This window comes from Roseovarius sp. MMSF_3281, from assembly GCF_030733685.1.
Classification (GTDB): Bacteria; Pseudomonadota; Alphaproteobacteria; order Rhodobacterales; family Rhodobacteraceae; genus Roseovarius.
On sequence record NZ_JASHIM010000008.1, the window covers coordinates 1 to 55,125 of the forward strand.

Consider the following 55,125-nt stretch of genomic DNA (forward strand, 5'->3'; position numbering starts at 1 on the left):
CATGACCGCGACTTTATCGCGATTGCCGCGATGGGGTCCGAGGAAGGCAGTTACATCAATTACTTCCGGGTGAAGGATAAGAGTCGCGACACGTTACGGGCGCCGGCGGAGCCGGGGATGTACGAGCTGCGCTATGTGCTTGAGGAAGGGCGCCGCACGATGGCGAGCCAGGCCATCGAGATTACCGAACCGGAGGTAACACTGAGCGGGCCGGAAACGGCGCTGGCCGGTGAACTGGTTCCGGTGGAGTGGACTGGAACGGTGCATGACCGGGACTTCATCGCGATTGCCGCGATGGGGTCCGAGGAAGGCAGTTACATCAATTACTTCCGGGTGAAGGACAAGAGTAGCGACAGGCTGCGTGCGCCGGCGGAGCCGGGGATGTACGAGCTGCGCTATGTGCTTGAGGAAGGGCGCCGCACGATGGCAAGCCAGGCCATCGAGATCACTGAACCGGAGGTAACACTGAGCGGCCCGGACGAAATAAGGGCCGGCACGGAGATCACCGTTGAGTGGACCGGTGCGGTTCACGGCCGGGATTACATCACCATTGTACCAACGGGTGCGGAGGAGGGTGCCTACAACGAGTATTTCCGCGTGAAAGACAAGAGTCGCGACACCCTGCAGGCTCCCGATGAGCCGGGGCTCTACGAGCTGCGCTACGTGCTGGACGAAGGCCAGCGCACGATGGCACGTCATACGATCGAAGTGCTGGCCGCCGATGCCGCGCTGGAAAGCGGTGCCAGCCTGAGCGCCCCCGAGACCGCCGCGCCCGGTGCCGAAATCGAAGTCGGCTGGGAGGTGGAGACCGAAAGCGGGGATCAGCGGATCACCCTGGCCCGGGGCAACCAGGCGATCTTCACCTGGCTGGAGGCGATCAAGATCTCGGGTGAGCCGCCGGTCAGGATCACCCTGCCGGAGGAGCCGGGCATCTACGAACTGCGCTTTCTGGATGTGGCGAACCAGGCGGTTCTGTCGCGCAAGGTGATCAAGGTGGAATGACACCGGTGAACCGAAAACCGCGGCGTCGGGCACTGACCACGTGGCCCGACGCCGCCATCGGTTCGGGCGGTGCGGCTGCCCGCCGCCTGCCGTTTGGATCCTATTGAACCAAGGAAATTTTTTCATGAAACCTGTTGTTGCAGTGTTGATAGTCATGCTGTCTGCCGTTTCCGCGCGAGGCCAAGGCGCGCCGGCGGCGGTTGCAGATGCGCCGAACTATATCGATGAAACGGAGAATTTCCGCCTTTACTGTAACGCCAGGGATCATGATTGCGGTGCGGCGAGTGATCCCGCGGTGACGCAACACTCACGTGATCTGCTCGACAACATGCAAGCGGCCTATGGGTGGCTCGGTGATCTCGGATTCAAGGTGGAAGAAAGCCACCTGGAGCGGGGAGATTCAGACAACAAGTTCCTCTTGCGTCTCGACCCGCGAAGCGAGGCGGCCGGCGGCTGTGCGGCCGATGCCTGTACGGATGTGAGCGGCGCGGCGTCCAAGCTTCTGATCCCGAAGTCCAACATTGCGATGGCGGCGAACGATCCTTCCCTGCTGGCGCATGAATTCGTACATACTCTTCAAAAGGCCACCCATGTGCGCGACTCCCAGCGTTACTGGATGGACGAGGCGACCGCGACGGCGATCGGTACGTCTTTCGGCACGAAATACGGGCGCGACATCGGTGTTTATGAACCCCAATACTTCATGTCTTTCGACCAGCCGTTTTACGATGTGGTCAGCGAGGGGTATGGCAACTGGGCCTACCTGCTTGGCGTTGGGCAGAACCTCGGCAGCCGAGACATGGTTGCCTACCTGTCGGAACCGGCCTTCCTCAATATCGAAGAAGATTTCCACGGAAAACAAGCGTCGGCCATCATGGAATTGCTCTATGACAGTGACCTCGTGGGGGGCCAGACGTTCGACCGGGCGTTTCCGAAGTTCGCCGCGACGATGAACAATATGGAACCCTCGAATGACCCCAATGAGAGTGCCTACCACTACTACACCGACATCGAGGAGTATACCGTCGACATTCCCGCCACCGACGCCCCTCATGAGCAAAGGTTCGACGGCTCCGCGATGACCTATGCCGTGGCGCCGATGCACTTGAAGCTGGATGTCACGGCGGAACCGGACGCCGAGCCCCGCGATACGTTGATGATGGTCGATCTGGAGGTTGTTAACGGAAGTCCGCTCGATGACCTCACCCTGATAAACGAGCACAAGCAGGCGGACGAACCGCTACAGGAAACCCTCATGCTCGACGGTTCCGAACCGCCCGATGAGTTGGGGTTCGTGCGGGTGGTCAATGTGCCTTCAACCGCACAGGGAGAGGCGACACGGAACGCGTTCGAGATTGAGGTCCGTGCTCGGCCGATCAGCCTCGACCCGCCTGACTGCTTGCGCGCGGGCGAGCCGGCGGTTTTCGCGGCGCGCGGCTTTGACCCGGCGGAAGCAGGGAACTGGCGGCTCGACGCAGACAACGGCACCACGAAGGGGCTGAGCGTCACGCCCGCCCGCGCCGGAGAGGTGACCGTCACGCTTGAAATCGACAGTCCGGTCACGCGCGGCGCAACCGGTATCGACCCGGTATCGCCCAAGACAACCAGGGTCGAGCTTGGGCAGTTCAATGTCGCCGAAGACGATTGCATGGTCCGCCTGACATTGGGCCCGGCCCAGGCCACCTACACCTCTGACGGATCTTATACGGAGTACAGCACGCCCGGCGGGAGAGCCCTTTATTTCAAAGAGAACGATGTCGCAATTTACAAACAGTCGGGCTGGATGCCCATCCCGGCGCAGGCCAAGAAGATGATGATCGGCAGTATATCAGGGAGTCCGCTGATGGGCGGGATTATCGAGGGGCCGTTGTCGGAGAACGCGGATGCCAAGGCAATCTTGCCGGCCATGCCGAAGGAATTCTCAATGCGCTTTTCGTGGAAGAACATTCGCAAGGCGACCCGGCTGTCAGGCAAGACCCCGCGCCGAAGCGCGGCGCCGTGTCCCGGTGGTGGCGAGGGATGCACGGAGACGGTTTTTCAAATGGGGTCCTACGCCATACCTATCGTTTATGACGCGCAGGACCGGCCCCTTCGCATGACCGTCAAGAACCAGCTTGTCGAATTCGCATATGGCACATGGCCGATCCGCCGTCCGCCCGGGTGGTGATCGCGCGGACAAGTCGCATTCGCCTGACCTTCGCAATCGCAAACGCCGTCATCCGGGATCAAAAAACCTACCGAACAACCCGCTGAAACAACACAGTTGCCCGGTCTTGGGGGGATTGCGGGTAAACTCCTATTCGGGGTTACGGCAATCACCGGTCGACCGGGTTCGCGAAGGCAGTCAGATGACCGCTTCGAGTCCGTGGCTACCATCATAAGGCGCAGTCCGGGCATCGGCCGACCTGGAGGGCGTTTGCAGGGATCGTGTGGGGCCTGACACCTCCAAGCCACTCGACGTTTATTCTTTGGCAGATGGTTGAAGATCGCCCTCCGGGGGGAGGTCGGGCGATGCCCGGACTGCGCCGGGCGGTTGCGCTGAACGGCAATCCTTTCGCGATCCTCGGGCGGCAGCTTCGTCGTCGCAGCGGACCTGCAAGTCACCTTGCGTCACGCCCAAAGGTGATAATCCTGTTAGCTTTCAGGTTGCGTCATGGTGGTGGGCGCAACCGTTTTACGTCAAACGGGCGACGCCACCATGTTCGTTCTGGGGGATATTTGCATTTTTCGCCGCCATTGCGACCATTTTCTGGTTGTTTTCCAACCTCGCCGTCTTTGCCCTGCCATTCCTTGCCGGATTCCATACAGGCATCTGGGTCTATGGCACCGGCGCAGGCTGGCTCGGTGCGATCCTTGTAGGTGGTTTTGCAGCCGGGCTCACGCTTCTTGCCATCTGCCAGGCACTGATCATGCACGTGCGCCCGGTTTGGGCTCGCCTTGTCTTTGCGCTGATCTTCGTGGTGCCCGCCATCTTGGCCGGGTTCCATGCGACCCTCGGGATCACCAAGGCCATAATGCCTTCGGAAACCCAGCGCCTTGCTCTACTTTGCAGTAGCCGAAGCTCTTGCCTCAACCATATTAGTCATCCTTAAAGCGGCAGTTGCGTCGTGTACTTCAGCTCATCCAGCAGTACGGAGCTCTGGATTTCGTGAACTCCGGGGAGCAGGACGATCTGGTCGCGCAGAAGGGCGTGGAAATGATCCATGTCGCGCACCACCACGCGGACGTTGAAATCGTAATCGCCAAGCATGAGTTGAACGACCTGAACCTCGGGAATGCGCAACACGGCCTGCTGGAACTTTTCAAACGACTTGCGACCGTGCGACGTTAGCTTGATCCGCACCAGGATGATCGCGTTGAAACCGAGCTTTTTCCGGTCGAGGATGACTGTCTTGCCAAGAATGACCCCGTTTTCCGTAAGCCGGGAAACCCGTCGCGAACACGGCGATTGCGAAAGGCCGATCCGGTCGGCGATATCCGTGACAGAAAGCGCTCCGTCCGCCTGCATGACGCGCAGGATACGGCGGTCAACATCGTCAATCTCGTGCATAAGGCATTCCTTTTTTTGTCAAACAATGGCTGTTTCATGCTGCTTTACGCGCTTTCTTTAGCAAAAAAGCAAAAAGAATTCCCGATTTATTGCATAAAATATCCATCAGAGTGCTCCAGGGTGACGCAGATAGCTGGCTGAAAGCCTGCGATGGGACGGCGTTTTCGCAGGGGCAGGCACTTCTGGGGAGGATGACAATGAGTAATACGATGTTCAGCGCGCAGGGGGGCTACACGCAAGGCATCCTGCTGATGTGCGTGGGGGTGGCCTGTCTGAGCGCCAATGACGCGATTGCGAAGACGTTGACCTCCGGCTATTCGCCACTGCAGATTCTCTTCCTGCGCAACGTGATCGCCCTGCCGATCACAATAGTCATAGCGCTATTCATGGGCGGCCCGTCGGCTCTGCGCTCGTACCGGCCCGTTGCGCATCTGCTGCGCGGTGCGCTTTGGGTCGGTGCCACTATGATGTTCTTCACCAGCTTCATCTATCTTGCGCTGGCCGAGGCCACTGCGTTGATCTTCGTTGCGCCGTTTTTCATTACCTTGATTTCGGCCCTCTTCCTGGGGGAGGAGGTTGGTTGGCGACGCTGGCTGGCCGTTCTGGCGGGGTTCCTTGGGGTTCTCGTGATCATCCGCCCCGGCGGGGCGACGTTTCAGCTCATCTCGCTGCTGCCCGTCGCGACGGCGCTGGTCTATGCCTTGTTGATGCTGAGTGCCCGCTGGGTGGACCCGCGCGAAAGCGTGTGGACCCTGCTTGTCTATCTGACCGGGGCGGGGGCGTTGCTAAGTGCGCTGATCGTGCCGTTCGTCTGGGCTCCCGTCAGATTGGGCGACCTGTGGCTGTTCGCCGGAATTGCCTTGTTCGGCACCGCCGGGATGACAATGATGACACAGGCCTTCCGCCTCGCCCCAGCGGTCGTGGTCGCACCGCTGGATTACACCGCCCTTCTCTGGGCCACGCTTTTCGGCTGGCTCATCTGGCGCGAGAGCCCGGACGCGATGACATTTCTCGGCGCGGCGGTCATCATCGCAAGCGGCGTCTTCACCATCCTGCGTGAACAGAGAGAAGCCGGTTCATAAAGTGCCAAGGTAAAGGAAAAACGGAGCGCGCGCATGGTCTCATCTTTTGATACCTCGGAAGCGATAGAGATCCAGCCCGCAACCTGGGCTGATTTCGAAGCCCTCATGGGCGAGAAAGGCGGCTGCGGCGGCTGCTGGTGCATGCTGTGGCGGCGCACAGCCAAGGAGATGGAGGCCGGGAAAGGCGAAGGAAACCGACAGGCGATGAAGGCACTGTTCGATCAGGGCGAGGCCCCCGGCCTTGTTGCGAAGGCGGGTGCGGACGCCATTGGCTGGATCCAGATCGATCGCAGGGCCGCGTTTCTGCGTCTCGCCTCGTCGCGTGTGCTCAAGCCGGTGGATGAATTGGATGTCTGGTCGGTTTCCTGTTTTTTCATCGACAAACGGTTCAGGCGCACGGGCCTCTCGCTCAAACTTTTGAACGCGGCCGTGGATTGGGCGCACAGCCGCGGCGCAACCATTGTCGAGGGTTACCCAATCGACACGCCGCGCCAGAAATATCCATCGGTCTATGCCTGGACCGGGTTCGTGGGAACGTTCCGGCAGGCAGGGTTTGCCGAGGTCGCCCGGCGATCCGACACGCGCCCCATCATGCGAAAGGCACTTGGCGATGACCGGGAGGATTGGAACGCTAACGGGCAGATGTGAATGCCGCGCGGTGGCCTTCGAGGTGAAACAGGTTCGAGAGACCGTCACCGTCTGCCATTGCAGTCAATGCCGAGGTTCGGCAGGCCCTTGAAGCGCGCGCTGATCACCTGACCACGGAGGGCTTGCCAAGCGGCGGGGCGGCAGGCTGGCTTCCTATGCCCCCGTCCGAAAGGATCGCTGCCCCACAAGTGCAATGTGCATAAGGTTTCGTGGATGCAACGGCTATTATAGTCGTGAGGTAGCCAGCTTGTAACTGGCGAAGCAGAAAAACACTCCCAGTCCAGCTTCGATCCAACGGCGGGCGGCGTTGAAGGTTCTGACAACTGGCTGCGTCGAGAATGCGAGGGCATAGGCGAGATGCCCAGTTAAAGAGATGAAGAATGTCCCGGCGACGATCACCCCACCGATCCACCACGGAGCGTTGGCGTCAAGGCCGAGTGATATTGTTGCAGTCCATGTGAGCGCTGCTTTCGGGTTCGTCATCTGGATCAACAATCCGCGGCGCACATAGTCAAAATTGCTGTTTTCGCCAGCGAGGGATGTCGCAGTGATTTCACTCACTGATAGAGCGGAACGGAATGACTTAAATGCAAGCCAAAGAAGATAGCCCGCCCCGATGAACTTGATCAACGTCATAAGGGATGCGTAGGCAATGAGAACTGTCGTCAGTCCCGCCCACGCCAGAACACCCCACAGAAATGAACCGGATGCGATGCCAATGGCAAGTGAACGGCCCTGATCACGCCCGACAGTCATGGACGTGCCGATGATCGAGAGAATATTTGGTCCTGGACTGAGCATTCCCATGACGAACACACCGTAAGCCAGCAAGATACCGGGCCAGAATACTGTCAAACCATCAATCACGGCTGCTCTCCAAAAGTGACTGGAACGTGGCGTTCCGCGCACGGTTTAACGTTAGAGTTAGGTCATGGTTTGCACAAGGGCCATGCAACGATGCCAGTCAAGGTTGGCGGTCGTGAAGCAGAGGGTGTCAGATTGCCGGGCCTTTTTCGGGTGTCAGGCCAGTTCCGCTTTCAGCCATGAGATCAGGCAATCCACGGCGGCGTAATTCGAGCGCCGGGTGCCCCTGAATACGGAAATCTCGTTTGGCCTGTCAATTTGCTGATCGCTGGCGGGGCGCAACCTGCCGTCCTCTATCATGTCTCCGACCGTTCTTTTCCATCCCAAGGCGACCCCCTGGCCAGTGACCGCCGCCTGCAGCACAAGGGGGTAACTGTCGAATGAAACCATCCGCAAGCGGGACGGACGGGGAAGGCCCGTGGCGGCGAACCATTCGGGCCAGTCAAACCAGTCCTGCGGCGTGACACGATGCGACAGGAGAGGGAGGTTGCCCAAAGTGTCCGGCGCGCCCGGAGCGGTGTAATCCGCAAGCAGGGAGGGCGCGCAGACCGGAAAGATACTGTCCGCCGCGGTAAACAGCAGCCGGGCCGAGCCCGAGGCGCGTCCGGTGGTCTGCAGGGCAATGTCGAAGGGTTCGGTGGCTTCCGTAAGCGGGGCAAGCGCACTGACCAGTTGAAGCTGCACCTCGGGATGGCTGGCATGGAAATCCGAAAGACGCGGCATCAGCCAGTAGAAGGCCTCGCAAAGTTGACAGCGCAGTACGACGGTACCGGGGTCGCGGCTGCCGCGAAGGGCGGCGACCTCGGCCCGGATCGCTGCCAGAGCGTCGCCAGCGACCTGTCCCAATCGGCGACCTTCCTCGGTCAGGAATACAGCGCGGTTCCTGCGTTCAAACAGGTGCAGGCCCAGCTCTGCCTCGAGTTGGCCAATCTGGCGGCTGACGGCGGTTTGCGTCAACCCAAGCTCTTCGGCGGCGCGGGTGAAACTCTCAAGCCGGGCCGCAGCCTCGAACGGGCGCAGCCGCGCAAGTTGGATGTCGTCTGTTTGCATGACTAAGACTCATGTATTTTCTTCCTTTTATCATTTTAATTAAGGTCTTGTGAATGATTGCATTCATCTATGACATCTTTTCGATATATTGGGCACCAGGTGCCGAGCCTCGGTTCGGGGATCGTCGCGATCACGGTAGGCGTCTTGCTACTTTCGCTGTCCGACGCGCTGGTGAAACTCAACAACGAGGGTCTGTCACTCGGGCAGGTTCTTACAGTCCGATCCGGCATTGCCGTGTTGTGCCTGGGGGCGGTCTTGCGGCTGACCACACGGATAAACCTCGGCCTGGTCCGTGTCTCGGGCTGGGTCTGGTTGCGCAGCCTGTGCCTTGCCCTGATGTGGGGCTGCTATTACGCCGGGCTGCCCGAGTTGTCGTTCTCCATCGCGGCTGCTTGTTATTATACTTCGCCGATGTGGATGGCTTTCCTGTCTTCAACGCTGCTCGGAACGCGCATCGGGGTGCGCGGGGGTGTTGCGATCCTTTTGGGTCTTGCGGGCGTGATGACGATCCTGCGTCCGGGCTTGGACGAGGTATCGCCGATGATCGTGTTACCGTTGCTTGCCGGGGTCTTCTACGCACTCGCGGCCGTGATCACGCAGGGGCGTTGCCGCGCCGTGCCGGCGATGTCGATGGCAGTGAACCTCAACCTTGTTCTGTTTCTGGGCGGGCTGGGGCTGGTCGCCGGCCTGTGGAAGAGCGGGCAGGGCAACGATGCGGGCTTCCTGCTGTCGGTTTGGCCTGCGCTGAAGCTGGCGGATCTGGGGGTGCTGGCCGGGTTGGGCGTGTTGCTCGCTGTCATTACCGCCTTGGTCGCCTATGCGTATCAAAGGGCCGCCGCACCGGTCATCGGCTTGTTCGATAATGGGTATCTTGTCTTCGCCCTGTTCTGGAGCGTCTTGATCTTTGGCGATCGACCGGGCTTCATTGATCTTCTGGGTATTGTGCTGATCGGAAGCGGGGCACTTCTTGCCTCCACTGCGTCGGCCAATCGTGGCCCGGACCGAAGCGAAGGGGATTGATCATGTCGCTGGACACCTGGATTGCCTATACCATTGCCTGCGTTGTCCTGACGGTGATCCCCGGACCGAGCGTCCTGCTCGTGATCGCGCAGTCGCTGACGCGGGGCAGGGTGGCTGCGGCGATGTGCATTCTCGGCGACGTCGTGGGGAGTATCGTGCTTGTCGGGCTGTCCTTCGTCGGGGTCGGGGCGATCCTCGCCGCCTCCGCGTTCCTCTTCCAGGTCGTGAAATGGGCCGGGGTCATTTACCTGGCATGGCTGGGCATCGGCCAGATCATGCAGGCGCGGCGCGATGCACCGGAGAAGGTCTGCCATGCAGGGGGCGCTTCTTCCTGGAGCAGCTTTTGGGCCGGAACCGTGACCGCCGTGCTGAACCCCAAGGCGATCGTTTTCTACATGGCATTCCTTGCCCAGTTCATCGATCCGCAAGGCGATTTGCCCGTGCAGCTTGCGGTGCTGACGGTGACCTCCAGCCTTGTTGTCGTGGTGCTGTTGGCCGGGTATGCGCTGATCGCGGAGCGGGCGGGTCGGCTCTTTGATAGTCATCGCGCGCGTCGCCGCATGGGCTATGCTGGCGGCGGGTTCATGATCGTCGGAAGCGCGGTCATGGCGGTGACGCGTTAGGCAAGCGTTGTCAGCATTAAAGCGAAGTGCCGAAAATCCAAGTGTCGACATTGCTGGTTCCTGGGCAGGCCGTCTTTGCGGGGGACGCAATGCAGGCGCGATCCAACAACCCGGGTGCGTCATCAAACCGTTATGATGCCTCGACAAGACTGTTCGGCGACGAAATCCGACGGGCCGGAAGCGGTCGGATGGCATGTGGTTTGCCAACAATCCTGCTTCCATCTGCGCCACGATACAGGCCCGTGGCGCTACATCGAGTATCTCACGGATCGCGGAAGGATCGGTCTCTTCAAAATGCGATGGTGTGTACATTTCGGGCCCCTGTCGCGGTTGCAGTATCGTGACAAGCGGACGCAAGGCTGCCCCGGCGCCGGTGTAGCAGGGCGCTTATCGCCCGGTGCGCGCTTCGATTGCCCGGACCACCGCGATCATGTCATCCTCGTCGCGGCCCATGGCCTCGGTTTCCGCGTAGAGCGCTTCACAGACGTTCATCAGGGGAGAGGCCGTACCGGCGGTCCTCGCGGCCTCCACCACCAGACGGCTGTTTTTCAACACGTCCGAGATGCCCGCCTGGCGGCTGAAATCACGGGTGCGGAGCTTGTCGATCTTCACGCGGGAGACATCGCTGGCCATCGGTCCGGCGTTGAGGATGTCGGCGAAACTGTCCATGTCGAGCCCGTGGCGCGCGGCGAAATGCGCGGCTTCGGCAAGGCCGGTGACCATGGTGATCAGGAAAGTGTTGACTGCCAGTTTCATCTGCAAGGCGGCGGGCACGGCGCCACAGTCGAAAAGCTGCTTGCAGATCGGCGAGAGCAGGGGACGCAGGCGTTCGATCTCCTCCGAAGGCCCGGCCAGCATGCCGACGAGTTGCCCCGTCTCCGCCGGTTTTCGAGAACCCGAGACCGGCGCCTCGACAAAGCACCCGCCTGCCTCGGCGATGTCTTGCGACAGGTGAAAGGAGTAGTCAGCCGAGGTCGTGCCCATCGACACGATGTAATGCCCGTCGACGCGGCGCGTGAAGGCCTCGGTGCCGCGGCCCAGCACGGCATCGGTCGCCCCCTCGTTTTCCAGCATAAGAAGCACCGTGTTGCAGTGCTCGAAGACCTCGTCCACTTCGGCGGCCACCACGGCCCCGGCCTCTCTCAAGGACGCGGTGCGCTCCGGTGTCCGGTTCCAGACCATCAGGGGCCGTCCGGTGCGGCGCAGGTTCAGCGCCATAGGTTCGCCCATGGTTCCCAGCCCGATAAAGCCGATCTGCTCTCCTGTTTCCATGACTGCCTCCCGTGTCTGCGGAACACAAGCTAGCCGACCTCGACAATTTGGAATAACGAATTGATCGAAAGTTTGTATTCTGCAAATCGGGTAGGATTTCCTGCCGCCGATGTTGACAGTGACAGGTTTCTCGGGCAGCTTGCCACCACTCACCCGGGGGGTCTCGACAAGAGGCTGAGATACTGCTGGCACCCGTGCAGCGCAGTGACCCGATGAACCTGATCCAGTTCACACTGGCGTAGGGATGGTGCACTGGCCGCGCGGGCCCCGACCACGTTTTCGTGACAGGGGGCGTTCCCACACCGGCAATCCCATTCGACGCGGAACTGGGTCTCCAACGCTTTGAGCTATGGAGGCTCCGACCGATGAAAGACCTGACCCCAACCGTCACCACGGGCCCGCTGCCCGCCTCTCGCCGCGTCTGGCACGCGGGCGAGCGTCACCCAGATATCCGCGTGCCGATGCGCGAGATCGATTTGCACCCCACGGCGGGCGAACCGCCTGTCACCGTCTATGACAGCTCGGGCCCCTATACGGACCCGGATGCCGAGATCGCCATCGACCGCGGGTTGCCGCGTCTGCGCGAGGCCTGGATCGCGGCCCGTGGCGATACCGAAACCTACGCGGGGCGCGACATCACCCCCGCCGACAACGGCTTTGCCGAAGGCACCCGGCTGACGCCCGAATTCCCTATCCGCAACGCCCCGCGCCGTGCCACGAAGGGCCGCGCCGTGACGCAGATGGCCTATGCCCGCGCGGGGATCGTCACGCCTGAGATGGAATTCGTCGCGATCCGGGAAAACCTTGGCCGCAAGGCGCAGGCGGAGAAGCTGGCGCGCGACGGCGAAGGCTTCGGCGCGGCGATCCCGGATTTCATCACACCCGAGTTCGTCCGCGACGAGATCGCCCAGGGTCGCGCGATCATCCCCGCCAACATCAATCACCCCGAGGCTGAACCCATGGCGATCGGGCGCAACTTCCTCGTCAAGATCAACGCCAATATCGGCAATTCCGCCGTGACCTCTTCGATGGCCGAAGAAATCGAAAAGATGGTCTGGGCCACGCGGTGGGGCGCCGACACGGTCATGGACCTGTCCACGGGCCGCAACATCCACAACATCCGTGACTGGATCCTGCGCAACAGCCCGGTGCCCATCGGGACCGTGCCGCTGTATCAGGCTTTGGAAAAGGTCGGCGGCATCGCCGAGGACCTGTCGTGGGAGGTCTTCCGCGACACGCTGATCGAACAGGCCGAACAGGGGGTGGATTACTTCACCATCCACGCGGGTGTGCGGCTGCACATGATCCCGATGACGGTGAGCCGGGTGACGGGGATCGTATCGCGCGGCGGCTCGATCATGGCAAAGTGGTGCCTGCATCATCACCGCGAAAGCTTCCTATACGAGCATTTCGACGAGATATGCGACATCGCGCGCGCCTATGACGTGTCCTTCAGCCTCGGCGACGGGCTGCGCCCCGGCTCCATCGCGGATGCCAATGACGAGGCGCAGTTCGCCGAACTGGAAACGCTGGGCGAACTGACGCAGATCGCCTGGGCGCGCGATTGCCAGGTCATGATCGAGGGGCCGGGTCATGTGCCCATGCACAAGATCAAGGCCAACATGGACAAGCAGCTTGAGACCTGTGGCGAGGCGCCGTTCTACACGCTGGGGCCGCTCACAACCGATATCGCGCCGGGCTATGACCATATCACCAGCGGCATCGGCGCGGCGATGATCGGCTGGTTCGGCACCGCGATGCTCTGTTACGTGACGCCCAAGGAACACCTAGGCCTGCCCGACCGCGACGACGTGAAGACCGGCGTGATCACCTACAAGATCGCGGCCCATGCGGCGGACCTGGCCAAAGGCCATCCGGCGGCACAGATCCGCGACGATGCGCTAAGCTGCGCGCGGTTCGAATTCCGTTGGGAGGATCAGTTCAATCTCTCGCTCGATCCCGAAACCGCGCGCTCGATGCATGACGAGACCCTGCCGAAAGAAGCCCACAAGGTCGCGCATTTTTGTTCCATGTGCGGGCCCAAGTTTTGCTCGATGCGGATTTCCCACGACATCCGCGCCGAGGCGCAGAAGGACGGCATGGAACGTATGGCCGAGAAGTTCCGCGAGGGCGGAGAGCTTTATATCCCGCTGGAGGACAAGGCATAAGCCAGGCCCCCAAAACCCTTTTGACGACCCTGCGCATCAGCCGCCGCCCTTGGGGTCTCGATCCGGTGGCCCGCCATCGACAGGGTCGACGCCCTAAAGCGTTCCGCCTTTCACCTGATGCATCAGCGAAAGGCGGAACGCGTGCAACGATTGAGCGGAGCACTGCGTTTCACGAAAATCTGTGATTCAGGTTTTTCGCGAAACGCTTTAGTTGCCTGCCCCCCAGAGCCCGTGGAAGTGATGCACCGGCCCGTGCCCCTGTCCCACGTCCAACGCCGCGCTTTCGGCCAGCGCGGCGTGCAGGTAGGCCTTGGCGCGTTCCACGGCCTCGGGCATGTCGTGATGCGGCAAGAGCGCGGCAATGGCCGAAGACAGGGTGCAGCCGGTGCCGTGATCGTTGGTGGTGGCGATGCGCGGGGCGGCAAAGGTCTGCGTGCCTTCGGGCCCGGCCAGAAGGTCGGTGCTGTCCGCGCCCGCCAGGTGCCCGCCCTTGAGCAGGACGTAGCGGGCCCCGAGTGCCATAAGCTCGGGCAGCGCAGCGGTCATGGATGCGGCGCTCCAGTCGTCAGGGCGGTCCAGCAGCACGGCAGCCTCGGGCAGGTTCGGCGTGATGACGCGGGCCAGCGGCACCAGCGCCTCGCGCACGACTGCGACTGCCTCGGGATCCAGTAGCGCATGACCGCTTTTCGCGACCATCACCGGGTCGAGCACGATGTTGCGCGCGCCGTGATAACGCAGCCGGTCGGCCACGGCGCGGGCGATGCCCGCGTTGGCGATCATGCCGATCTTCACCGCGTCAATGCGCACATCGTCCAGCACTGCGTCGATCTGGTCTGCGACGAAATCGGGTGACAGTGCCTGGAAAGAGCGGACCCCTTGGGTGTTCTGCGCGACAACTGCGGTGATGGCGGAACAGGCATAGGCCCCAAGCGCGGACATGGCCTTGATATCGGCCTGAATGCCCGCGCCGCCCGAGGGATCGGTGCCTGCGATGGTCAGAACATTGGCGATCATGAGGGGACCTCCGACATCAGTGCAGCGGCCTGGTTTGCGACTTCGGCCACATCGAGGCTCAGGGCAAGGTTGGCCTCGTTCAGCGCTTTGAGATCGACCCAGCGCGCCTCCAGCGCGTCGTCCCCCGCAACCGGCTCTCCGGCGGTCCACCGGCACAGCACGGCGATCAGGATGAAGTGTCGGCGCAAGGCGCCGGTGGCATCGTGGTCAAACGCATCAACCGCCGTGAACACGCGGAGCGGCTCGGCGGAAACGCCGGTTTCCTCGGCCAGTTCCCGGGTTGCGGCGTCCAACAGGGGCTCGCCGTGGTCGATCTTTCCGCCCGGAAACCCCCATCGTCCCGCGTCTGGCGGATTTGCGCGGCGAACCAGAAGCACCTGGTTGTCGCGTATGACGGTGACGATGGTCGCCGAAATCGGGCGAGGGTCTGTCGATGGAGATGGCAAGGCGGCCTCCTTATGCTGAGGCCGGCAAGGGCAAGAAAGCATTGCGGTCCTGTCCCTTCGCCGGCATGATCCGGATCAGGTTCAAAGGGTCACCGCGCTGCATCTGCCAGCGATATCTCAGCCCCTTGTCGGGACACCCCTAGGTGCTCTGCACCCTATCAGTATGCTGCCCGAAATCAACGCCGCCCATGCTGAGACCCTGCCGGGTCCAGATGCTTGAGGGTCTCTTCTCGCAGGACTTGCGCAAGCCTTTCGGCAAAACGCGACAGGTTCGGAGCCCGCAACAAGCGCACCTCGATATTCGGCAAATCCGGCAGGCCAAGGTTTGCACCGGCGCAGGCGATATCCTCCGGCCTGCCGTGATCCGTGCGCACAGCGATGCCCAGACCACTGCGCAAGCCGGCCCAGACGGCCGGTAGGCTGGGCGTGGTGAGCGCGGCGCGCCAGCGTGTCTGGCTGTGGTCCAATGCTGCAAGCATGGCCTGGCGAAACAGGCAGGGGTGGTTGAACATGATCAGGGGCAGGGGATCGGCGACGATCTTGTCCAGCAGATCGCGATGCGCCAGCCAGCGCATGGGGAGGTCACACAGCGTTTCGCCTTCGGCCGGGCTGCCCGTACGGAAGAAGGCGATCGCGGCATCGATGCGCCCGGCACGGACCTCTTCGGCAAGCCGGTGGTTCTCCCCGGCCTGCACGTCGACATGCACGTTTTCCACGTCCCGTCCGAACGTACCAAGTGTCGCCGGCATCACGTCATCGAAGAAATCCTGTGGCAGGCCAAGCCGAACGGAGGCCGCGCCTGCCGCCGCGCCAACCGAGAGCGCGGCTTCGTCGTTCAGCGCGACGATACGCCGGGCATAGGCGATGAAGGCCTCGCCCGCTTCGGTCGGCACAAGGCCGCGCCCCTTGCGAACGAACAGCGTTGTGCCTGCCTGCTGCTCCAGCTTCTTGAGGTGCATGCTGACAGCGGATTGGGAGCGGCCCAGCTGAACGGCCGCCCGCGCGAAGCTTCCCAGATCCGAGCCAACGACCACCGTCCGAAGCGCGTCCATGTCAAAGCTTGGCATTGGTTCCGATTCTCGAATTTTTAAGTTTCGATGTATTTGATATTCTTAAGTCATAGCCTCGCGTAGTCTACCGTTCAAGAGGACGCTCTCCTGCAAGACGCGATTCCGCGGCAGTCGAAGAAGAGCTTAAGGGACAAAACCAAGATGATCGGAAATACCCTGATAATCATCGCGGCCGCCCTGCCGCTCATGGGAAGCCCGGGGCCGGCCACAATCAGCCTGGCGAGTCTGGGGGCTGCATTCGGGTTTCGGAACTGCCTGCCTTATCTCTTGGGAATAATACTCGGAACCATCCTGGTTGTAATGATCATCGCGACCGGGGTGACCGGAGCGATGTCCTCCGAGCCATGGCTGCTAATGGGAGTTCGCATTGCCGCGCTGGCCTATATTATTTACCTCGCCTGGAAGATCGCGACGGCACCTGTCGGGCGGACTTCATCTGGTGCCGGCGATCGTTCAAGTGTTGTCATCGGGACTTTTCTACCGGGCCTCGGCCTTGCGGTAGCGAACCCAAAGGCCTACGCGGCGATTGGCGCCGTCTATGCCGGGTATTCGATCACGCCCGAGCGCCTTTTTCTTGACACCCTCCTGAAATTTGCCGCTTTGGCGCTCGTGGCTGTGGCGGTAAATACAACGTGGCTTGCGTTCGGAAGTACCTTCGCGCGGTTTTTCGAAGATCCCGCCTTAGGGCGCTTACTCAATATCGGATTCGCCATCATGCTCGTGCTGTCGGTCGGCGTTGCGCTGGTCCTTCGGTAAATAAGCGGTCGGCATGTTCTGGCTCTGGCGTGAGGCGCAGTGCGATACGGGGGCCGACCTTTGCGGCGCAAGGCCACGCGTTTCCTGCCGAACGACGGCTGGATTAGCTGTCGGTCAAGCCTTTGCCCGGTCGCTGCATATACCAGTCGGGGTGCTTCAACGAGTAAAAGCCGGCCTTCGCGTAAACGCCATGCGCATCTTCCGTCGCCAGCATCCAGTTCTGCACGGTTTGCAGGCGGGGATGTGCCAGCGCGGTCTCGGTCAGCCACAGGCCAAGGCCGCGCCCCCTGTACGCCTCGTCGACGAACACATCCCTCAGATAGGCAAAGAGGGCGAAGTCGGTGACGATCCGGGCAAAGCCGATCTGCTGTCCAGTCTTCTCGTAGAGGCCGAGCAGTTCGGAATTCTTCAACGCCGTGCGTATAAGGTCCGGGGCGACCCCCCGGGACCAATAGGCGGTGTTCGTCAGGAAACCTGTAACAAAGGCTTCATCGATCAATCTGGCATCGGTTGAGATCGTAAAATCTCCATTCGTGACCGCCACCTGGGCGCTACCATCTATTGATTGTGTCATGTCGGGTAATTCTCACCTTGTGCGTTGCGGGCTCGTGGCGGCGTTCCGTAGAGCGGTGGTAGTGGCGTGCTGCGATCGGGCCTTCCACAGCAATCAGAATGTCGCGATGATGCACGCCAAGGGAGTCACCGCCCCGGCGACCAGAAATCAACTCATCCGTGCGGGCACCCAAGACTTCGGCATCAGGCAGTGCTGCCCAACATCCCATGCCGCCATAGCCCAGGAGTGCCAGGCACGAGATAGCGATCAGAAGTCCTGCGTATTTCAGAATTTTCATTGATTTCTCCGGGGCAGGACCTGTTCACTACGTGGGTAGGTGGAAATGCGCCATGCAACGTGCCGTACCTAGACACGCACATACTAGGCCACCGCTTCAGTTCCCAATAGCGAATGTTTCGAAAGTTCCAGTTGCGGAAATCGGGATGATCCCTTCCGTTATGCGCCCTAGGATGGCCGGAATGTCTCGATCACCGCTTTTCGCGACGTTGCTCTTCGCGGCGGGGCCCGCGCCGTACCGTGGATGCGCTGCTGTTCCGGCCGAATCAAAGGCAGATTGACCCGGCAGCGGAGATCCTTGCCGGGGCCGAGTCTATTCCACGGCGACCCGGGCGGGGGCCTTCGCCGGGGCGATGTGCATCCCGAGCCGGATCAGCAGGTCCGCGTCCTTCCATGCCGCCGGGTTGCCGGTGGTCAGAAGCTGGTCGCCCACGAAGATCGAGTTTGCGCCCGCAAGAAAGCAAAGCGCCTGCACCTCGTCGCTCATCCCCGTGCGCCCGGCCGACAGGCGCACGACCGAGGCCGGCATCAGGATGCGGGCCAGCGCCACCATGCGCACCAGCGCGAAGGGGTCGACGGCCTGCGCGCGGCCCTGCACGGGCACGCCCTCGACCTCGTTCCACAGGTTCACCGGCACGCTGTCGGGATGCGCGGGGAGGGTCGCCAGCGTCACCAGCATGGCGATGCGGTCCTCCTCGGCCTCGCCCATGCCAAGGATACCACCACAGCAGACCTTGATGCCGCCCTTGCGGACCTGCTCGACCGTGTCGAGCCGGTCTTCCATCGTGCGGGTGCTGGCGATCTGCGCGTAATACTCGGGCGAGGTGTCGATGTTGTGGTTGTAGAAATCCAGCCCCGCCGCCTTCAGGCGCGCGACCTGCCCGGGCGAGAGCATCCCCAGCGTCATGCAGGTTTCCAGCCCCAAATCCGACACGCCCTGCACCATGTCGCAAAGCTTGTCCATGTCGCGGTCCTTGGGGCTGCGCCAGGCGGCGCCCATGCAGAACCTTTGCGCCCCGGCGGCCTTGGCGCGCTTGGCGGCGGTCAGAAGCTCCTCCGTTTCCATCAGCTTGGTGGCCTTTACGCCCGTGTCGTGATGGGCGGATTGCGAGCAATAGCCGCAATCTTCGGGGCAGCCGCCGGTCTTGATGCTGAGCAGGCTCGCGGTCTCGATCGTGGTCGGGTCGAAATGGGCGCGGTGCAGCGTCTGGGCGCGGTGCAACAGGTCGGGAAAAGGCAGGGCGTGAACCGCCCGTGCTTCTTCCATGGTCCAGTCGGTCCGGATCATTGTGTGCGCCCCTTCAGGCGGGTGATCGCCGCGTTCAGGCCGCTGGCCAGGGCGAGCTTGAGCAGATCGCCAAGGATGAATGGCGTGAACCCTGCGGCGATCAGGCCGGGGAGCGGGACGAAAGCGGTCAGCCAGAGCAGGCCGACGGCATAGACGATGGCAAGGCCGGCGAGCATCGCCAGCGCCTGATCTATCCACCCCCGATTGCGCGACAGCCAACCGATGACCAATGTCGAGAGCAGATATCCCGCGAGGTAACCGCCCGTCGGCCCAACGAGATAGGCAAGCCCGATGCCGCGTTCCGGTGCATTGGAAAAGACCGGCAGGCCCATTGCACCAGCGGCCAGATAGGTTGCCATCGCCGCGAAACCAAGCCTCGGTCCGAGCGCGGCGGCGAGAAAGAACACGGCCAGCGTGTGAAGCGTCATCGGGACCGGCCAGAACGGGATCTGCACCTTGGCGCCAATCGTTATCAGCAGGGCGCCACCAAGCACGAGCGCGATGCCGCGCCAGAGCGCTGCGGGGCGGGGCAGGGATGGGTCGAGAAATGCCATTTGTCTTTCCTTCGAAGATAGGTGTCGAATCTATCTATAATTAGGAAGGTCAGGTCGGGTGTTGGCAATCAGGATTATAGATAATTATCCAGGAATCTCGTAAGTCTCTCTTGAGACAGCGTTTTTTACAGCAGTTTTACGTTTTCCGATCCAACCGACATGGCGTGCAAGCGTGGTGCAGGCAAGATCGGTATGCCCCCTGCGCAGCGCGTCAAGGATGGCGCGGTGATCGTGATCGGTGCGCGCCTCCCAGTCGCGTCGCCACGCGGCAAAGAGAAAACGCGCACTTGCCGCCTGAAGATCGTCGATGGTTCGCAAAAGCCGGGGCATCCGGCAGGGGGTAAGGATCAATCGGTGGAAGTGACGGTTCGCTTCTTCCCAGTCGCGGACCGTGCTGGCGCTGTCGCCGCGCCGCGTAACTTCCTCCGCCTCCTGAAGAATCCTGTGCGTCATGTTGGGCGCAGCGTGGCGCAGCGCGAGGCTTTCGAGGCTTGAGCGCATCTCGGCCACCTCGCGCAATTCGGCAATATCGAACTCGGTAACACGAAAGCCGCGTCGAGGCTCGCTCTCGGCCAGACCTTGCGTCTGTAACGCGCGAAAGGCCTCGCGCACGGGCACGTGGCTGGCACCGAATTCCGAGGCGATATGATCCTGCCGCAGCCGTGCGCCGGGCGGAATTTCGCCCGAGATGATGCGGTCGGCGAGGATGCGGGCAATGCGGGTGGATTGGGTCTCTTCGGGGCTATGCTTCATAAATTATAGATAATTGATGCCGCGCGGTATGTCGATACGGTTAGCGGGCCTGCCCCCGCAGATTCTGTCCGGCGGTGGCGTCAACGTCACCCCGCCCTGGGCGTGAGGGCGGGGTGCGTTCGGCGCGGGAAAAGGGGCACTGACTGATACCCCTCTTAGCCCGTCCGTTCCAGGAAGATCACGTTGTCCTCGACCGTTTCGCCCCGCACCTCGGTTCGAGTGCCGATGCGCGCGATGGCACAGACGCACAGCCGCCGCCAGTGACGCGGGGCAAGGTCAAGGGAGGACAGCGTTTCCTCGGCGCGTGGATGGACCGTGTCCTCCGCCGCCTCGGACCCCGACTGGCGCGATGCGTGTTCGGTGATCAGAAGATGCCCGCCCACGGACACCGCGCCTGCCGCCCGAGCCAGCACATGCGCGCGCGGCCAGTCTCGCGGTGATTGCAGGAAGCTGGCCACGACAAGGTCGTACATGCCGGTCGGAAAAGTTTCGGCCAGATCGTGCTCTTCGAACTGAACCCGCCCGGCCAGTCCGGCGCGGATGGCACTGTCAGACGCGTATCCAAGCGCCACGGCGGACACGTCCACCGCCGTCACCTGCCAGCCCTGCCGGGCCAGCCAGAGCGCATCGTCGCCCCGGCCGCAACCCAGTTCCAGCGCCTTCCCCGGCTCCAGCGGGCCGGCGAACTGGGAAAGGACGAGGCCGGGTTTGCCGGAGGTTTCGCCGGGTTTCTCGCGGTAGCGGTCGTTCCAGAAGTCTCGGGGGGCCTGTTGCATCGTGGTACTCCTCAGGCCGTTGCGGTGAGGGCGGGGTCAAAGATCAGCGAACGATGCGCGGAATTGCCTGCCATGACACCCGCCGCTGCGGCGATCGTGGCATTGGCCATGGGACTGGCGAGGTCGCCAGCGGCGAAGACGCCGGGCTGACTGGTGGCCTGCATCGGGTCGACGGCTACATAGGGGCCGGTCGGCCCGTCCTTCATGGTGCAGCCGAGTTGCGCAGCCAGATCGCTGGCCGGCGCGGTGTCAGGGGCAAGGAAGAGTCCCGCCGCCGCGATCTCGCGCCCGTCCTCCAAGCGCACACCGTCGAGTGCCGGGGCCGTGCCGAACAGTTCTGCGACAGGCGTTTCCTCGATCATGACGCCCCGGCCAGTCAGGCTTTGCCGCTGCTCGGCCGAGAGGGAAAGCACGCCTTGCGTGAAAAGCGTGGTCGGCCCCCAGTCCGGCAGCAGCATCCCCTGATGTAGCGCCGCTTCGCCGCGCGCCAGAACGCCGACCGGCCCGCCGTTCAATTCGTAGCCATGGCAGTAGGGACAATGCAGCACGGTGCTCCCCCAGCGTTCGGTCACTCCCGGCAGGTCGGGCAGGCTGTCGCGGACGCCGAAGGCCAGCACCAGTCGCCGCGCGGTGATGTCTCCGCCCTCTGCCAATGTCACCCGAAATCCCTCTCCCTCGCGCATAGCCGAAGCTCCTGCACCGTCCCGAAAGGACAGGGTGGGATAGGCCGAAAGTTCGCGTCTAAGCGCGGCGCGGATGGCCTGCGGGGGGCGCCCGTCCTGCCCGGGAAACCCGTGCGAGGCGGCGGCAAAGCGGTTGCGGGGTGCGCCGGTGTCGAGCACGCAAACGCTTCTGCGGGCGCGGGCAAGCTGCATTGCGGCGGCGAGCCCGGCAAAGCTCCCGCCGATGACGATAACATCGTGATTCATGGTGGTTTCCCTTAATGTATCACTAAAAGTTACGTGATTCGCCGCACATCTTCAAGACACGAAACTTTCATTGTTACTTGAGCGCTGCTAAGAAGCCCGGACAGACAAGGAAAGGAAATCCAATGGCGCGCGATCTTCGCATGTCCCGCATGTTGCACGTGTTGATCCATATGGACCGGCACGTCGGGCGTGCCACCTCGGAACAGATCGCGCAGATGATCTCGACCAATGCGGTGGTGGTGCGCCGAATGATGGCGGGGCTGCGCGAACGGGGAATCGTGACGTCGGAAAAGGGCCATGGCGGCGGTTGGCAACTGGCTTGCCCGCTGGCCAAGATCAGCCTGCGCGATATCTACGAAGCGGTCGGCCACCCGCCGCTGTTCAACATCGGGCCACAGGCGGATCACTCGTCCTGCCTCGTTGAACAGGCGGTCGACGCGCGGCTGGACGCGACGCTGGCAGAGGCCGAGGCGCGGCTGCTGTCGCAATTCGCCGCGATCACGGTGGAAGATGTCGCGCAGGATTTCGAGCGGCGGTTTGCAGAGAGCGGCCACTCGGTGCCGTTCCAGTGGCACGGCAGATAGGCAATCGGGTAAGTGGCTATGGTCCTGGGGACCTGCGCCTTCGTGTGGCCGATTTTCTTCATGGTCTTTTCGGTGTAGCGCCTGATCGCTTTGGATGGCAGAGGGTCGGAAATGTTCAGCGCTTCCAGCGCACCAGACTTGGCAGGCTCTTTCTCACGCTTCTTTATCCAGGTGGCCGAAGCTGGCATTTGTCAAAAGTCTTTGCCTCGTGATAGACGCTGCCCTCGCGCATTATTCGTACACGTGCCCTGTAGCCGTGACTTTCATCCTTGCGTTTGCGTGTGGTGATCAGGCCCATGATGGTTTCACAGTTTGGTTTACGGGACCAAATCCAGTGCCAAAATCGTCGGGTTTGGTCCATAATGAGCGGAAACAAGACAAGCTGTGGGTGGCTGTAAGTGATTGATAAAAATAAAAAACAAGATTTATCAACGGCCGCGCGCCTGTCCGTCGCCCCGATGATGGATTGGACCGACCGCCATTGCCGGTATCTGCACCGGCTGATGTCGCGGCATGCGTTGCTTTATACCGAGATGGTGACAGCGCCCGCGCTGGTGCGCGGGGGGGCCACTCATCTTTTGGATCATCACCACGCCGAACATCCCGTCGCCCTGCAACTGGGCGGGTCGGACCCTGCGGAACTGGCACAGGCCGCGCGCTTGGGGGCCGAGGCGGGGTACGACGAGATCAACCTCAATTGCGGCTGCCCCTCGGACCGGGTGCAATCGGGCACCTTCGGCGCGGTCTTGATGAAAGACCCCGGGCTTGTGGCCGAGTGTTGCGCGGCGATGATCGAAGCGCAGCCGCGCGAGGTGACCGTCAAATGCCGGATCGGCGTGGACGACCAAGACCCCGAAGAGGTGCTGCCCGAATTCCTGTCACGCGTGGCCGCCGCCGGGGTGGGGCGCATGACGATCCACGCCCGCAAGGCATGGCTTCAGGGCCTCAGCCCCAAGGAAAACCGCGATATCCCGCCGCTGGATTATGACCTTGCCTTGCGCATGACGGGCCTGTTCCCGGCCCTGCACCTCAGCCTCAATGGCGGGCTTTCCACCCTCGATCAGGCCAGTGAATGGCTGGAGGCGGGGTTTGACGGCATGATGTACGGTCGCGCCGCCTATCACCAGCCATGGGATGTGCTGGGCCAGGCCGACCGCGTGATCTTTGGCGAAACACCTCCGCACGACAGCCCCGAGGCCGTGGTGCACGCCATGCTTCCCTATATCGAGACCCACCTTGCCCAAGGGGGCAAGCTGCACCAGATCACCCGCCACATGCTGGGCCTCTTCGCGGGCCGCCCCGGCGCACGCGGCTGGCGGCGGGTGCTGTCCGAGGGCGCCACGCGCGATGGGGCGGGGACAGATTTGGTGTTGCAGGCGCTGGAGCAGGTGACAGGGCAAGCTGTGCGCGCTTGAGGGCGGCTTTGCAGGACGGAGCTGCTAATGAGCGCCCTGCGCGGAATCAAGGCGCGGCACGCGCCGCCGCGCATCGCCGGGCCGCCCCCACGGCACGGCGATTGGGTTGAACTGGGCGCTCAGAATGAAGGTTTCGCGCCAGTGTCTCAGATAAAGCGCTGTAGCCCATCGGTTGCATCGCCGCACCGCGGCCCTTCAATGCGCGGCTCATGATGCATGTTCAACAGGGGCTCAAACCCGCCACCCAGCTCATTCCGCCGACCCCAGAATTCTTACGGGGCGATGCCCTCACCGCTCAGAACGCCTCGGGCCTTGCCTCGCGCGCCATGTGGTCCAGCACGGCGTTGACGAACTTGGGCTCGCGCCCCTCGGGGTAGAAGCTTTTGGCGATATCCACGAATTCCATGATCACCACCTTGGGCGGTGTGTCGGATTGCGTGAGTTCCGCGCCGGCGGCCCGGAACAGCGCCCTTAGCGTGGGGTCGATCCTGGCAATCGGCCATTTGGCCACCAGCGCCCGGTCGGTCATCTGGTCGATGCTGGATTGCCAGTTCACCGCGTCGCGCATCAGGCGTTCAAAAAGCACCTGGTCGCCCTCGGCCATGTCGCCCTCGTCGTAATGGGCGCCGAAACGGTGATCCTCGAACTCGTGAATCACCTTTTCGACCGTCTGGCCGGAATGCTCCATCTGGAAAAGCGCCTGCACGGCATAGAGCCGCGAGGTCGAGCGCATCTTGCGCTTCATGTTGCCGGACAGGGGTTGGGGCGCGTCGCTCATGCCGTTGGGGTATCCTTCAAATCACCGGCCAGCCGGTATTCGTCACGGGCGGGTTTGAACCCCACGCCGGACCGCTGGCCGCCCCACTTACGGGCGAGCGCAATAAGATGCAAGGCCGCAGCGGCGGCGCCGCCGCCCTTGTTCATCCGGGTGCTGTCAGCGCGGGCCAGGGCCTGTTCACGGTTCTCGACGGTCAGGATGCCATTGCCGATGCAAAGCCCCTGAAGGCCCAACAAGGTGATGCCCCGCGAACTGTCGTTGCAGACGGTTTCATAATGCGTGGTCTCGCCACGAATGACGCAACCCAAACCGACGTACCCGTCATAATTGCTCAGCCGCTCGGCCATGCCGATGGCGGTGGGGATTTCCAATGCGCCGGGCACCTCGATCACCTCGGATGTGCCGCCCGCGGCCTCGATCTCGGCCTGCGCCCCTTCGATCAGCATATCGGCGATGTCGCGGTAGAAGGGCGCGACGACGATCAGGAGTTTCACGGGGCTGTCAAACTCGGGACGGGGCAGGGTGTATTCGCTATCGGCCATGGGATTATCCTTTCGAAATGGGGCGGGTGCCGGTGATCGAAATGCCATAGGCATCAAGGCCCAGGTAGCGGGTATCGGGGCTGTCGGTCAGCAGGATCAACTCGTGCAACCCCATGGTCGACATGATCTGCGCCCCAAGCCCGGTATGCTTGACGGTGCGCGGGCCTTCATCCTCTTCCATCTCGCTTGCAAGGCTGGGCCGGGGTTGACGAAACAGGAATACCGCGCCGCGTCCTTCCTCGCCGATGATATCCATCGCCCGGGACAGTTTCCCGGCCTGTGCGCCCGCCTCTTCCGACAGGCCGATACCCAGCACATCCTCCAGCACATTCAAGGCGTGGGCGCGGGCCAGCACCGGCTTGCCATCCTCGATATCGCCCTTGACCAGAACAACGTGTTCCGTGCCGCTGATCTGATCGGCGAAAAGGCGCATTTCCCAATCGCCTCCGTGGCTGGAATGGACGGTTTCGCGGCGCACTTCGCGCACAAGGTTATCATGCTTGTGGCGATAGGCGATGAGGTCGGAAATGGTGCCGATCTTCATGCCGTGCTGCTTGGCGAATTCCACGAGGTCGGGCAGACGCGCCATCGTGCCGTCTTCCTTCATGATCTCGCAGATCACACCGGCGGGCTTGCAGCCGGCCAGCCGGGCGATATCAACCGCCGCCTCGGTGTGCCCCGCGCGAACCAGAACCCCTCCGTTGCGTGCGCGCAGCGGGAACACATGCCCCGGCGTGGCAATCTCGGCCGCGGTGTTCTGTTCGTTGATCGCCACCTCGATGGTATGCGCCCGGTCGCCCGCGGAAATCCCCGTGGTCACCCCCTCGCGCGCCTCGATCGACACGGTAAAGGCGGTTTCCATCCGCGAGGAGTTGTTCACTGCCATCATCGGCAGGCCCAACTGCCCGATCCGCTCGGCCGTCATCGGCAGGCAGATCAACCCCCGGCCATGCATGGCCATGAAGTTCACCGCCTCGGGCGTGGCAAATTCCGCCGCGATCACCAGATCGCCTTCGTTCTCGCGGTCTTCGTGATCGACCAGGATGAACATCTCGCCCGCCCGCGCGGCGGCGATGATCTCCTCGGTGGGGGAAATCGCCCCGCGAAGCCCCTCTTCCACGGGGCCGGGCTTTTCGAATGGCTGACTTTCTGACATCGGGCCTTCCCTTCATCTTTCAGCGCGCGGGATAGCGCAGCCCGCCCCCCTTGACCAGAGGCGATGTCCGGGCAGGGTGGGTGCTTTCGGTACGACGCTGTGCCGTGAACGCGCCGCCTGTTTCCAGCCCGGCATCGCTGGCGGTTCGCCCAGGGGCGCGATGTGTCATGTTCAAAAGTCTCTCGTTGGGCTCTCTCCTTCATTGGTATTGTGCGGCGGCGCGCCGTGTCGGGCATATCCCGGGTTAGCCTGCAAGGGTTAAGGATGTATGAGTGCCCCGCGCGCTGCGACTTATCGGCCAATCCCCGCCCATCCCCTTGAGAGGCGTTCCAAATGTGTTACACTTGGTGATAGACAAAGCAGAAGGGATTCCCTCATGCCCAAACTGATCCGCCTCTACATCGTGAACGTCGCCATCGGCTTCGGAATCGCTGCGGTTTTCGTCGGGCTTCTGCTCTGGTTCAATATCGCGAACCTCTGGCATCTCATCTCGACCTCCGACAAAGGCTGGCTTGCCGTGCTGATCCTCTGGATTTCGAACGGCATCATTTTCGCTGGCGTACAATTCGGCATCGCCGTCATGCGCCTCAAGGATGACGACGACGATGATCATCATGGCGGTCTGGGGCAGCACGCCTTCCGGCGCGAACATGCCACGATCCCGGTGCGCACCGATGAGGGCGGGCGCGATTTCTGGTCCAAGGGCTGAACCGACCATCTATCCGAAATCATGAAATTTCGTACGAGTCGTACGAAGGTCAGTTTCGCTCCCACGATTTTCGTACGAAACTCGCGTACAAAACGTACGACTCGTACGTTTTATAATCGGGTGTGACGGGCCCGCACGCGACCGTTTGGTTATCTCATTCCCGAGGACCTGTTTGTACAGGTGGGCGCCAGGTAACCAGGCCAGGACCAGGACAGAGCCAGCTCCCTCGGAATTGCTTAAGGCCACCGGAATGCAACCGTTCACGGGAAGGGCAGCACCCGCCACACCCTGCACCTAGGCCTTTTGCGGCGATCCGACAAGGGGGACACGCAGGCTTGCATAAGTTCACCTTTTGTTCATAATTGTCCTTATGGAACCGAAACCCCTCGATACCCTGCTGCCCGGTCAGCGTTTGGCGCGTGGCGTATGTCGCCATCTGCTTAGCCATGACTTTGTTTCTATTGAAGAATTTACACCCGAACGGGGCAAGCGCGTCGATGTGATGGCACTTGGCCCCAAGGGCGAGATATGGGTGATCGAATGCAAATCGGGGCTGGCCGATTTTCGCGCGGACGCGAAATGGCAGGGCTATCTTGAATGGTGCGACCGGTATTTCTGGGCCGTGGACGAGGGCTTTCCGCTTGAGTACCTGCCCGAGGGCACCGGGCTTATCCTTGCCGATGCCTATGACGCCGAAATCCTGCGGATGGGGCCGGAAAGCAAACTGCCTGCCGCCCGCCGCTCTGCGCTGACCCGCCGTTTCGCGCGGCACGCGGCGCTTAGGCTGCACGGGGTGGTTAATCCTAAGCTTTAGAAATAAAAGGAAAAAATCATGATGGTGAAGTTCTATTATCCCGATGGCGATTGGTGCTACCGGGCCATTCAAACCGTACATGCCGTGTTTCACAACGCCGAGGGACGGCTGATCGCCCGTGCCGAAAAGGGCGATTTATCAGGCTATTACGAGTTCGAGATCACCGAATTCGAACTCATCGGGCCGGGAGGGCGCCACAGCTAAAGCATTTTGCGAAAAACCTGGCTCACAGATCTTCGCGAAATGCAGCCCAAACCCCAATCGTTGCACGCGTTCCGCCTTTCGCCGGTGGCCCAGGTGAAAGACGAAAGGCTTTAACCATCAGCCGTTCTTACGCTCTGCGGCCTTTGCCGCGGCCATCAGTTCCTCGGCAATCTCGCGGGCCTCGTCAGGCTCAAAATCCATTGGGATTTCAAGGCCTTCCGCGGCCACGAACAGGCGCACCATGCCTTGATCCGTCGGGCCGATCTGCAAATTCGCCTCGATGTCGCGTTCGTCGTTAATGCCCATTTTGGCCTCCTGAAAACCGGACAATGCAGGTAAACCCGATTGCCTTGGAATACAAGCGGCAATGGCCGACAGCCGCGTAAACGCAAGCGCATGCCCCCGGCCAAGAAAGCCGTGATTTCCCGCGCGAAGAGGCTTGCAATCGCGGCCCCGCATAGTTAAACGGCCCTCCAGTGCCGCCTTAGCTCAGTAGGTTAGAGCGCTTGATTGTGGATCAAGAGGTCCCCCGTTCGAGCCGGGGAGGCGGTACCATCTCTTTCAAGGTGATTGGTCAACCGTGACGGTCTGCTTCAACTGCCCCGTGACGCGGTCGTATATCAGGATGCGGTTGTCATTGGTGACAACGGCAAACCATTGATCTCCTTGAGTAAATGCCGTGGCCGTGGCCCCATCGGGCAGGGCGATTTCATCGGGCAGGGCAGGGGTATCCGCCGTGAAGCGCGTGACAAGCAGAAAGATCACCACTACAACGCCCACGATCATCACGCCGGTCAATACCGTGACCAGCAGTTTCAGGAAACGTAACAGGCCTTCGTCGATCGGCTGAGGCTCGGGGCTGTCGCTCATGTCATCCACTCAATTGTCCTTCCGGATCGCCGCCGATCCGCCTGCGCGCCTTGATAAGGCTTTGACGCGCGATGCGCCAGAGGCGGCCAGCCTGTCGCGCACCCGGCTGGGGCGGCTGTTGTCGGAAGGGGCGGTTACGGTGAATGGCACGGTGGTCAGCGACCCGAAAGGCAAAGTGGGTGAGGGCGATCTGGTCGAGATCACCATGCCGGAGGCCAGTGAAAGCCATATCGTAGCGCAGGATATTCCGCTGGCAGTGGTCCACGAAGACGACGACCTGATCGTGATAGACAAACCCGCAGGTATGGTTGTCCACCCTGCACCCGGCACGCCGGACGGTACCTTGGTCAATGCACTTTTGGCGCATTGTGGCGATAGCCTTTCGGGTGTCGGCGGTGAACGGCGCCCCGGTATCGTACATAGAATTGATAAGGATACCAGTGGGTTACTGGTGGTTGCCAAAAGCGATCGGGCGCATCACGGCCTTGCCTCGCAGTTTGAGAAACACACCGTCGAGCGCCATTACCGGGCACTTGTGCACGGCGTGCCGGATGCCGGTGATCCGCGCCTGCGGGGCGTCAAGGGCGTTAGCTTCGAGACGGGCAACATCATGCGGATCACCACGCAATTGGCCCGCCACAAGACCGACCGTCAAAAGCAAGCGGTTCTTTTCCAAGGCGGGCGGCACGCGGTGACGCGGGCGCGGATTGTCGAAACCTTCGGCGTGCCGCCTGCCATATCATTGATGGAATGTTGGCTGGAAACCGGCCGAACGCACCAGATTCGCGTGCACATGGCGCATGCGGGCCATGGGCTTGTCGGCGATCCGGTGTATGGCGGTCGGCGCAAACTGCCTGCGCGTGTTTTGTCCGAGGCAGCCACCGAAGCCCTGCGGGCCTTTCCGCGGCAAGCTCTGCACGCGGCCACATTGGGTTTTCGGCATCCGGTCAGCGGTGAAAATTTACGCTTCGAGTCGCCAATGCCCCCAGATATCGACAATTTGATAACACTTTTGCGCAGTTGATTGACATGCACAGCACAGGTGCGTGAGCGCGCTGACACAATTGTCGTAAAACAACGAATCCATCTTCATGTTGGGATAAGATCAAGGGTGCATCACCCTTGAAACCTTAATAAACGGGCCCATATTCATGTTAAGGCCCTAAACATTGGAGGGACAGAGGCTTGAGTAATTACGCAAATCTTCCGGCGCCGTCACCCGAAGGCGGGCTAAACCGTTATTTGCAGGAAATCCGCAAGTTTCCTCTTCTGGAGCCAGAAGAGGAATACATGCTGGCCAAACGCTGGGCCGAGGAACAAGACACCGAAGCGGCCCATAAGATGGTCACCAGCCACCTGCGCCTCGCGGCGAAAATCGCCATGGGCTACCGTGGCTATGGCCTTCCGCAGGCCGAGGTGATTTCAGAGGCGAACGTGGGCCTGATGCAGGCTGTCAAACGGTTTGACCCTGAAAAGGGCTTCCGCCTCGCCACCTATGCCATGTGGTGGATCCGCGCCAGCATTCAGGAATATATCCTGCGCAGCTGGTCGATGGTGAAGCTTGGCACCACGAGCGCCCAGAAAAAGCTGTTTTTCAACCTGCGCAAGGCCAAGGCGCGCATCGGCGCGCTTGAGGATGGCGACCTGCGCCCCGAGAACGTCAAGCAGATCGCGCATGATCTGGGCGTGACCGAGGATGAGGTCATTTCGATGAACCGCCGCATGTCGGGCGGGGATGCATCGCTCAACGCGCAAGTGGGCACCGAAGGCGAAGGTAGCATGGAGTGGCAGGACTGGTTGGAGGACGAATCCGCCGATCAGGCCAGCGACTATGAAAAGCGTGACGAACTTGATGCGCGGCGCGAATTGTTGGCGGAAGCCATGGATGTCTTGAACGATCGCGAAAAGGATATCCTGACGCAACGCCGTCTGGGTGACAAACCCGTCACGCTTGAGGACTTGAGCGGGCAATATGACGTCAGCCGCGAACGTATTCGGCAGATCGAAGTGCGCGCATTCGAGAAACTGCAAAAGCGCATGCGCAGCTTGGCACAGGAAAAAGGCATGCTCATGTCTGCCTGACCTTGGCCTTGCCGTGAAATGGCAGTAACTTCCCCCGTGTGAACGGGGGAAGTTTTTCTGTGTTAGGAGTGTGCCGTGCTTAAAGCCATGACGTTTCGTTTCGGGCGGGTGTCCTTGTTCGTCGCCGTGGGGTTTTTGACAGCCTGCGCGCCGCTACAGACGGCCAAGCGCGCGGCCCCCAACCCGGCTGCCACTATCGAAGAGATTTTCGTGGCAACCCCGCGGTCGCTATCCGCGACGGGGCAAGCCTTTGGTGAGCAGCGCCCGCGTGGCATGAATTTCTTCAAGGCAGATATCTCCATTCCGCCCACGCATGAGACAGGTAAGGTGGAGTGGCCCGGCGAAACCCCCGATGCCGCAACCGATTTCGTTGTCGCCGATACGCATGTTCTACGCGATCAATCCCAGATGCTGCGCGCGGTGCGCAAAGCCCGTGCGGGTGGGGAAACGCTGGTCTTTGTCCATGGCTATAACAACACCCTGTCCGATGGCATGTACCGGATGGCGCAAATCCGCGCCGATTTCGATATCACCATGCCGACTGTCCTTTTTTCATGGCTTTCGGCAGGTGACCCTAGGGGCTATGCCTATGATCGCGATAGCGTGCTGTTTTCGCGCGATGATTTTGTCGAGATGCTTGACGGTCTGACCTCGGCCCCTGGTGAGCGTGTGTTCCTTCTTGCCCATTCCATGGGGTCACACCTTGTGATGGAGTCGCTTCGTCAGGCGGCGTTGCGCGGCGATACCGATATCTTGTCGCGGATCAGCGGGGTGGTTTTGATGTCGCCCGACATAGACCCTGACCTGTTTCGCCGTCAGGCCGAAGCTATTGGTCCCTTGCCGCAACCTTTCTTGATTTTCACATCGCGGCAGGACCGGGCGCTTTCGATCGCCGGTTTTATTACAGGCCGCAAGCAGCGATTGGGCCTTGTCGACGGGCCGGACAAGGTGAAAGGCCTGAACGTGAAGGTCGTTGATTTTACTGCCCTTGCCGATGGGGAGGGCTACAATCACTTTGTGCCCGTAACCTCGCCTGCGGCCGTGCGCGTTCTGCGCGGTATGATTAACCATGCCGGTGAACGGGCGTCGGCCTTCGGGGATTACATGGTTCTTGAAACGCAACCTGTATTGTCCGAATAATGCGATAGCAAAAGCCGTCTTGCCCCGATGGCGTAGATTTGGAATAAGTCCGCTGTCACCAAGGAGGTCCCGATGCCCGCACGTATCTACAAGCCCGCACGCAATGCCATGCAGTCCGGTACAGCCAAGAGCAAGCATTGGGTGCTGGAATTCGTGTCTGAAACGGCACGCGAGGTTGATCCCTTGATGGGGTGGACATCGTCCAGTGACACGCAAGCGCAGGTCAGGCTGCGGTTCTCCAGCAAGGAAGCCGCGCTTGAATATGCGAAGGAACATGGCATTGATGCCGTTGTGCAAGAACCGCATAAGCGCAAGCCGAATATCCGCACCGGTGGATACGGTGAGAATTTCGCGGCTAACCGGCGTGGGGCCTGGACACACTAGACCCAGGCCGTTTTCATGATCCTATGCTGCGGGGCGTGTACGCCGCTGTATGCGCTTTGAACACGCGGGGTTTCGCGCAAAGCTTGGGGCCGTCTTGCCGAATGGGCAGGGCGGCCCTAAACATCCGGGTATGATGCGGAATCTGTTTCTTTCTTTGGCTCTGGTCACTGCGCCAATGGCGCAGGCGCATCCGCATGTTTTCGTGGATGTCGCCTTGCGGTTCCTGAGCGATGAGCAAGGGCACTTGACCGGCGTCGAGGTGACCTGGAGCTATGACGATTTCTTCTCGCTTCTTGTCTTGGAAGACCGCGGGTTGGACGCCGATGGTGATATGATCCTGACCGATGAGGAGCGCGCCTCCCTCATGGGGTTTGACCTTGAATATTGGGAGCCGGGGTTCGAAGGGGCGCTGTTTCTTTACGAGGCCGGACATAAGGTACACCTCGGCAGGCCCGAGGCCACGCATGCCGAGATGCAAGGCGGGCGGATCGTTACCAAACATATTCGCCCGGTTTCTCCACGTGACCTTACGGAGTTGACGGTTCGCCCCTATGATCCGTCTTATTACGGTGCGCTTGACCTAAAAAAGATTTCGGGCCTTCCGGAAGGATGCGATGCCGAGGTTCTCGAGGCCGACACCCAAGCGGCGAACGCAAAGGTGGAAGAATTGGGCGGCGTGGGTATGGAAGCCGTTTACGATGAGGTGCAAGTGGGCATTTTCTATGCAGACGAAGTGAGGATCACATGCGCGCAATCCTCCTGATCGCCGGGTTTGGCGTTTTGGCGATTGCCGTCTGGCTTTGGGGCTTTGACGGTGCAGATACCGTGGCCCGGTGGGCCGCAGAGGGGCAGCGCGAGGTTCAGCAGTCCATGGCCGGCTACCTGCGCGGCCTGCGTGCCGGCGAGGCAGGGGCCTTGGCCGGGCTTTTGGGCCTGTGTTTTGCCTATGGGTTTTTCCATGCTGCGGGGCCAGGGCACGGCAAGATCCTGATCGGCGGCTATGGCGTGGGGGCAAGGGTGCCAGTGCTGCGTTTGTCAGTGTTGGCGCTGGCCTCCAGCCTTGCACAGGCGGCAACGGCGGTGGTCCTGGTTTACGCGGGTGTTTTCCTTTTGGGGCTGACGCGACAGGCCATGCAGGGCGTGGCGGATGATATCATGGCGCCGGCCAGCTATGGCGCGATAGCCCTTGTCGGGATGTGGTTGTTGTGGCGCGGGGTGCGCCGCTTTCGGCGTGTTGGTCACGACCATCACGATCATGCCCACGATGACGGCGAGGTTTGCTCGACCTGTGGTCACAAGCACGGGCCTAGCCTTGAAGATGCCAGGCAAGCAACCTCGTTGCGCGATGCTTTGGTCATTGTCGCCGCTGTCGCCATTCGTCCCTGCACCGGGGCGTTGTTCCTGCTGATTCTGACGTGGCGCATGGGGGTCGACATGGCAGGCATCATGGGGGCCTTCGCCATGGGCCTTGGAACGGCAAGCGTGACCGTGGCCGTGGCGGTTGCCGCCGTCACCTTGCGCGAGGGGCTTTTGGCCCGGCTGATTGCCGGACAGGGCGGGACCGTCCCAAGGATATTGCCATTGGTCGAGATCGCTGCCGGGGCGCTGGTGGCGCTGGTTGCGGGGCAGCTCATGCTATCGGCGCTTTGACGTCTCGCCTATTGCCCCTGCGGGCGCGTGGCCCTAAGGCAGAGCCATGCAACACGCCCTGACATATCGCCAACACGCGCGCGCTGTCCTTGGCCTTGGTCTGCCCTTGGTGGGCAGCCATCTGGCACAATTTGCGATTACCCTGACCGATGCGGCCATGCTGGGTTGGTACAACGTGGAATCGCTTGCTGCCGGGGTGTTGGGGGGCGAGATGTTTTTCTTGTTCTTCATCATGGGGTCGGGCTTTGCATGGGCGGTCATGCCCATGGTCGCCGCCGCCCAAGGCGCAGGTGAAGGGGCACAGGTACGCCGGGTCACGCGCATGGGGCTCTGGGCCTCGGTGCTTTTCGGTTGTCTGGCGTTGCCCTTGCTGCTGTTCACCCAAGACATCCTGCACGCTTTGGGCCAGACCGATGAGGTCTCGCGCCTTGCCGGGGAGTATAACCGCATCAACGGTTGGGCGATTTGGCCGGCGCTTCTCGTCATGGTTTTGAAGTCCTACCTCGCCGCGCTTGAGCGGACCCGCGTTGTGCTTTGGATCACGCTTTTGGCCGCCGGGGTGAATGCCGTGGTCAATTATATCCTGATCTTCGGCAATTTCGGCGCGCCCGAGATGGGCATTCGCGGCGCGGCTGTGGCTTCGGTCACGGTGCATCTGGTCTCGCTTGTGGCGCTTGTGGTCTACGTGATCCGCGCGACGCCGGAACACGCGCTGTTCCAACGGCTCTGGCGCCCGGATGGCGAGGCCTTTGGCCGGGTCTTTCGCCTTGGTTGGCCCATTGGTATCACCAATCTGGCCGAAGTGGGGCTTTTCGCGGCGTCTTCCGTGATGATGGGCTGGCTTGGTACCTTGCCCTTGGCTGCCCACGGTATCGCGCTGCAGGCTGCCTCGGTTGCCTTCATGATGCACCTGGGGCTGAGTAATGCCGCGACGGTACGCGCGGGGAATGCCCATGGGCGCGGGGATTTGCCGGGCATGCGGGCCGGGGCAGGGGTGGTTATCGCCCTGTCCACCATTGCCGCGCTTGCCACTGTCGTGGTGTTCCTGGCACTGCCCGAGCCGATCATTAGCGCCTTCATGCGCCCGGACGAACCTGACCGTGCCGCTGTTCTGGCGCTTGGGGTCGGTCTTTTGGCGGCGGCGGCGCTTTTCCAACTGGTGGATGCGTGGCAGGTCATCGCGCTTGGTCTTTTGCGCGGCGTGCAGGATACCCGCGTGCCCATGGTGATTGCCGCGATCACCTATTGGGGCATCGGCATCCCGGCCAGCTATGTTTTGGGCTTTACCCTTGGCCTTGGCGGGGTGGGGGTGTGGCTGGGCTTGGCCACCGGGCTTGCCCTTGCCGCGATTTTCATGATGGGGCGGTTCTGGGGGTATACCGCGCGAAACCGGCCATGAGTGATCTGTCGCGTCGGTTTCAGCGTACACAATACCGAGAATAGCATTTCTGCGCCGCATATCTTATGTATAGGTTCCGCAGCACGGACGAGGGAGCATGCCATGAACATCCGACCGACCGATCTTGAGCAATCGCCCGACCGGGACGAGGCCGAGGCGGCGCTTGCCGTGTTGCGCAACTGGGCACAATCGGCCAGCCCCGAAGAAGTGGCCGATCTGGACCCAGCCGTGGCGCGTCTTTTGCCAGGGCAGGGACCGTCGAATTACCCGCCGCTTTCGCGCGATTACCCGCATGATTTCAAGGTGGACGCAGCCTACAAGGCATCCATGCCTGACCTGCAGAACGGCCCGAGTTCTCTCATTCGTGGGGCGCGGCGGCAATTGCAGCATGTTGGCATCTCGAATTTCCGCCTGCCGATCAGCTTTCACACCCGCGACAACGGCGATTTGACGCTTGAGACCTCGGTCACCGGCACCGTCAGCCTTGATGCCGACAAGAAGGGCATCAACATGTCGCGCATCATGCGCAGCTTTTACAAGCATGCGCAAAAGACCTTTAGTTTCGAGGTGATCGAGGCCGCGCTTGACGATTACATTACGGATCTCGACACGATCGATGCGCGCATCCAGATGCGGTTTTCCTACCCTATGAAGGTGCAATCCCTACGGTCGGGGCTTGAAGGGTTTCAATACTACGATATCGCCTTGGAACTGGTCGAGCGTGACGGCGTGCGCCGCAAATACATGCACATTGACTATGTCTATTCGTCGACCTGCCCGTGCTCCCTTGAGTTGAGTGAACATGCGCGTCAGGCGCGCGGGCAGCTTGCCACGCCGCATTCGCAGCGCTCGGTTGCGCGTTTGTCTGTCGAGGTTGTCGAGGGAGACGTTCTGTGGTTCGAAGACCTGATAGACATGGCCCGCGTAGCGGTTCCAACGGAAACCCAGGTCATGGTCAAGCGCGAGGATGAACAGGCCTTTGCCGAGTTGAATGCCGCGAATCCGATCTTCGTTGAGGATGCAGCGCGGCTTTTCTGTGAACAGTTGCAGAAAGACTCGCGTGTTGGCGATTTCCGAGTTGTGGCCAGCCATCAGGAAAGCCTGCACAGTCACGATGCCGTCAGTGTCCTGACCGAAGGCGAAACTTTCGCGTCAGACAGCATCGACCCAAAACTCTTCACAACGCTGTTTCACGTCGGCTAAGGTGTTTCGCCTTTAACTTGAGGCCCCGGCATAACCCGAAATGCATTCGCCCAATCGTTTCGCGAAGGCGCTTGGTTTTTGGGCACCTTTGCGCTTTTCGCGTTAAGGTTGGGCGAACTTCGGCCTGTGCGCTGCGTTTTGCGCGTGTGGTCTGGGGCGCGCGAAGCCCTGTCTTTATTGAAATGTTACATAGCCGCGTTAGCGCGGTCACACATTTTAAAGGAGCTTTTCATGCAACATGTCACGACGCCCCTTGAATTGACTGCTGCCGCGTGGCGGATGGCAGGGTACGTGGTGGAAACAAACCTGCGGGTGGCACAGGTTTTCGGCCAGGCCGCTTTTCAGGCCAACCCTTTTTCGACCGGCGTACAGGTAGACGCGAATGCGCTTACCGCGAAACCTGTGCCGGCGAAGAAGCCCAAGGCCGCCGCGCCAAAATCGCGACCGGCAACTGCCAGCCCTGCCCCCGAAGCGAAACCAGCCAAGCCACTTTCGCCAAAATCCGCAAAGTCACAAAAAACCAAATCTGTCGCATCGAAGGTTCCGGATGCGCCCGTGGACAAGCCCGCGCGCCCACGTGCGCCATCCAAGCCACCGGCGATGCCCGAGTCGACGGGCACACGCTTAAAGAAGCCCAAAACCCCTTTGAACTGAATGGCTTAACGGCCGGGTTGCATTTCATGCATCCCGGCTTTGCCGAATGGTCGGTGGTCACGTCAGGCAAGCTGACCTAAGTTGGGGTCAGGGAGGAAACCAAACCGTAGCAACCAAAGGCAACGAGGTTTCCAATGACAACTTTGACCACAGACATCCATGCCGAGCGCCGCGGCTTTCGTGCCCATTTCGCCGGTTTCCTGACATCGCTGGCCCGGGGGTTCGAGGCGCATGCCTATGCCGCGTCGCGCCGCGACAAGATCGAAGCACTTCAAGCGAAATCCGATGCGGAACTTGCTGAATTGGGCATCAAGCGCGACGAAATCGTGCATTACGTCTATCGCGACTTGTTCTACATGTGAATCATACAGGCTTTGGGCGGCATAGCTGCAACATCCTGCGCCGCCCATGCCTTTATCCATGATTTTCGGACCGAGTCGTGCTATCCAAGTGACCATGGGAGGAGCCCAAACCCGATAAGGAAAGGGGTTCCTGATGACACAACGTATCGACATCGAATTCGTACCCGACACTTGGCGTAAAACGCTTGATCTTTACCTTGCCGAACATGCCCATGGCATGAATGGCTACATGCTCAGCCGCGGGCATCTGGAACGGATAATGCGCTTGCACGCGATGACCGAGCCGGAATTGGCGCTACTGGGATTAAAGCATGATGAAATCGTGCCCCATGTGCTGGGTGATTTGCTAGCGGCCTGAAATCAAACCCAGATTACATCCCCCAAGACCGCTTTGGATGGCTTTGGGGGCGCTCTTGCTTGACACTTGGCTGGCCTCGGGCCAACTCTGCGCTTCATGATTGATCTGCGCCCCGTGGGATATGTGATCGGCCTCTTGGTGCTGGCCCTCGGGTTGGCCATGGTGCTGCCGATGCTGGTGGACATCGCCGAAGGGCGGGGTCATTGGGCTGTTTTCGCGGAAAGTGCGGTGATCACCATGTTGATTGGTGGGCTTGTCTCCTTGGCGTGCAAAAATGGCGTGCGCGAGGGGCTGACCATTCAGCAAACCTTTCTTTTGACCACGGGCGTTTGGGTGGCGCTGCCAATTTTTGGCGCCTTGCCCTTTTTGCTGGGTGAGACCGAGGCCCGCGTGGTCGACGCGGTATTTGAAGCCATGTCAGGATTGACGACCACCGGCTCCACGGTTTTTTCCGGCCTTGATGATTTACCCAAGGGTATTCTTCTCTGGCGTGGCATCTTGCAGTGGTTGGGCGGGGTCGGGATCATCGTTGTGGCCATGGTGTTCTTACCCGAACTCCGGGTCGGGGGGATGCAGATTTTCCGCTCGGAAGCCTTCGAAACGATGGGAAAGATCCTGCCGCGCGCCAGTGCCATAGCCTCACAGATTTCCGTCATATATCTGGCGCTGACGTTGGCCTGCGTAGCCTGCTACATGATCTTGGGGATGCAGGCATTCGATGCCACCGTTCACGCTTTGACGACGGTCTCGACAGGCGGCTTTTCGAATTACGATGCTTCGTTCGGCGCATTCAGCGGGCCTTTGGAATATGTCGCGTCGGTTTTCATGATCCTCGCGGCTTTGCCTTTCGTGCGTTACGTTCAGCTGTTGAATGGCAACCCCAAGCCGCTTTGGCGCGATACGCAAATCCATGGTTTTGTCCTCACTATTCTGGTTTTGGTGGTCGGCATGGGCGTTTTCCTCGTCCATGTCTTCCCACATCACCCCGAGCAAGCCCTGCGCGAAGCTCTGTTCAATATCACCTCCATTATCTCGGGGACGGGATATGCAAGCGTGGACTATATGGGGTGGGGGGCGCTTCCGATCACGCTGTTTTTCTTTATCGGTTTGATAGGTGGTTGCGCGGGGTCGACTGCCTGTTCAGTCAAGATTTTCCGATATCAGATTCTTTTTGCGTCGATCCGATCTCAGCTTCGGAGAATTTATTCCCCCCATGGGGTATTCACTCCGCGCTACGACGGCCGGCCCATTGCAGACGACGTGCTCAACTCGGTCATGTCGTTCTTCGTGTTCTTTGTCGTAACCTTGGGGGTGGTCAGTGTCATCTTGGGGTTCACTGGGCTTGATTTTGTTACGTCGATTTCCGGGGCCGCGGCGGCACTGGCCAATATTGGCCCCGGTCTGGGTGAAATCATCGGGCCTGCGGGCAATTTTGCCGCGCTCAACGATACCGCGAAATGGGTCTTGGTGGCTGCAATGCTTATTGGCCGCCTGGAGCTACTTGCAGTCTACGCAATCTTTACCATCAGCTTTTGGAGGGCATGATGACGAAAAGGGCACTTGGGGCACAAATCTCGCATATGTTGAAATCACGGGGTGTGGATGTCATCTTCGGCATCCCCGGCGTGCATAATCAGGAACTTTACCGTGGTATCGAAGAAGCCGGCATGACCCATGTTTTGGCCCGTCATGAACAAGGTGCGGGCTTCATGGCCGATGGCTATGCCCGGGCCAGCGGCAGGCCCGGCGTGGCCTACGTGATTACCGGTCCGGGACTTTGCAACATCATGACCCCGATGGGACAGGCCTATTCCGATAGTGTCCCGATCCTGGTTATCTCATCCTGCCTTGATGAAACCGCCGCGATCCGTGGGCAACTACACCAGATGCGCGATCAGAAGGCTGCGGCCGCCACCGTTTGTGACTGGTCCGAGGAGGCCCGTACACCACAAGCCGCATATGGCCTGGTTGATCGCGCCCTAACCGAGTTTCACACCCGTCGTCCGCGCAGTAAACACATCCAGGTTCCGATTTCCGCGCTTGGCGCACCTGCCGATCCCGCGCCTGCGCCTGTTGAAATGGGGCCTGGTCCGGTAGATCAAGCCTCGCCCCTGCGGCTTGAACCTTTGCGTGAGTGGCTGCGTGCATCGAAGCGGCCCTTGTTCATTTTCGGGGGTGGGGCGGTGCGCCACCTCGATACCGCTTCGGGGGATCATCAATGGCTCGACATGCTGCGCGGTATGGGCGCGGCCAGCTTTACCACCTATGCAGCGCGTGGATTGATCCCCGAGGGCTTCCCCCTGCATTTCGGATCCTACCTTGGTCGGCCTGCCAGTGCCGATGTGATCGCCTCTGCCGACCTGGTGATCGCCGTGGGAACCGAGCTTTCGGAATGCGACCTGTGGCGCGATGACTTGGGCCACAAGGGGCGCTTGGTGCGCATTGACCTTGACCCCGAAGTGGTCAGTGACCGGCACGCGGCCGATATGCAAATCCTTGGCGGGGCTCATGGTCATCTGGTCTCTGCGCTGATCGAGATGCAGGAGGAGCCAGCCAAAACCGGCTGGGCGGTGTCCGAGGTCACCAGCTTTCGGGCTGCTGCACGTTCGGAGGTGGATGCCGAACGCCCCGGTATCGTGCCCATATGCGATGCCCTGCGCGCGGAGTTGCCGGACGACACGATGATCTATTCCGACATGACGCAATTCGCCTATGTGGCAAACGAGGTCTGGCATATGCCGAAGCCGGGGCATTGGCACCACCCCACGGGCTTCGGCACCTTGGGCTATGCCTTGCCCGCGGCTGTCGGCGGGGCCATGGCACGACGGGACAAACCGACCATGGCGATCGCTGGCGACTACGGGTTTCAATACACCCTGCAAGAGCTTGGCGCCGCTGTTGAGCTGGGGCTGCCACTCCCCATTCTTTTGTGGGACAACGGCAAGCTCAAGGAAATCGACGACAGTATGATCAGCGCACAGATCGCCCCGAAGGCGGTTGTCGCGCATAATCCGGATTTCGGGGCCTTGGCCCGGGCCTATGGGGCATATGCGACACGCCCGGCGGATTTGAAAGAGCTTGTGCGCGACGTCGGTCAGGCCTTCAAGGCGGATCGCCCGACACTCATTCACATGACGCCGGATATGCTGTGAGGCTCAGGGCCTGTGGTAAGTGTCCACAGGCCCTGGAAAACTGTTACGGCGACGATGCGCAATCATTCCCAACAGCTGACCAGCACCGTCATGCTTGACGCCCGGTTTGTCAGGATTTCCGGTGCGATCTGTTCCTGTTCGGTGGTCGCCGACGGCGAGACGCCAGCCTCTTGCAGAACACGCTGAACGGCCTCGGCATCGGCGGCAAAGCTGACCCCCTCGGGGAGTTGCCGACCATTTTGACGATGGGGCAGCAGCATCCCCAGTACCGCACCGCCCGCATCCACGACGGGACCACCGGCATCCCCTTCAAGGGCCGCAAGCGCCAAACGTTTCAGGGTGTCTTCCCCGTTCAGGCCTTGCAACTCGGCCAATTGCCCGAAGGTCAATGTCGGCGCGCCAAGCACCCCCCCATAGGAATACCCGGCCACGGCCACATCGGATTGAAGCCGCGGCATGGCCTTCTGGAAGGCGGCCACATTCATGGGGGCCAGTGATTCAACGGGGCGCAGCACGGCGATACCCAGATCCTGGTTCAGGGTGACAACCCTGGCCTCATAGTCTTCGTCGATCGTGATCTTGCCGCAGCTTTCGGTAACCTCGGCCGTGGTCACGACAGTGCCTGCGCTATCGACATAAAAGCCCGAGCGCGACAGTTTCGGTTTGCGCACTTCCAAACCGGAAACAAGGTCGATACTCGGCTCTGTCCCGACGCCAGCCGAGGGGTCGAGCACGCCATCCAGCCGGGCAAAGCTTTCCTGCATTTCACCAAGAAGCCGCATACGCCGCTCTTCATCGCCCGCGGGCCAGATCAGGGTGAAGCCTTTCACATGTCCATCCTTCAACCACGCCTGCGTGTGCGAGATGGTCAAAGCCCCTTCGCCAATCAAGGTAAAGGCACGCCGATCAAGGGTGCGCGGCCCTGTCTCCGGGACAATTTCAAGCGTCTGCATGATGTCGTACAGTCCGGCAAGCGTGTTTTCATTGCCTTCCTGGCTGATCAAAAGAACCTTGGCTTCGATGTCGTCTGTCGCGCTGTAATGGGCAAACGGCGGTTCGTACTTTTCGAATTCGACAACCCCTGTGGGCAGAGACATCTCGATACCGGCACCTTCATCGCGGACAACTTGCAAATCCAGGTCTTCAAGGATTTCGTTATACTGGCGTAGCAGTTCGGCCCGCTGCAGCGTGGTCAGAATACCGGTTTCCTCGAAGCTGTTGGCGCTTTGCCAACGGGCCATGGCCCCACGCGTACCCCGGCCAAAGGCTGCATCAATCGCGCCGCCATAGAAACCCGCCCATTTCAAGGCTTCCTGCAGTTCGGTACGTTCCTCACGGGTCAACTCGCGTTCGTTGGCGCGGGCCTCACGCGGGGTTTCATCGGGCTCTTCTATTTCGGGTACAGGTGCCGGAGCCGCTTCGGCCAGGTTTTCGTCTTGGCCTTGCGGGGTCGTTTGCGGTGCGGCGGTTTCGGGTGCGGCTTCGGCCAGGGTATTGGCCCCGACCGGCCAGAATTGTTGCCGGTAATCAGAACTGTCAGCAATGTAACTATCACGCGGGATCAATCCTTCGGCACGATAAACGCGCAAGACCTGCTCGGCATCCGTGCGGGTGTAGGGGCCAAGCGCGATACCATACCAACCGCCCCCCAGGGAAAAGCCGTTCACATCCTGCAACTCGGCGGCATAGCCCCGGATGCTTTGTTGCGCCTGCGTAAGACTTGGCTGTGCCTCGATCTGTACCCACGCCAACCCGTCGTCCTGCGCCCGCGCCGCAGGCGCCATCATCAGGATTGCCAGTGTCAGTGCCGTCAAAATCCGCGTCATATGACCCAATTGCCCGTACCCTTGCGTTAAATGCGTGTTGTTTCGGAATCTTTTAGCAAATCTGCGGCGGCATGCACCCAAAATATCGCTTGTCCCGCAATTGACCCTGTCCCATCCGCGCCGTAGGTAAGGGCGGCGATTTCAGGCGCTCAGCCCCGGAGACTATCATGGTGCAACAAACCGGAAAACCCCGCAGCTTTCAGGAGATCATCCTGCGGCTGCAAGCCTACTGGTCCGAGCAGGGCTGCGCGGTGATGCAGCCCTATGACATGGAGGTGGGCGCGGGCACGTTCCACCCGGCGACCACGCTGCGTTCCTTGGGGTCCAAGCCTTGGGCCGCGGCCTATGTGCAGCCCTCGCGCCGCCCGACTGACGGGCGCTATGGCGAAAACCCCAACCGGTTGCAGCACTATTACCAATACCAGGTGCTGATCAAACCCAGCCCGCCCAACCTGCAAGAGCTGTACCTTGGCAGCCTCAAGGCCATTGGCATCGATATTGCCCTGCATGACATCCGCTTTGTCGAGGACGACTGGGAAAGCCCCACCTTGGGGGCTTGGGGCCTTGGCTGGGAAGTTTGGTGCGACGGTATGGAAGTCAGCCAGTTCACCTATTTCCAGCAGGTCGGCGGCCATGATTGCCACCCGGTTTCGGGTGAATTGACCTATGGGCTGGAACGTCTGGCGATGTACGTTCTGGGCATCGACCACGTAATGGACATGCCCTTCAACGACCCGGACGCACCGATTGCCCTGTCGTATGGCGATGTCTTTCGCCAGACCGAACAGGAATACAGCCGCTGGAACTTCGACGTGGCCAATACCGACGTGCTGTTCAAACAGTTCGAAGAGGCCGAGGCCGAGTGCGAGGCGATCCTTTCCCAGGATCACGAAGATCCCAAAACCGGCAAGCGGATCGTCATGGCGCATCCGGCCTATGATCAATGCATCAAGGCCAGCCACCTGTTTAACCTGCTCGATGCGCGCGGCGTGATCTCGGTTACTGAACGGCAGGCCTATATCGGGCGGGTGCGCGCCTTGGCCAAGAAATGCGCCGACGCCTTCGTGCAGACCGAAGCCGGAGGGCACGCGGCGTGATGGGCAAAATCCTGGGAGGGTCGATCGTGGTTGCGGCAATCGTGGCGGGGATTTTCCTATATTACCAACAGATCTACGCCTATTACGAACCGGTGAAGGCAACCGGTACCGATGACGTGCAGATGACTTCGCTGGTCTCGGGCGCACCCGAACCCGTGCTTTACGACAACTTCGAAGCGATCGATGCCGAAAGTTCCCCGATCCGCTATCGCGCCTGTTTCACCACCACCATGAGCCACGCCATGCTGAGCGAAACCTATGAACCCTATGACGGGGCCGAGCCGTTGGTCGCGCCGGGCTGGTTTGACTGCTTTGACGCGGTCGAAGTGGGCACCGCCTTGGAAGAGGGGCGCGCCTTGGCCTTCTTGGGTGAAAAGAACATCCAATACGGTATCGACCGGATCGTCGCCATCACCGAGGACGGGCGCGGCTATGTCTGGCACCAGATCAACCATTGTGGCGAGGTTGTCTTTGATGGTGAGCCCGCCCCCGAAAACTGCCCCGAACCACCTGAAGGGTACTGACTTATGCCTGATCTTCTGATCGAACTTTTCTCCGAGGAAATTCCCGCCCGCATGCAGCGCCGCGCGGCTGATGACCTTAAGGCCAAGATGACCGACGGATTGGTCGAGGCGGGGCTGACCTATGCGCATGCGCAGGCGTTTTCCACGCCGCGCCGCCTGACATTGGCGCTTGAAGGGGTTTTGGGTGAAAGCCCAACCGTCACGGAAGACCGCAAAGGCCCGCGTGTGGATGCGCCGGAAAAAGCCATCGAAGGCTTCCTTCGCGGGGCTGGGGTATCCCGCGAAGACCTTGAAATCAGGGATGAAAAGAAGGGTCAGGTCTATTTCGCCAAGATCACCAAGCCGGGCCGCCCGGCGGGTGAGATCGTGGCCCAGGTGCTGGAAGATACGGTGCGCAATTTCCCCTGGCCCAAATCCATGCGTTGGGGCGCGGGTAGCCTGCGGTGGGTGCGGCCCTTGCATTCGATCCTGTGTATCCTCACCGATGATGCAGGGGAGGCGACGGTTGTTGAGTTTGATATCGACGGCATCAAGGCCGGCAACACGACCCAGGGGCACCGGTTCATGGGCAAAGGGCGCTTTGCCGTGTCGGGGTTCGAGGATTACCAGGCCAAGCTGAAGCGCGATTTCGTGATCCTCGACCCGCAGGAACGGGCCGATCATATCTGGCAGGACGCGACCAATCAGGCCTTTGCCTCCGGGTTGGAAGTTGTTGAAGACAAAGGGCTTTTGGCCGAGGTCGCGGGGCTTGTGGAATGGCCTGTCGTCTTGATGGGCGAGATTGGCGAGGAGTTTTTGGACCTGCCGCCCGAGGTGCTGCAAACCTCGATGAAAGAACATCAGAAGTTCTTCTCGGTCAAGAACCCCAAGACGGGCCGGATCGAGCGGTTCGTGACCGTGGCGAACATCGAAACCGAAGATCACGGCGCGACCATTCTGGCGGGCAATCAAAAGGTTTTGTCGGCACGGCTGTCGGATGCAAAATTCTTTTGGGATAATGACTTACGCGAAGCCAAGGCCGGGATGCAGGCTTGGATCGACCAGCTTGATAACGTCACTTTTGAGCGGCAGTTGGGCACGCAAGCGGCGCGGATTTCGCGGATTGCCGCGCTGGCGCGGGAGATTGCGCCGAAGGTGGGGGCCAAAGCCGACCTTGCCGAACAGGCCGCGCGGGTGGCCAAGGCCGACCTGAGTTCCGAGATGGTCTATGAATTCCCGGAATTACAAGGACTTATGGGGCGTTACTATGCCGAAGCCGCGGGCCTGCCTGCCGAGGTGGCAGCGGCCTGTGAGGCGCATTATTCGCCGCTTGGTCCATCGGACGCGGTGCCCGAAGCGCCGGTTTCCCTGACTGTGGCGCTGGCGGATAAGATTGACACGCTGACCGGATTTTGGGCGATAAATCAAAAGCCTACGGGATCGAAAGATCCCTTTGCCCTGCGCCGGGCGGCGCTTGGGGTGATCCGGATCGTGCTGGATAATGGCCTGCGGGTGCATCTGGACCGCTTTATCGATAGTCAATTACTACATCACAAGATAAGCCTGAACCGCAAGAAAGCCAGCGAAGGCGAGATCGACACTTTGGAAGAAGTGCTTGATCAGATTGGAGAATTCGGCGTTTTCGGGGCGGCGTTCCGGGCGGTGATCGACAAGCTGCAAAAGCATGACGATGCGCCGGACACCGGCGAAGGCAGCCTGCTGCGCACGGTGGGTGACCTGGTGCCGGATCTCAGCACCGATTTGTTGGCCTTCTTCCATGACCGCCTAAAGGTTTACCTTAAAGATCAAGGGCTTAAGTACGATGTGATCGACGCCTGCCTGATGCTGGATGGCGGCGATGACCTTTGGCTTATCTCGGCCCGGGCGAAGGCGTTGAGCGAGATTCTCAAGACGGAAGACGGGGAAAACCTTGTTCAGGGGTTCAAGCGGGCCAACAACATTCTGACGCAGGCCGAGGAGAAAGACGGGGTCGAATATTCTTTCGGGCCGGATGCAAGATTCGCGGAAGTGCCTGAAGAAAAAGACCTTTTTGCCGCGCTTGAGGCCGCCGAGGCGGATATCGCCAAGGCCAACAAGGCCGAAGATTTTACCGCCGCGATGGAGGCGATGGCGAAATTGCGTGCCCCCATCGACGCCTTCTTCGAGGCGGTACAGGTCAATACCGACAAGGATGTCGTGCGCCGCAACCGTTTGAATTTGCTTGGTAAAATCCGTGATATCTGTCTTCAGGCGGCGGATTTGACCAAGTTGGAAGGCTAACGCCGCGATTTTTGTACAGTTTGTACGTTTTCCCCCGGAGTTTTGTACAGAATTCCGGGGAGCGGTTGGTGATTTTGTACAGAATGTACAAAACGCCATGTCGCAAGTCGCGGAGACTGCGGCGCTCTTCCCCTTGCCATGTGCTGCTTCGGGCGTATGCTGCACCTGAACAACACAGGTGCCGCAGTGCAGCATAGCGAAGACCATATCACCCTGATTACACCCGACGCGCCCTTGGCCGCCGAAACCCACGGCGGGCGGGCGAAGTGCTTGCAACGCCTGGTGCGGCTTGACCTTCCGGTGCCGCGCACCGTGGCGCTGTCTTTCGAAGCGGTGCATCGCATCGCGGCGGGCGAGGCCCCCGATATGGGCGACCTTGTTCGCGGTTTCGGCGATGAACCTTTGCTTTGCGTGCGCCCCTCGTCGGAAGACCCTGATTGGGGCGGGCCGGGGGCGGTTCTGAACATCGGGATGAACGACGCCAGCTATGTTGTCCTGAGCGACAGGATCGGCAAAGCCGCCGCGGCGGAATTGTACCTGCGCTTCGTGCAGGCCTTTGCCATTCACGTCGCGCGGCTTGACCCGGATATGTTCGATGACGTGTCCGATGACCCCATCGAAGGATTGGGCCAGGCCCTGCGTGCTTACGAGGAGGAAACCGAGGAACCCTTTCCGCAGGAAACCTCGGTACAGCTTTTGGAAGTGCTGCGCTCGATGGCGCGGGCATGGGAAGGCACGACGGCGCGCCTGTTGCGGCAAGCCAAGGGCGCGCCGGTGGATGCGGGCCTTGGGCTGGTGGTGCAGGAAATGGCCTATGGGCTGGGCAAGGGCGAATGCGGCTCGGGTGTGATGCAACTGGTCAACAGCACCTCGGGCGCGCGGCAGATCACCGGGCGTTACCTGAGCCAAAGCCAGGGGCGCGAAGCGCTGAGCCAAGGGGCGGATTCGCTTTACCTTGAGCGTGATCCGCGCGGCCCGTCACTGGAAGAGCTGGCGCCCGAGGCCTTTGCCAAGCTCAAGGACTATCTGGACATCATGCGCGTCAAACTGCGCGCCGAGATGCAGGCCGAGTTCACCATTGAAAACGGCGAGGTGTTCCTGCTGGACGGGGTGCGCGTGTCGCGCAATGCCCGTTCGGCGGTGGCGATTTCGGTGGCCCTGGCCGAAGACGGGATCATTACCCGCGAAGAGGCCCTGATGCGGGTGGAACCGCGCGGCCTGAACGAACTGCTGCACCGGCAGATTGACCCCGAAGCGCCAAGGGATGCCCTGGCGCGGGGCATCCCGGCCAGTCCGGGGGCCGCGAGTGGCCGGATCGTCTTTACCGCCAATGAGGCGCAGGCGGCCGAGGCGAGGGGCGAGGCCTGTATCCTTGTCCGGCGCGAGACCAGCCCCGAGGATATTCGCGGCATGCATGCCGCCGCCGCGATCCTGACCGAACGGGGCGGAATGACCAGCCATGCCGCGGTGATCGGGCGGGGGATTGGCCTGCCTTGCGTGGTGGGCGCGTCGGAAATCCGGTTTCAGACAAAGCGGCGGCAATTGGTCTTTCCCGACGGGCGTATCCTGAAAGAGGGCGAGATCATCACCATTGACGGGACCAACGGTGAGGTTCTGGCAGGTGAGGCGCCGATGCTGGAGGCCGCGCGGGACGAGAGTTTCCAGACCCTGATGAACTGGGCCGATGACATTCGCGACATCGCGGTGCGGGCCAATGCCGACACCCCCGCCGACGCCGAAGTGGCGCGGAATTTCCGGGCGCAGGGGATCGGGCTGTGCCGGACAGAGCACATGTTCTTTGAACTGGACCGCCTGACCCCGATGCGCGAGATGATCTTTGCCAATTCAAGCGAGGATCGCGCCGCGGCCCTGGAGGTGCTTTTGCCCATGCAGAGGGCCGATTTCATCGATCTGTTCCGCATCATGCAGGGGCAGCCGGTGTGCATCCGCCTGTTTGACCCGCCCTTGCACGAGTTCCTGCCGACCGACCGGACGGGGATGCGCGAATTGGCCGAGGCATTGGATTTGCCCCTGTCCGACGTCACCCGGCGGGTCGAGGCCCTTGGCGAATACAACCCCATGCTGGGCATGCGCGGGGTGCGGTTGGGCATCACTGTGCCCGAGATTTACGACATGCAGGCGCGGGCGATTTTCGAGGCGACCATCGCGGCCAGCCATGAAGGCGAGCCGGTGGTGCCGGAAATCATGATCCCGCTGGTATCGGCCTGTCGCGAGGTGGAGCTGGTCAAGGCGCGGATTGATGCGGTGGCCGTCGCGGTGCGGGCCGAAACCGGGCAGGATTTCACCTATCGTCTGGGGGTGATGGTGGAAACGCCGCGCGCGGCGCTGCGCGCCGACGAGATCGCGCCGCAGGTGGCATTCCTGTCGTTCGGGACCAACGACCTGACGCAGATGACCTATGGATTAAGCCGCGATGACGCGGGGCGGTTCATGTCGGCTTATGTGCAGCAGGGGGTCTATCCCGAAGACCCGTTCCATACGCTGGATGTGGAAGGGGTTGGTGAATTGTTGAGCATTGCCGCCGAGCGGGGGCGCGGGGCGAAAAAGGACCTTGTCCTTTCGATCTGTGGCGAGCATGGTGGAAGCCCCGAATCAATCGCCTTTTGCCGTGCGGCCGGATTCGACTATGTCAGTTGCTCGCCATTCCGGGTTCCGGTGGCGCGACTTGCTGCCGCACAGTTGGCGGTAAAAGACAGGATCGGGTAGACACAGGCCGGTTTTCGGCAACATACGGTATGCCGAACGCGGGGTGGAGTTGTCACAAATTGCCCGGCGTCGGGGCCTGTGGTTCCGTTCGCTAGACATAAAGCCATCGAATGTTATATGCCCGCCGGAATGCCAGCGGGCCTGTTGCCCAGTCAAACCGTAAGGAGGACGGCATGTTAAGATTTGCGATGGTGATTCTTGTGGCCCTGGGCGGGGCTGCCATGGCCGACACGCCGGTGCAAAAGCTGATGGACGAGGAAAAGCGCGCGCTGTCCTCGATCTCGCAAAACCGGTTGATGAGCTACCTGCGGCGCCCCGAGGTGGGCCTGACCTATAGCCGCGACTGGCTGGATGCGCAGCCCGTGGTGGCGGGCGGCCCGCAGTGGGAGTGCCTGTCGGAAGCATTGTATTTCGAGGCGCGCGGTGAAACCGTCAAAGGCCAGTTTGCCGTGGCCGAGGTGATCATGAACCGCGTCGACAGTGCCGAGTTCCCCAACAGCATTTGTGGCGTGGTCAACCAAGGCACCGGTCGCAAGTATCAATGCCAGTTCACCTATACCTGCGATGGCCACAAGGAAGTGATCGCCGAGCCGCGCGCCTATGCCCGCGTCGGCAAGGTGGCGCATATGATGATGCGCGGGGTCACGCGGCCCCTGACCGAAGGCGCCACGCATTACCACACCCGCGCGGTAAGCCCGCGCTGGGCACGTGTTTTCCCGCGGACCGCCACGATCGGTGTCCACCATTTCTACAAGATGCCGACACGGGTTTCACAGAACTAAGGACTGCCGGCGAGAAGCTGCGAGATTCCGGTTGACTCGGGCGCGCGCAGCTTTAAAAGGCAGGCTTCATGACGAATTTCACGGGGCAGGGGGCCAAGGCCGCCGTCCCGGTGCAGGAGAAGACCAATGGCGAAGCCGACGACCATCAAGATCCGTCTGAACTCGACCGCGGGCACGGGCCATTTCTACGTGACCAAGAAAAACGCACGCACCATGACCGAGAAGATGGTCGTACGCAAGTATGACCCGGTCGCGCGCAAGCACGTCGAGTACAAGGAAGGCAAGATCAAGTAAGATCTGCTTCTCCGGGATGCTTTTGCAGGGCCGCACCTTCGGGCGCGGCCTTTTGCGTGCATCAATACAGGTACAGGTGACTTGTTTGACAAGCCTGAGCGCCCCGGGCCATTTGGGCGCGGAAACGCGTAAATCGGAGGGCAGGACATGCGGCTGGCAAAACGGATCACCGGGATAACGGCGGGCGGATCGGATGGTTGGGATGTCTATTACAAGGCCAACGCGATGGACGCGGCGGGCCATGACATCACCCATCTGACCATCGGTGAGCATGATATCGGCACCGACCGCAGCATTCTGGATGCCATGCATGCCTCGACCCTTGCCGGGGTGACCGGCTATTCCGCCTTTGACGGGATCAAACCCCTGCGTGAGCGGGTGGCCAAACGCGTCACCGAGCGTACCGGCGTGCCCACCACGCCAGATAACGTGCTGGTGGTTCCGGGCGGGCAGGCGGGGCTGTTCACCGCGCATCACGCGGCCTGCGACGAAGGCGATACCGCGCTTTTCATCGACCCCTATTATGCCACCTATCCCGGCACCATCCGCGGTGTCGGCGCCCGGCCCCATGCCATTCCGGCCCGGCCCGAGCGCGCCTTTCAGCCCGACCCGGCAGAGGTGGCCGAGGCCGCCCCCGGCGCGCGCAGCCTGCTGATCAACACGCCCAACAACCCCACCGGCGTGAACTATACCCGTGAAACCCTTGAAGGGTTGGCGGACGTCTGCCGCGCGCATGACATGTGGATGATCTCGGACGAGGTTTACGACACGCAGGTCTGGGAGGGGTCGCATATCACCCCGCGCGCCCTTGACGGGATGGCCGACCGGACGCTGGTGATCGGCTCGCTTTCAAAAAGCCATGCCATGACCGGAAGTCGCATCGGCTGGGTCGTGGGCCCGCAAGAGGCGATTGCCCATATGGCCAACCTTGCCACCCATACCACCTATGGCGTCGCGGGCTTCATACAGGAGGCCGCGTGTTTCGCACTGGATCAGGGGCCGGACTTCGAGGCGAAGATCGCCGAACCTTTCGTGCGCCGCCGCGACCTGGTCCTGGGGCTTTTGAAGGGGCAGGACGTGGTGCGCCCGATCCCCGCGGCGGGGGCGATGTATGTCATGCTGGATATCCGCGCCACCGGCCTGTCGGGCGAGGATTTCGCCCTGCGCCTGCTGGAGGATCACCATGTTGCGGTGATGCCCGGCGAAAGCTTCGGGCAGGCGGCGGCGGGCCATGTGCGCGTGGCCCTGACGGTGGAAGACAGCCGCCTTGAAACGGCGCTGGGCCATCTTGTCGATCTGGCGCGGGAATTGGCAGGGTAATCGACCCTTCGCGGTCTGATTGCGACACGAGTCGCGATTGAGACAGACAATGGCGGGCGAATCGGCTTTCCTGAATCCACTCAGGGAGGAGGGCCCGGCCATGATGCCGAGCTGCAAACATGTTCTGATCATCAGGACCATTGGTGCGGCACGGGGGCGACCAGCCTTGGGGTGAGTGTTCCACCCGATCTTTCCCCCCCACCAAAGGATTCCATGAATGAACCAGATGACCACGCGCCGCTCTGGCGGGCGCGCCGCCCGTCGTGCAAGCCGCGCCGCCCCGCTTAACGAAACCCTGCGCCCGGTGCGCCCCGGCATGGAGGGCGGCACGCTCAACCTGCTCAGCCCTGCGCAGATCGGGAAAATCCACCACGCCGCCCTTGAGGCCCTGGAAGAGATCGGCCTTGCCGATGCCCCGCAAAGCGGGATTGACCATATGACCGCCGCCGGGGCGATCCTGGGCGAGGACGGGCGCCTTCGCTTCCCGCGCGCCTTGGTTGAAGACACGCTTGCGCGGGCCAATCGCGGCATCACCCTGCATGGCCGTGACCCGGCGCATGATCTGCAGCTTTCCGGCGCCCGTGTGCATTACGGCACGGCGGGGGCGGCGGTGCATATGGTGGATGTGGAGGGCCAGCATTACCGCGAAAGCACCCTGCAAGACCTCTACGATGCCGCCCGCATCGCCGATACGCTGGACAATATCCATTTCCTGCAGCGCCCGATGGTGGCCCGCGATATCGAGGACGCCTGCGAGATGGAGCTGAATACCGTCTATGCCTGTTGCTCAGGCACCAGCAAACATGTGGGCACCTCCTTCACCGATCCCACCCATGCGCGCGAGGCGATTAAGCTTCTGCATATGATCGCAGGTGGCGAAGAGGCATGGCGCGCGCGCCCCTTTGTCAGCAATTCCAATTGCTTCGTCGTCCCGCCGATGAAATTCGCCACCGAATCCTGCCAGGTGATGGAGGCTTGTATCGAAGGCGGTATGCCGGTGCTTTTGCTCTCGGCGGGGATGGCCGGGGCCACCGCGCCCTCCACCGTCGCCGGGGCCATCGTGCAGGCCACGGCGGAATGCCTGGCGGGGCTGGTCTATGTCAACGCCATCGCCCCCGGGCATCCGGCGATCTTCGGCACATGGCCGTTTGGGTTGGACCTGCGCAGCGGGGCGATGACCGGCGGGTCGGGCGAACAGGCGCTTTTGTCCGCCGGCTGTGCCCAGATGCATCGCTTCTACGATCTGCCCGGCGGGGCGGTGGGCGGCATCGCCGACAGCAAACTGCCCGACATGCAAGCCGGGTGGGAGCAGATGTGCTCGAACGTCATGGCGGGGCTGTCTGGCCTCAACATGGTTTACGAGGCGGCGGGCATGCATGCTTCGCTTCTGGGGTTTTGCCACGAAAGCTTGATCCTGGGCGATGACCTTATCGGGCAGGCGCTGCGCTGTGTGCGGGGGATCGAGGTGGACGACGCCACGCTGGCCCTCGACCAGATGCGCGAGGTCTGCTTGGGCGGTCCGGGGCATTACCTTGGCACGGCGGCTACCCTGGGCCGGATGCAGGCCGATCACGTCTACCCGTCACTGGGCGACCGCACCAGCCCCAAGGAATGGGACGAGTGCGGCAAGCCCGACCTGGTCGACAAGGCCCGCGCCCGCAAGGAGGCGATCCTTGCCACCCCCTCGGCGGCGCGCCTCAACCCGGCGCTGGATGCCGAGATAAGGAAGGCTTTCAATATCCACCTGCCGATGTGATCCGTCCTGCCTTTCTTCTTTTCACAAGTATCCTGGGGGAGGCGCCCGCAGGGCGTCGGGGGCAAAGCCCCCATATTCCCCCGGCGGTCACCCCGCAGCGCCGATCCGGTCCAGAAGACCCGCGCAATCCACGCCCCTGATCGCCCCCGCCGTGCGCCCTCGCGCGCCCGCAAGCCGGGTGGCGACATAGCCTTCGGCCACGGGCGCGGGCGCATGGCGGATCAGCACCGAGGCGGTCAGCAGCGTGGCAAGGCTTTCGGCGTACCAGCGCGCGGCGCCTTCCTCGGGCAGTTTCGGAAACCGCTCCATATGCGCCTTCAGCGCCGCGTCGTAGCCCCGGTAATGCCCCGAGGCCACGCCCAGTTCCGTGCTCAGCCGCTCACCGGCCAGGGGCTCCCGCCGCAGGGTGCGTAGGATATCAAGGCAGATCACGTTGCCCGAGCCTTCCCAGATCGAGTTGAGCGGCGCTTCACGGTAAAGCAGGGGCAGGGGGGTATCCTCGACATAGCCCATGCCGCCAATGGCCTCCATCGCCTCGTAGACCAGGCCGGGGCAAAGCTTGTTGCCAAGGTATTTCGCCAGCGCCACGGCAAGCCGGGCATAGGCGCGGTCGCCTTCACTGCGCCCGTCAAACGCCTTTGCCACATGCAGGCCAAGCGCCAGCGTGCCTTCCCAATCCAGCGCCAGATCGGCCAGCACGCTTTGCATCAAGGGCTGGTCGATCAGTTGTTTCTGGAAGGTGGTGCGGTGGCTGGCCCAGTGGTGGGCGTGGCCAAGCGCTGCGCGCATCAGCCCGGCCGGGGCCATGGCGGTGTCGAGCCGCGTGTGATGCACCATCTCGATGATCGTTCGGATGCCTGCGCCTTCCTCGCCCAGCCGGTGCGCCACGGCCCCGGCAAATTCGATCTCGGCACTGGCATTGGCGCGATTGCCCAGCTTGTCCTTGAGGCGTTGGATGTGAACTGCGTTCCGCTCCCCCTCCAGCCACCGGGGGGCAAGGAAACAGGTCAGGCCCGCCTCGCACTGCGCCAGTGTCAAAAGCCCGTCCGACATGGGCGCAGAGCAAAACCATTTGTGCCCGGTCAGGCGGTAGGCATCGCCGTCACGCTCGGCCCGGGCGGTGTTGGCCCGCACGTCCGAGCCGCCCTGTTTTTCGGTCATCGCCATGCCCATGGTCGCGCCGGGTTTGCGCGCCAAGGGTCTGGCGCTGCCGTCATAGGCCCGCGCGGTCAGTTTCGGCACCCACTCGGAAAACAACCCTTCGTCGGCGCGCAGGGCCGGGACGGCGGCATAGGTCATGGTCATCGGGCAGCAGACACCGGGTTCCACCTGTGACATCAAATAGACCATGGTGGCATGGGTAGCATGG

57 protein-coding genes, 1 tRNA gene, 1 pseudogene and 2 riboswitches (1 of these 61 only partly in view) are annotated in these 55,125 nt (G+C 61.5%); of the genes and pseudogenes, 35 read left to right on the forward strand and 24 right to left on the reverse strand.

What is annotated here, in order from left to right; genetic code table 11:
* Both RBB32_RS09845 and RBB32_RS09850 read left to right on the forward strand, forming a co-directional pair.
* Window positions 1-1,002, forward strand: a 1,002-nt coding sequence (locus RBB32_RS09845) for a hypothetical protein (protein ID WP_306152533.1), incomplete at its 5' end; no start/stop codon positions are given.
* A gap of 124 nt (window positions 1,003-1,126) precedes the next feature.
* Complete coding sequence (locus tag RBB32_RS09850) at window positions 1,127-3,169, forward strand: hypothetical protein (protein WP_306152534.1); 2,043 nt, start codon at window positions 1,127-1,129, stop codon at window positions 3,167-3,169.
* A gap of 484 nt (window positions 3,170-3,653) precedes the next feature.
* Here RBB32_RS09850 and RBB32_RS09855 read toward each other — a convergent pair whose 3' ends face one another.
* Together RBB32_RS09855 and RBB32_RS09860 are read right to left on the reverse strand one after the other, a co-directional pair.
* Window positions 3,654-3,989 carry a hypothetical protein gene (locus RBB32_RS09855; RefSeq protein WP_306152535.1) on the reverse strand — a complete coding sequence of 112 codons (336 nt, stop codon included), beginning with the start codon at window positions 3,987-3,989 and terminating at the stop codon, window positions 3,654-3,656.
* 101 nt (window positions 3,990-4,090) lie between these two features.
* Window positions 4,091-4,552: an Lrp/AsnC family transcriptional regulator gene (locus RBB32_RS09860; RefSeq protein WP_306152536.1), complete on the reverse strand. Its 462-nt coding sequence runs from the start codon at window positions 4,550-4,552 to the stop codon at window positions 4,091-4,093.
* Window positions 4,553-4,749: 197 nt separating this feature from the next.
* Between RBB32_RS09860 and RBB32_RS09865 the strand changes: the two genes are divergently transcribed.
* On the forward strand, window positions 4,750-5,634 hold the full coding sequence (locus RBB32_RS09865; RefSeq protein ID WP_306152537.1) for a DMT family transporter: 885 nt from the start codon (window positions 4,750-4,752) through the stop codon (window positions 5,632-5,634).
* A 33-nt stretch (window positions 5,635-5,667) separates the two neighbouring features.
* Window positions 5,668-6,282, forward strand: coding sequence for a GNAT family N-acetyltransferase (locus RBB32_RS09870; protein ID WP_306152538.1), 615 nt, complete (start codon window positions 5,668-5,670; stop codon window positions 6,280-6,282).
* Between the two features lie 225 nt (window positions 6,283-6,507).
* Here RBB32_RS09870 and RBB32_RS09875 read toward each other — a convergent pair whose 3' ends face one another.
* Together RBB32_RS09875 and RBB32_RS09880 are read right to left on the reverse strand one after the other, a co-directional pair.
* Window positions 6,508-7,149 (reverse strand): LysE family translocator, encoded by a 642-nt coding sequence (locus RBB32_RS09875; protein ID WP_306152539.1) that lies wholly within the window; start codon window positions 7,147-7,149, stop codon window positions 6,508-6,510.
* A gap of 153 nt (window positions 7,150-7,302) precedes the next feature.
* Complete coding sequence (locus RBB32_RS09880; protein ID WP_306152540.1) at window positions 7,303-8,196, reverse strand: LysR substrate-binding domain-containing protein; 894 nt, start codon at window positions 8,194-8,196, stop codon at window positions 7,303-7,305.
* A gap of 99 nt (window positions 8,197-8,295) precedes the next feature.
* On the opposite strand from RBB32_RS09880, the gene RBB32_RS09885 reads away from it, so the two are divergent.
* Window positions 8,296-9,216, forward strand: coding sequence for a DMT family transporter (locus tag RBB32_RS09885; RefSeq protein ID WP_306152541.1), 921 nt, complete (start codon window positions 8,296-8,298; stop codon window positions 9,214-9,216).
* Window positions 9,217-9,218: 2 nt separating this feature from the next.
* The gene (locus RBB32_RS09890; protein ID WP_306152542.1) at window positions 9,219-9,839 is read left to right on the forward strand and encodes a LysE family translocator; all 621 of its coding nucleotides are present in this window, start codon (window positions 9,219-9,221) and stop codon (window positions 9,837-9,839) included.
* Between the two features lie 201 nt (window positions 9,840-10,040).
* Here RBB32_RS09890 and RBB32_RS21350 read toward each other — a convergent pair.
* Window positions 10,041-10,151 (reverse strand): annotated as a pseudogene (locus RBB32_RS21350) (FMN-binding negative transcriptional regulator); the annotation flags it as partial.
* A gap of 75 nt (window positions 10,152-10,226) precedes the next feature.
* The gene (locus RBB32_RS09895) at window positions 10,227-11,111 is read right to left on the reverse strand and encodes an NAD(P)-dependent oxidoreductase (RefSeq protein WP_306152543.1); all 885 of its coding nucleotides are present in this window, start codon (window positions 11,109-11,111) and stop codon (window positions 10,227-10,229) included.
* A 144-nt stretch (window positions 11,112-11,255) separates the two neighbouring features.
* Window positions 11,256-11,374: riboswitch (TPP riboswitch) on the forward strand.
* Window positions 11,375-11,476: 102 nt separating this feature from the next.
* On the opposite strand from RBB32_RS09895, the gene thiC reads away from it, so the two are divergent.
* Entirely contained in the window at window positions 11,477-13,279 is a 1,803-nt protein-coding gene (gene thiC / locus RBB32_RS09900; protein WP_306152544.1) for a phosphomethylpyrimidine synthase ThiC, read from the forward strand.
* Between the two features lie 207 nt (window positions 13,280-13,486).
* Here the strand turns inward: thiC and thiD are convergent, their stop codons facing one another.
* The 3 genes from thiD to RBB32_RS09915 form a co-directional block, all read right to left on the reverse strand.
* Window positions 13,487-14,293 carry a bifunctional hydroxymethylpyrimidine kinase/phosphomethylpyrimidine kinase gene (thiD, locus tag RBB32_RS09905; protein WP_306152545.1) on the reverse strand — a complete coding sequence of 269 codons (807 nt, stop codon included), beginning with the start codon at window positions 14,291-14,293 and terminating at the stop codon, window positions 13,487-13,489.
* Complete coding sequence (locus tag RBB32_RS09910) at window positions 14,290-14,739, reverse strand: NUDIX hydrolase (protein ID WP_306152546.1); 450 nt, start codon at window positions 14,737-14,739, stop codon at window positions 14,290-14,292. Before RBB32_RS09910 ends, thiD begins: the two co-directional genes overlap by 4 nt.
* A gap of 34 nt (window positions 14,740-14,773) precedes the next feature.
* A riboswitch (TPP riboswitch) is annotated at window positions 14,774-14,890 on the reverse strand.
* Window positions 14,891-14,915: 25 nt separating this feature from the next.
* A complete protein-coding gene (locus RBB32_RS09915; RefSeq protein WP_306152547.1) occupies window positions 14,916-15,806 on the reverse strand; it encodes a LysR substrate-binding domain-containing protein in 891 nt (296 codons plus the stop codon).
* 144 nt (window positions 15,807-15,950) lie between these two features.
* Between RBB32_RS09915 and RBB32_RS09920 the strand changes: the two genes are divergently transcribed.
* A complete protein-coding gene (locus RBB32_RS09920; RefSeq protein ID WP_306152548.1) occupies window positions 15,951-16,565 on the forward strand; it encodes a LysE family translocator in 615 nt (204 codons plus the stop codon).
* 103 nt (window positions 16,566-16,668) lie between these two features.
* Here RBB32_RS09920 and RBB32_RS09925 read toward each other — a convergent pair whose 3' ends face one another.
* The 7 genes from RBB32_RS09925 to RBB32_RS09955 all read right to left on the reverse strand — a co-directional run bounded on the left by RBB32_RS09925 (window position 16,669) and on the right by RBB32_RS09955 (window position 21,715).
* Complete coding sequence (locus RBB32_RS09925; RefSeq protein WP_306152549.1) at window positions 16,669-17,064, reverse strand: GNAT family N-acetyltransferase; 396 nt, start codon at window positions 17,062-17,064, stop codon at window positions 16,669-16,671.
* Between the two features lie 52 nt (window positions 17,065-17,116).
* Window positions 17,117-17,416, reverse strand: a complete 300-nt coding sequence (locus RBB32_RS09930; RefSeq protein ID WP_306152550.1) for a hypothetical protein — start codon at window positions 17,414-17,416, stop codon at window positions 17,117-17,119.
* Between the two features lie 312 nt (window positions 17,417-17,728).
* Window positions 17,729-18,703 carry a biotin synthase BioB gene (gene bioB, locus RBB32_RS09935; RefSeq protein ID WP_306152551.1) on the reverse strand — a complete coding sequence of 325 codons (975 nt, stop codon included), beginning with the start codon at window positions 18,701-18,703 and terminating at the stop codon, window positions 17,729-17,731.
* The gene (locus tag RBB32_RS09940) at window positions 18,700-19,257 is read right to left on the reverse strand and encodes a biotin transporter BioY (RefSeq protein ID WP_306152552.1); all 558 of its coding nucleotides are present in this window, start codon (window positions 19,255-19,257) and stop codon (window positions 18,700-18,702) included. Before RBB32_RS09940 ends, bioB begins: the two co-directional genes overlap by 4 nt.
* An 84-nt stretch (window positions 19,258-19,341) precedes the next feature.
* The gene (locus RBB32_RS09945) at window positions 19,342-20,010 is read right to left on the reverse strand and encodes a GntR family transcriptional regulator (protein WP_306152553.1); all 669 of its coding nucleotides are present in this window, start codon (window positions 20,008-20,010) and stop codon (window positions 19,342-19,344) included.
* Window positions 20,011-20,165: 155 nt separating this feature from the next.
* Window positions 20,166-20,786 (reverse strand): cyclopropane-fatty-acyl-phospholipid synthase family protein, encoded by a 621-nt coding sequence (locus tag RBB32_RS09950; protein ID WP_306152554.1) that lies wholly within the window; start codon window positions 20,784-20,786, stop codon window positions 20,166-20,168.
* Between the two features lie 11 nt (window positions 20,787-20,797).
* Window positions 20,798-21,715, reverse strand: a complete 918-nt coding sequence (locus tag RBB32_RS09955) for an NAD(P)/FAD-dependent oxidoreductase (protein ID WP_306152555.1) — start codon at window positions 21,713-21,715, stop codon at window positions 20,798-20,800.
* Window positions 21,716-21,837: 122 nt separating this feature from the next.
* On the opposite strand from RBB32_RS09955, the gene RBB32_RS09960 reads away from it, so the two are divergent.
* Together RBB32_RS09960 and dusA are read left to right on the forward strand one after the other, a co-directional pair.
* Window positions 21,838-22,299, forward strand: a complete 462-nt coding sequence (locus RBB32_RS09960; protein ID WP_306152556.1) for an Rrf2 family transcriptional regulator — start codon at window positions 21,838-21,840, stop codon at window positions 22,297-22,299.
* A gap of 398 nt (window positions 22,300-22,697) precedes the next feature.
* Window positions 22,698-23,714, forward strand: coding sequence for a tRNA dihydrouridine(20/20a) synthase DusA (gene dusA, locus RBB32_RS09965; RefSeq protein WP_371931043.1), 1,017 nt, complete (start codon window positions 22,698-22,700; stop codon window positions 23,712-23,714).
* A 295-nt stretch (window positions 23,715-24,009) separates the two neighbouring features.
* Here the strand turns inward: dusA and nusB are convergent, their stop codons facing one another.
* From nusB to RBB32_RS09985, 4 genes are read right to left on the reverse strand one after another with little or no spacing between them, the layout of a single operon-like run.
* Window positions 24,010-24,492, reverse strand: coding sequence for a transcription antitermination factor NusB (nusB, locus tag RBB32_RS09970; protein ID WP_306152557.1), 483 nt, complete (start codon window positions 24,490-24,492; stop codon window positions 24,010-24,012).
* Window positions 24,489-25,034, reverse strand: a complete 546-nt coding sequence (locus tag RBB32_RS09975) for a 6,7-dimethyl-8-ribityllumazine synthase (protein WP_306152558.1) — start codon at window positions 25,032-25,034, stop codon at window positions 24,489-24,491. The genes nusB and RBB32_RS09975 overlap by 4 nt, the downstream gene beginning before the upstream one ends.
* Window positions 25,035-25,038: 4 nt before the next feature.
* On the reverse strand, window positions 25,039-26,190 hold the full coding sequence (gene ribB / locus RBB32_RS09980) for a 3,4-dihydroxy-2-butanone-4-phosphate synthase (RefSeq protein ID WP_306152559.1): 1,152 nt from the start codon (window positions 26,188-26,190) through the stop codon (window positions 25,039-25,041).
* Between the two features lie 19 nt (window positions 26,191-26,209).
* Window positions 26,210-26,359 carry a hypothetical protein gene (locus tag RBB32_RS09985; protein WP_306152560.1) on the reverse strand — a complete coding sequence of 50 codons (150 nt, stop codon included), beginning with the start codon at window positions 26,357-26,359 and terminating at the stop codon, window positions 26,210-26,212.
* Window positions 26,360-26,566: 207 nt separating this feature from the next.
* Between RBB32_RS09985 and RBB32_RS09990 the strand changes: the two genes are divergently transcribed.
* From RBB32_RS09990 to RBB32_RS10000, 3 genes are all read left to right on the forward strand, one after another.
* Complete coding sequence (locus tag RBB32_RS09990; protein WP_306152561.1) at window positions 26,567-26,899, forward strand: hypothetical protein; 333 nt, start codon at window positions 26,567-26,569, stop codon at window positions 26,897-26,899.
* 370 nt (window positions 26,900-27,269) lie between these two features.
* Window positions 27,270-27,713, forward strand: coding sequence for an MmcB family DNA repair protein (locus RBB32_RS09995; protein WP_306152562.1), 444 nt, complete (start codon window positions 27,270-27,272; stop codon window positions 27,711-27,713).
* Between the two features lie 18 nt (window positions 27,714-27,731).
* Complete coding sequence (locus RBB32_RS10000) at window positions 27,732-27,917, forward strand: hypothetical protein (protein WP_306152563.1); 186 nt, start codon at window positions 27,732-27,734, stop codon at window positions 27,915-27,917.
* 117 nt (window positions 27,918-28,034) lie between these two features.
* On the opposite strand, the gene RBB32_RS10005 is transcribed toward RBB32_RS10000, so the two are convergent.
* The gene (locus tag RBB32_RS10005; protein WP_306152564.1) at window positions 28,035-28,223 is read right to left on the reverse strand and encodes a DUF6324 family protein; all 189 of its coding nucleotides are present in this window, start codon (window positions 28,221-28,223) and stop codon (window positions 28,035-28,037) included.
* Window positions 28,224-28,395: 172 nt separating this feature from the next.
* On the opposite strand from RBB32_RS10005, the gene RBB32_RS10010 reads away from it, so the two are divergent.
* A tRNA-His gene (locus RBB32_RS10010) sits at window positions 28,396-28,472 on the forward strand.
* A gap of 6 nt (window positions 28,473-28,478) precedes the next feature.
* On the opposite strand, the gene RBB32_RS10015 is transcribed toward RBB32_RS10010, so the two are convergent.
* Entirely contained in the window at window positions 28,479-28,787 is a 309-nt protein-coding gene (locus RBB32_RS10015) for a DUF6476 family protein (RefSeq protein ID WP_306152565.1), read from the reverse strand.
* Between RBB32_RS10015 and RBB32_RS10020 the strand changes: the two genes are divergently transcribed.
* The 13 genes from RBB32_RS10020 to RBB32_RS10080 all read left to right on the forward strand — a co-directional run bounded on the left by RBB32_RS10020 (window position 28,786) and on the right by RBB32_RS10080 (window position 41,171).
* The gene (locus tag RBB32_RS10020) at window positions 28,786-29,811 is read left to right on the forward strand and encodes an RluA family pseudouridine synthase (RefSeq protein ID WP_306152566.1); all 1,026 of its coding nucleotides are present in this window, start codon (window positions 28,786-28,788) and stop codon (window positions 29,809-29,811) included. The genes RBB32_RS10015 and RBB32_RS10020 overlap by 2 nt on opposite strands.
* Before the next feature lie 161 nt (window positions 29,812-29,972).
* Entirely contained in the window at window positions 29,973-30,869 is an 897-nt protein-coding gene (rpoH, locus tag RBB32_RS10025) for an RNA polymerase sigma factor RpoH (protein WP_306152567.1), read from the forward strand.
* Window positions 30,870-30,944: 75 nt separating this feature from the next.
* Entirely contained in the window at window positions 30,945-32,009 is a 1,065-nt protein-coding gene (locus tag RBB32_RS10030) for an alpha/beta hydrolase (protein ID WP_306152568.1), read from the forward strand.
* A gap of 72 nt (window positions 32,010-32,081) precedes the next feature.
* Window positions 32,082-32,393 carry an ETC complex I subunit gene (locus RBB32_RS10035; RefSeq protein ID WP_306152569.1) on the forward strand — a complete coding sequence of 104 codons (312 nt, stop codon included), beginning with the start codon at window positions 32,082-32,084 and terminating at the stop codon, window positions 32,391-32,393.
* A gap of 133 nt (window positions 32,394-32,526) precedes the next feature.
* The gene (locus RBB32_RS10040; protein WP_306152570.1) at window positions 32,527-33,156 is read left to right on the forward strand and encodes a DUF1007 family protein; all 630 of its coding nucleotides are present in this window, start codon (window positions 32,527-32,529) and stop codon (window positions 33,154-33,156) included.
* The gene (locus RBB32_RS10045; RefSeq protein ID WP_306152571.1) at window positions 33,138-34,043 is read left to right on the forward strand and encodes a nickel/cobalt transporter; all 906 of its coding nucleotides are present in this window, start codon (window positions 33,138-33,140) and stop codon (window positions 34,041-34,043) included. The genes RBB32_RS10040 and RBB32_RS10045 overlap by 19 nt, the downstream gene beginning before the upstream one ends.
* Window positions 34,044-34,089: 46 nt before the next feature.
* Window positions 34,090-35,442: an MATE family efflux transporter gene (locus RBB32_RS10050; RefSeq protein WP_306152572.1), complete on the forward strand. Its 1,353-nt coding sequence runs from the start codon at window positions 34,090-34,092 to the stop codon at window positions 35,440-35,442.
* A 102-nt stretch (window positions 35,443-35,544) separates the two neighbouring features.
* Complete coding sequence (gene folE2 / locus RBB32_RS10055) at window positions 35,545-36,645, forward strand: GTP cyclohydrolase FolE2 (protein WP_306152573.1); 1,101 nt, start codon at window positions 35,545-35,547, stop codon at window positions 36,643-36,645.
* Between the two features lie 231 nt (window positions 36,646-36,876).
* Entirely contained in the window at window positions 36,877-37,299 is a 423-nt protein-coding gene (locus RBB32_RS10060) for a hypothetical protein (protein WP_306152574.1), read from the forward strand.
* A gap of 134 nt (window positions 37,300-37,433) precedes the next feature.
* Window positions 37,434-37,661 (forward strand): hypothetical protein, encoded by a 228-nt coding sequence (locus RBB32_RS10065; protein ID WP_306152575.1) that lies wholly within the window; start codon window positions 37,434-37,436, stop codon window positions 37,659-37,661.
* A gap of 133 nt (window positions 37,662-37,794) precedes the next feature.
* Complete coding sequence (locus RBB32_RS10070; RefSeq protein ID WP_306152576.1) at window positions 37,795-38,019, forward strand: DUF1127 domain-containing protein; 225 nt, start codon at window positions 37,795-37,797, stop codon at window positions 38,017-38,019.
* Window positions 38,020-38,115: 96 nt separating this feature from the next.
* Window positions 38,116-39,564, forward strand: a complete 1,449-nt coding sequence (locus tag RBB32_RS10075; protein WP_306152577.1) for a TrkH family potassium uptake protein — start codon at window positions 38,116-38,118, stop codon at window positions 39,562-39,564.
* Complete coding sequence (locus tag RBB32_RS10080) at window positions 39,564-41,171, forward strand: 5-guanidino-2-oxopentanoate decarboxylase (protein WP_306152578.1); 1,608 nt, start codon at window positions 39,564-39,566, stop codon at window positions 41,169-41,171. Before RBB32_RS10075 ends, RBB32_RS10080 begins: the two co-directional genes overlap by 1 nt.
* A gap of 62 nt (window positions 41,172-41,233) precedes the next feature.
* On the opposite strand, the gene RBB32_RS10085 is transcribed toward RBB32_RS10080, so the two are convergent.
* Window positions 41,234-42,997, reverse strand: a complete 1,764-nt coding sequence (locus tag RBB32_RS10085) for a serine protease (RefSeq protein WP_306152579.1) — start codon at window positions 42,995-42,997, stop codon at window positions 41,234-41,236.
* Window positions 42,998-43,164: 167 nt separating this feature from the next.
* Between RBB32_RS10085 and RBB32_RS10090 the strand changes: the two genes are divergently transcribed.
* The 8 genes from RBB32_RS10090 to RBB32_RS10125 all read left to right on the forward strand — a co-directional run bounded on the left by RBB32_RS10090 (window position 43,165) and on the right by RBB32_RS10125 (window position 53,756).
* Window positions 43,165-44,094 (forward strand): glycine--tRNA ligase subunit alpha, encoded by a 930-nt coding sequence (locus RBB32_RS10090; protein ID WP_306152580.1) that lies wholly within the window; start codon window positions 43,165-43,167, stop codon window positions 44,092-44,094.
* Window positions 44,094-44,618: a DUF6446 family protein gene (locus RBB32_RS10095; protein ID WP_306152581.1), complete on the forward strand. Its 525-nt coding sequence runs from the start codon at window positions 44,094-44,096 to the stop codon at window positions 44,616-44,618. Before RBB32_RS10090 ends, RBB32_RS10095 begins: the two co-directional genes overlap by 1 nt.
* Window positions 44,619-44,621: 3 nt before the next feature.
* Window positions 44,622-46,877 (forward strand): glycine--tRNA ligase subunit beta, encoded by a 2,256-nt coding sequence (gene glyS, locus RBB32_RS10100; RefSeq protein ID WP_306152582.1) that lies wholly within the window; start codon window positions 44,622-44,624, stop codon window positions 46,875-46,877.
* A gap of 156 nt (window positions 46,878-47,033) precedes the next feature.
* Window positions 47,034-49,604 (forward strand): putative PEP-binding protein, encoded by a 2,571-nt coding sequence (locus RBB32_RS10105; RefSeq protein ID WP_306152583.1) that lies wholly within the window; start codon window positions 47,034-47,036, stop codon window positions 49,602-49,604.
* Window positions 49,605-49,777: 173 nt separating this feature from the next.
* Window positions 49,778-50,386, forward strand: a complete 609-nt coding sequence (locus tag RBB32_RS10110; protein ID WP_306152584.1) for a cell wall hydrolase — start codon at window positions 49,778-49,780, stop codon at window positions 50,384-50,386.
* A gap of 126 nt (window positions 50,387-50,512) precedes the next feature.
* Window positions 50,513-50,680, forward strand: coding sequence for a 50S ribosomal protein L33 (rpmG, locus tag RBB32_RS10115; RefSeq protein ID WP_039682682.1), 168 nt, complete (start codon window positions 50,513-50,515; stop codon window positions 50,678-50,680).
* Window positions 50,681-50,827: 147 nt separating this feature from the next.
* Complete coding sequence (locus tag RBB32_RS10120) at window positions 50,828-52,000, forward strand: pyridoxal phosphate-dependent aminotransferase (RefSeq protein ID WP_306152585.1); 1,173 nt, start codon at window positions 50,828-50,830, stop codon at window positions 51,998-52,000.
* A 217-nt stretch (window positions 52,001-52,217) separates the two neighbouring features.
* Window positions 52,218-53,756, forward strand: coding sequence for a trimethylamine methyltransferase family protein (locus tag RBB32_RS10125; protein ID WP_306152586.1), 1,539 nt, complete (start codon window positions 52,218-52,220; stop codon window positions 53,754-53,756).
* 87 nt (window positions 53,757-53,843) lie between these two features.
* Here RBB32_RS10125 and RBB32_RS10130 read toward each other — a convergent pair whose 3' ends face one another.
* On the reverse strand, window positions 53,844-55,125 hold the 3' portion of the coding sequence (locus tag RBB32_RS10130; protein WP_306152587.1) for an acyl-CoA dehydrogenase family protein. The gene runs 347 nt beyond the window's last position; the window shows 1,282 of its 1,629 coding nt (coding positions 348-1,629); its start codon lies off the right edge, out of view; its stop codon occupies window positions 53,844-53,846.

Excerpts from the sequence above, each read along its gene's own strand:
- RBB32_RS09850 (WP_306152534.1), top strand. The coding sequence starts at position 1,127 with ATGAAACCTGTTGTTGCAGTGTTGATAGTCATGCTGTCTGCCGTTTCC.
- RBB32_RS09855 (WP_306152535.1), bottom strand. The coding sequence starts at position 3,989 with ATGGAACCCGGCCAAGATGGCGGGCACCACGAAGATCAGCGCAAAGAC.
- RBB32_RS09860 (WP_306152536.1), bottom strand. The coding sequence starts at position 4,552 with ATGCACGAGATTGACGATGTTGACCGCCGTATCCTGCGCGTCATGCAG.
- RBB32_RS09865 (WP_306152537.1), top strand. The coding sequence starts at position 4,750 with ATGAGTAATACGATGTTCAGCGCGCAGGGGGGCTACACGCAAGGCATC.
- RBB32_RS09870 (WP_306152538.1), top strand. The coding sequence starts at position 5,668 with ATGGTCTCATCTTTTGATACCTCGGAAGCGATAGAGATCCAGCCCGCA.
- RBB32_RS09880 (WP_306152540.1), bottom strand. The coding sequence starts at position 8,196 with ATGCAAACAGACGACATCCAACTTGCGCGGCTGCGCCCGTTCGAGGCT.
- RBB32_RS09890 (WP_306152542.1), top strand. The coding sequence starts at position 9,219 with ATGTCGCTGGACACCTGGATTGCCTATACCATTGCCTGCGTTGTCCTG.
- RBB32_RS09895 (WP_306152543.1), bottom strand. The coding sequence starts at position 11,111 with ATGGAAACAGGAGAGCAGATCGGCTTTATCGGGCTGGGAACCATGGGC.
- thiC (WP_306152544.1), top strand. The coding sequence starts at position 11,477 with ATGAAAGACCTGACCCCAACCGTCACCACGGGCCCGCTGCCCGCCTCT.
- thiD (WP_306152545.1), bottom strand. The coding sequence starts at position 14,293 with ATGATCGCCAATGTTCTGACCATCGCAGGCACCGATCCCTCGGGCGGC.
- RBB32_RS09915 (WP_306152547.1), bottom strand. The coding sequence starts at position 15,806 with ATGCCAAGCTTTGACATGGACGCGCTTCGGACGGTGGTCGTTGGCTCG.
- RBB32_RS09920 (WP_306152548.1), top strand. The coding sequence starts at position 15,951 with ATGATCGGAAATACCCTGATAATCATCGCGGCCGCCCTGCCGCTCATG.
- RBB32_RS09930 (WP_306152550.1), bottom strand. The coding sequence starts at position 17,416 with ATGAAAATTCTGAAATACGCAGGACTTCTGATCGCTATCTCGTGCCTG.
- bioB (WP_306152551.1), bottom strand. The coding sequence starts at position 18,703 with ATGATCCGGACCGACTGGACCATGGAAGAAGCACGGGCGGTTCACGCC.
- RBB32_RS09940 (WP_306152552.1), bottom strand. The coding sequence starts at position 19,257 with ATGGCATTTCTCGACCCATCCCTGCCCCGCCCCGCAGCGCTCTGGCGC.
- RBB32_RS09945 (WP_306152553.1), bottom strand. The coding sequence starts at position 20,010 with ATGAAGCATAGCCCCGAAGAGACCCAATCCACCCGCATTGCCCGCATC.
- RBB32_RS09950 (WP_306152554.1), bottom strand. The coding sequence starts at position 20,786 with ATGCAACAGGCCCCCCGAGACTTCTGGAACGACCGCTACCGCGAGAAA.
- RBB32_RS09955 (WP_306152555.1), bottom strand. The coding sequence starts at position 21,715 with ATGAATCACGATGTTATCGTCATCGGCGGGAGCTTTGCCGGGCTCGCC.
- RBB32_RS09960 (WP_306152556.1), top strand. The coding sequence starts at position 21,838 with ATGGCGCGCGATCTTCGCATGTCCCGCATGTTGCACGTGTTGATCCAT.
- nusB (WP_306152557.1), bottom strand. The coding sequence starts at position 24,492 with ATGAGCGACGCGCCCCAACCCCTGTCCGGCAACATGAAGCGCAAGATG.
- RBB32_RS09975 (WP_306152558.1), bottom strand. The coding sequence starts at position 25,034 with ATGGCCGATAGCGAATACACCCTGCCCCGTCCCGAGTTTGACAGCCCC.
- ribB (WP_306152559.1), bottom strand. The coding sequence starts at position 26,190 with ATGTCAGAAAGTCAGCCATTCGAAAAGCCCGGCCCCGTGGAAGAGGGG.
- RBB32_RS09985 (WP_306152560.1), bottom strand. The coding sequence starts at position 26,359 with ATGACACATCGCGCCCCTGGGCGAACCGCCAGCGATGCCGGGCTGGAA.
- RBB32_RS09990 (WP_306152561.1), top strand. The coding sequence starts at position 26,567 with ATGCCCAAACTGATCCGCCTCTACATCGTGAACGTCGCCATCGGCTTC.
- RBB32_RS09995 (WP_306152562.1), top strand. The coding sequence starts at position 27,270 with ATGGAACCGAAACCCCTCGATACCCTGCTGCCCGGTCAGCGTTTGGCG.
- RBB32_RS10000 (WP_306152563.1), top strand. The coding sequence starts at position 27,732 with ATGATGGTGAAGTTCTATTATCCCGATGGCGATTGGTGCTACCGGGCC.
- RBB32_RS10005 (WP_306152564.1), bottom strand. The coding sequence starts at position 28,223 with ATGGGCATTAACGACGAACGCGACATCGAGGCGAATTTGCAGATCGGC.
- RBB32_RS10020 (WP_306152566.1), top strand. The coding sequence starts at position 28,786 with ATGTCATCCACTCAATTGTCCTTCCGGATCGCCGCCGATCCGCCTGCG.
- RBB32_RS10015 (WP_306152565.1), bottom strand. The coding sequence starts at position 28,787 with ATGAGCGACAGCCCCGAGCCTCAGCCGATCGACGAAGGCCTGTTACGT.
- RBB32_RS10035 (WP_306152569.1), top strand. The coding sequence starts at position 32,082 with ATGCCCGCACGTATCTACAAGCCCGCACGCAATGCCATGCAGTCCGGT.
- RBB32_RS10040 (WP_306152570.1), top strand. The coding sequence starts at position 32,527 with ATGCGGAATCTGTTTCTTTCTTTGGCTCTGGTCACTGCGCCAATGGCG.
- RBB32_RS10045 (WP_306152571.1), top strand. The coding sequence starts at position 33,138 with ATGCGCGCAATCCTCCTGATCGCCGGGTTTGGCGTTTTGGCGATTGCC.
- RBB32_RS10050 (WP_306152572.1), top strand. The coding sequence starts at position 34,090 with ATGCAACACGCCCTGACATATCGCCAACACGCGCGCGCTGTCCTTGGC.
- folE2 (WP_306152573.1), top strand. The coding sequence starts at position 35,545 with ATGAACATCCGACCGACCGATCTTGAGCAATCGCCCGACCGGGACGAG.
- RBB32_RS10060 (WP_306152574.1), top strand. The coding sequence starts at position 36,877 with ATGCAACATGTCACGACGCCCCTTGAATTGACTGCTGCCGCGTGGCGG.
- RBB32_RS10065 (WP_306152575.1), top strand. The coding sequence starts at position 37,434 with ATGACAACTTTGACCACAGACATCCATGCCGAGCGCCGCGGCTTTCGT.
- RBB32_RS10070 (WP_306152576.1), top strand. The coding sequence starts at position 37,795 with ATGACACAACGTATCGACATCGAATTCGTACCCGACACTTGGCGTAAA.
- RBB32_RS10075 (WP_306152577.1), top strand. The coding sequence starts at position 38,116 with ATGATTGATCTGCGCCCCGTGGGATATGTGATCGGCCTCTTGGTGCTG.
- RBB32_RS10080 (WP_306152578.1), top strand. The coding sequence starts at position 39,564 with ATGACGAAAAGGGCACTTGGGGCACAAATCTCGCATATGTTGAAATCA.
- RBB32_RS10085 (WP_306152579.1), bottom strand. The coding sequence starts at position 42,997 with ATGACGCGGATTTTGACGGCACTGACACTGGCAATCCTGATGATGGCG.
- RBB32_RS10090 (WP_306152580.1), top strand. The coding sequence starts at position 43,165 with ATGGTGCAACAAACCGGAAAACCCCGCAGCTTTCAGGAGATCATCCTG.
- RBB32_RS10095 (WP_306152581.1), top strand. The coding sequence starts at position 44,094 with ATGGGCAAAATCCTGGGAGGGTCGATCGTGGTTGCGGCAATCGTGGCG.
- glyS (WP_306152582.1), top strand. The coding sequence starts at position 44,622 with ATGCCTGATCTTCTGATCGAACTTTTCTCCGAGGAAATTCCCGCCCGC.
- RBB32_RS10105 (WP_306152583.1), top strand. The coding sequence starts at position 47,034 with ATGCTGCACCTGAACAACACAGGTGCCGCAGTGCAGCATAGCGAAGAC.
- RBB32_RS10110 (WP_306152584.1), top strand. The coding sequence starts at position 49,778 with ATGTTAAGATTTGCGATGGTGATTCTTGTGGCCCTGGGCGGGGCTGCC.
- rpmG (WP_039682682.1), top strand. The coding sequence starts at position 50,513 with ATGGCGAAGCCGACGACCATCAAGATCCGTCTGAACTCGACCGCGGGC.
- RBB32_RS10120 (WP_306152585.1), top strand. The coding sequence starts at position 50,828 with ATGCGGCTGGCAAAACGGATCACCGGGATAACGGCGGGCGGATCGGAT.
- RBB32_RS10125 (WP_306152586.1), top strand. The coding sequence starts at position 52,218 with ATGAACCAGATGACCACGCGCCGCTCTGGCGGGCGCGCCGCCCGTCGT.